The organism is Sinorhizobium chiapasense, from assembly GCF_045277575.1.
Lineage (GTDB): Bacteria > Pseudomonadota > Alphaproteobacteria > Rhizobiales > Rhizobiaceae > Ensifer > Ensifer chiapasense_A.
Genome location: NZ_CP144205.1, coordinates 3,195,001 through 3,252,671, shown reverse-complemented (window position 1 = coordinate 3,252,671; position 57,671 = coordinate 3,195,001). Strand labels below are relative to the sequence as shown.

General features: G+C 63.6%; 46 protein-coding genes, 1 tRNA gene and 1 pseudogene (2 of these 48 only partly in view). 19 read left to right on the top strand and 29 right to left on the bottom strand.

The features are described from left to right. From fdhF to QM996_RS15640, 3 genes are all read left to right on the top strand, one after another. Positions 1-2,684, top strand: partial view of a formate dehydrogenase subunit alpha gene (gene fdhF / locus QM996_RS15650; protein ID WP_500268253.1) — the 3' portion only. Its footprint begins 196 nt before the window's first position; the window shows 2,684 of its 2,880 coding nt (coding positions 197-2,880); the start codon falls outside the window, past its left edge; the stop codon is at positions 2,682-2,684. A gap of 241 nt (positions 2,685-2,925) precedes the next feature. Next, positions 2,926-3,765 (top strand): formate dehydrogenase accessory sulfurtransferase FdhD, encoded by an 840-nt coding sequence (fdhD, locus tag QM996_RS15645; protein ID WP_500268252.1) that lies wholly within the window; start codon positions 2,926-2,928, stop codon positions 3,763-3,765. After that, positions 3,755-3,988 (top strand): formate dehydrogenase subunit delta, encoded by a 234-nt coding sequence (locus QM996_RS15640; RefSeq protein WP_247959481.1) that lies wholly within the window; start codon positions 3,755-3,757, stop codon positions 3,986-3,988. The genes fdhD and QM996_RS15640 overlap by 11 nt, the downstream gene beginning before the upstream one ends. 138 nt (positions 3,989-4,126) lie before the next feature. Here the strand turns inward: QM996_RS15640 and QM996_RS15635 are convergent, their stop codons facing one another. From QM996_RS15635 to rocF, 4 genes are all read right to left on the bottom strand, one after another. Next, positions 4,127-5,911, bottom strand: coding sequence for a methyl-accepting chemotaxis protein (locus tag QM996_RS15635; protein WP_500268251.1), 1,785 nt, complete (start codon positions 5,909-5,911; stop codon positions 4,127-4,129). Between the two features lie 429 nt (positions 5,912-6,340). Next, positions 6,341-6,820, bottom strand: a complete 480-nt coding sequence (locus tag QM996_RS15630) for a chemotaxis protein CheW (protein WP_500268250.1) — start codon at positions 6,818-6,820, stop codon at positions 6,341-6,343. A gap of 286 nt (positions 6,821-7,106) precedes the next feature. Further along, on the bottom strand, positions 7,107-8,312 hold the full coding sequence (gene rocD, locus QM996_RS15625; protein WP_500268249.1) for an aspartate aminotransferase family protein: 1,206 nt from the start codon (positions 8,310-8,312) through the stop codon (positions 7,107-7,109). Positions 8,313-8,334: 22 nt separating this feature from the next. Then, entirely contained in the window at positions 8,335-9,258 is a 924-nt protein-coding gene (gene rocF / locus QM996_RS15620) for an arginase (RefSeq protein ID WP_500268248.1), read from the bottom strand. Positions 9,259-9,413: 155 nt separating this feature from the next. On the opposite strand from rocF, the gene QM996_RS15615 reads away from it, so the two are divergent. Both QM996_RS15615 and QM996_RS15610 read left to right on the top strand, forming a co-directional pair. After that, positions 9,414-9,848, top strand: a complete 435-nt coding sequence (locus QM996_RS15615) for an Lrp/AsnC family transcriptional regulator (protein ID WP_429815105.1) — start codon at positions 9,414-9,416, stop codon at positions 9,846-9,848. Positions 9,849-9,959: 111 nt separating this feature from the next. Then, positions 9,960-10,442, top strand: a complete 483-nt coding sequence (locus QM996_RS15610) for a VOC family protein (protein ID WP_173517698.1) — start codon at positions 9,960-9,962, stop codon at positions 10,440-10,442. Between the two features lie 74 nt (positions 10,443-10,516). On the opposite strand, the gene QM996_RS15605 is transcribed toward QM996_RS15610, so the two are convergent. The 5 genes from QM996_RS15605 to QM996_RS15585 form a co-directional block, all read right to left on the bottom strand. Next, complete coding sequence (locus QM996_RS15605; RefSeq protein ID WP_500268247.1) at positions 10,517-11,308, bottom strand: aminoglycoside 3'-phosphotransferase; 792 nt, start codon at positions 11,306-11,308, stop codon at positions 10,517-10,519. A 185-nt stretch (positions 11,309-11,493) separates the two neighbouring features. Next, a complete protein-coding gene (locus tag QM996_RS15600; RefSeq protein WP_500268246.1) occupies positions 11,494-15,672 on the bottom strand; it encodes a translocation/assembly module TamB domain-containing protein in 4,179 nt (1,392 codons plus the stop codon). 219 nt (positions 15,673-15,891) lie between these two features. After that, positions 15,892-17,805 carry an autotransporter assembly complex protein TamA gene (locus tag QM996_RS15595; RefSeq protein ID WP_500268245.1) on the bottom strand — a complete coding sequence of 638 codons (1,914 nt, stop codon included), beginning with the start codon at positions 17,803-17,805 and terminating at the stop codon, positions 15,892-15,894. Positions 17,806-18,075: 270 nt separating this feature from the next. Beyond that, positions 18,076-19,305, bottom strand: a complete 1,230-nt coding sequence (locus QM996_RS15590) for an MFS transporter (RefSeq protein ID WP_500268244.1) — start codon at positions 19,303-19,305, stop codon at positions 18,076-18,078. A 213-nt stretch (positions 19,306-19,518) separates the two neighbouring features. Continuing rightward, positions 19,519-19,776 (bottom strand): YMGG-like glycine zipper-containing protein, encoded by a 258-nt coding sequence (locus QM996_RS15585; protein WP_065774087.1) that lies wholly within the window; start codon positions 19,774-19,776, stop codon positions 19,519-19,521. Positions 19,777-20,207: 431 nt separating this feature from the next. On the opposite strand from QM996_RS15585, the gene QM996_RS15580 reads away from it, so the two are divergent. The 4 genes from QM996_RS15580 (at position 20,208) to hemA (ending at position 25,478) form a co-directional block, all read left to right on the top strand. Beyond that, on the top strand, positions 20,208-20,696 hold the full coding sequence (locus QM996_RS15580) for a (2Fe-2S)-binding protein (RefSeq protein WP_034802397.1): 489 nt from the start codon (positions 20,208-20,210) through the stop codon (positions 20,694-20,696). Positions 20,697-20,777: 81 nt separating this feature from the next. Further along, complete coding sequence (locus QM996_RS15575; RefSeq protein ID WP_500268243.1) at positions 20,778-23,123, top strand: xanthine dehydrogenase family protein molybdopterin-binding subunit; 2,346 nt, start codon at positions 20,778-20,780, stop codon at positions 23,121-23,123. Between the two features lie 14 nt (positions 23,124-23,137). After that, positions 23,138-23,935, top strand: a complete 798-nt coding sequence (locus QM996_RS15570; RefSeq protein WP_500268242.1) for an FAD binding domain-containing protein — start codon at positions 23,138-23,140, stop codon at positions 23,933-23,935. Between the two features lie 328 nt (positions 23,936-24,263). Then, positions 24,264-25,478 (top strand): 5-aminolevulinate synthase, encoded by a 1,215-nt coding sequence (hemA, locus tag QM996_RS15565; protein ID WP_500270328.1) that lies wholly within the window; start codon positions 24,264-24,266, stop codon positions 25,476-25,478. Positions 25,479-25,722: 244 nt separating this feature from the next. Here the strand turns inward: hemA and dxr are convergent, their stop codons facing one another. Then, a complete protein-coding gene (gene dxr, locus QM996_RS15560; protein ID WP_173517688.1) occupies positions 25,723-26,898 on the bottom strand; it encodes a 1-deoxy-D-xylulose-5-phosphate reductoisomerase in 1,176 nt (391 codons plus the stop codon). A gap of 324 nt (positions 26,899-27,222) precedes the next feature. Here dxr and QM996_RS15555 point away from each other — a divergent pair, with 324 nt between their 5' ends. The 3 genes from QM996_RS15555 (at position 27,223) to QM996_RS15545 (ending at position 28,729) form a co-directional block, all read left to right on the top strand. After that, positions 27,223-27,945 (top strand): META domain-containing protein, encoded by a 723-nt coding sequence (locus QM996_RS15555; protein WP_500268241.1) that lies wholly within the window; start codon positions 27,223-27,225, stop codon positions 27,943-27,945. A 129-nt stretch (positions 27,946-28,074) separates the two neighbouring features. Further along, positions 28,075-28,236 carry a Thivi_2564 family membrane protein gene (locus QM996_RS15550; protein ID WP_139108273.1) on the top strand — a complete coding sequence of 54 codons (162 nt, stop codon included), beginning with the start codon at positions 28,075-28,077 and terminating at the stop codon, positions 28,234-28,236. A gap of 124 nt (positions 28,237-28,360) precedes the next feature. Beyond that, complete coding sequence (locus tag QM996_RS15545) at positions 28,361-28,729, top strand: VOC family protein (RefSeq protein ID WP_500268240.1); 369 nt, start codon at positions 28,361-28,363, stop codon at positions 28,727-28,729. Positions 28,730-28,836: 107 nt separating this feature from the next. Here the strand turns inward: QM996_RS15545 and QM996_RS15540 are convergent, their stop codons facing one another. Next, positions 28,837-29,202, bottom strand: coding sequence for a BA14K family protein (locus QM996_RS15540; RefSeq protein WP_500268239.1), 366 nt, complete (start codon positions 29,200-29,202; stop codon positions 28,837-28,839). A 312-nt stretch (positions 29,203-29,514) separates the two neighbouring features. Here QM996_RS15540 and QM996_RS15535 point away from each other — a divergent pair. Continuing rightward, positions 29,515-29,685: pseudogene (locus QM996_RS15535) on the top strand (helix-turn-helix domain-containing protein); the annotation flags it as partial. A 47-nt stretch (positions 29,686-29,732) separates the two neighbouring features. Here QM996_RS15535 and QM996_RS15530 read toward each other — a convergent pair. Then, a tRNA-Arg gene (locus tag QM996_RS15530) sits at positions 29,733-29,809 on the bottom strand. 226 nt (positions 29,810-30,035) lie between these two features. Here QM996_RS15530 and QM996_RS15525 point away from each other — a divergent pair. From QM996_RS15525 to metH, 4 genes are all read left to right on the top strand, one after another. Continuing rightward, entirely contained in the window at positions 30,036-30,932 is an 897-nt protein-coding gene (locus QM996_RS15525; RefSeq protein ID WP_500268238.1) for an ROK family protein, read from the top strand. Between the two features lie 5 nt (positions 30,933-30,937). Beyond that, positions 30,938-31,432 carry a heme-degrading domain-containing protein gene (locus QM996_RS15520; RefSeq protein ID WP_500268237.1) on the top strand — a complete coding sequence of 165 codons (495 nt, stop codon included), beginning with the start codon at positions 30,938-30,940 and terminating at the stop codon, positions 31,430-31,432. Between the two features lie 3 nt (positions 31,433-31,435). Beyond that, positions 31,436-32,605 carry an AGE family epimerase/isomerase gene (locus tag QM996_RS15515; RefSeq protein ID WP_500268236.1) on the top strand — a complete coding sequence of 390 codons (1,170 nt, stop codon included), beginning with the start codon at positions 31,436-31,438 and terminating at the stop codon, positions 32,603-32,605. A 257-nt stretch (positions 32,606-32,862) separates the two neighbouring features. Beyond that, positions 32,863-36,633: a methionine synthase gene (gene metH / locus QM996_RS15510; protein ID WP_500268235.1), complete on the top strand. Its 3,771-nt coding sequence runs from the start codon at positions 32,863-32,865 to the stop codon at positions 36,631-36,633. 67 nt (positions 36,634-36,700) lie between these two features. Here the strand turns inward: metH and QM996_RS15505 are convergent, their stop codons facing one another. Then, positions 36,701-37,507, bottom strand: coding sequence for an alpha/beta fold hydrolase (locus QM996_RS15505; protein ID WP_500268234.1), 807 nt, complete (start codon positions 37,505-37,507; stop codon positions 36,701-36,703). A gap of 323 nt (positions 37,508-37,830) precedes the next feature. Between QM996_RS15505 and QM996_RS15500 the strand changes: the two genes are divergently transcribed. Further along, positions 37,831-40,044: an adenylate/guanylate cyclase domain-containing protein gene (locus QM996_RS15500; protein ID WP_500268233.1), complete on the top strand. Its 2,214-nt coding sequence runs from the start codon at positions 37,831-37,833 to the stop codon at positions 40,042-40,044. 86 nt (positions 40,045-40,130) lie between these two features. Here the strand turns inward: QM996_RS15500 and QM996_RS15495 are convergent, their stop codons facing one another. The 9 genes from QM996_RS15495 to QM996_RS15455 form a co-directional block, all read right to left on the bottom strand. Next, positions 40,131-40,634 (bottom strand): YHS domain-containing (seleno)protein, encoded by a 504-nt coding sequence (locus QM996_RS15495; RefSeq protein ID WP_500268232.1) that lies wholly within the window; start codon positions 40,632-40,634, stop codon positions 40,131-40,133. A gap of 29 nt (positions 40,635-40,663) precedes the next feature. After that, positions 40,664-41,254 carry an ankyrin repeat domain-containing protein gene (locus QM996_RS15490; RefSeq protein ID WP_500268231.1) on the bottom strand — a complete coding sequence of 197 codons (591 nt, stop codon included), beginning with the start codon at positions 41,252-41,254 and terminating at the stop codon, positions 40,664-40,666. Between the two features lie 133 nt (positions 41,255-41,387). Then, positions 41,388-42,047 (bottom strand): aspartate/glutamate racemase family protein, encoded by a 660-nt coding sequence (locus QM996_RS15485; protein WP_500268230.1) that lies wholly within the window; start codon positions 42,045-42,047, stop codon positions 41,388-41,390. Then, positions 42,044-43,507: an MFS transporter gene (locus tag QM996_RS15480; protein ID WP_500268229.1), complete on the bottom strand. Its 1,464-nt coding sequence runs from the start codon at positions 43,505-43,507 to the stop codon at positions 42,044-42,046. The genes QM996_RS15485 and QM996_RS15480 overlap by 4 nt, the downstream gene beginning before the upstream one ends. 293 nt (positions 43,508-43,800) lie before the next feature. Continuing rightward, positions 43,801-44,643 carry a MurR/RpiR family transcriptional regulator gene (locus tag QM996_RS15475; protein ID WP_500268228.1) on the bottom strand — a complete coding sequence of 281 codons (843 nt, stop codon included), beginning with the start codon at positions 44,641-44,643 and terminating at the stop codon, positions 43,801-43,803. A gap of 133 nt (positions 44,644-44,776) precedes the next feature. Beyond that, positions 44,777-45,697, bottom strand: coding sequence for a polyphosphate kinase 2 family protein (gene ppk2, locus QM996_RS15470; protein ID WP_500268227.1), 921 nt, complete (start codon positions 45,695-45,697; stop codon positions 44,777-44,779). A 115-nt stretch (positions 45,698-45,812) separates the two neighbouring features. Further along, the gene (locus QM996_RS15465; protein ID WP_500268226.1) at positions 45,813-47,291 is read right to left on the bottom strand and encodes an aldehyde dehydrogenase family protein; all 1,479 of its coding nucleotides are present in this window, start codon (positions 47,289-47,291) and stop codon (positions 45,813-45,815) included. Positions 47,292-47,354: 63 nt separating this feature from the next. Then, positions 47,355-48,596, bottom strand: coding sequence for an MFS transporter (locus QM996_RS15460; RefSeq protein ID WP_500268225.1), 1,242 nt, complete (start codon positions 48,594-48,596; stop codon positions 47,355-47,357). Positions 48,597-48,845: 249 nt separating this feature from the next. Next, positions 48,846-49,334 (bottom strand): DMT family transporter, encoded by a 489-nt coding sequence (locus QM996_RS15455; RefSeq protein ID WP_500268224.1) that lies wholly within the window; start codon positions 49,332-49,334, stop codon positions 48,846-48,848. Between the two features lie 84 nt (positions 49,335-49,418). On the opposite strand from QM996_RS15455, the gene QM996_RS15450 reads away from it, so the two are divergent. Beyond that, on the top strand, positions 49,419-50,351 hold the full coding sequence (locus tag QM996_RS15450) for a LysR family transcriptional regulator (protein WP_500268223.1): 933 nt from the start codon (positions 49,419-49,421) through the stop codon (positions 50,349-50,351). A gap of 71 nt (positions 50,352-50,422) precedes the next feature. Here the strand turns inward: QM996_RS15450 and QM996_RS15445 are convergent, their stop codons facing one another. The 7 genes from QM996_RS15445 to QM996_RS15415 form a co-directional block, all read right to left on the bottom strand. Further along, the gene (locus QM996_RS15445) at positions 50,423-51,430 is read right to left on the bottom strand and encodes a Tim44 domain-containing protein (RefSeq protein WP_500270327.1); all 1,008 of its coding nucleotides are present in this window, start codon (positions 51,428-51,430) and stop codon (positions 50,423-50,425) included. 264 nt (positions 51,431-51,694) lie between these two features. Next, positions 51,695-53,290: a GMC family oxidoreductase gene (locus tag QM996_RS15440; RefSeq protein WP_500268222.1), complete on the bottom strand. Its 1,596-nt coding sequence runs from the start codon at positions 53,288-53,290 to the stop codon at positions 51,695-51,697. 93 nt (positions 53,291-53,383) lie between these two features. Next, on the bottom strand, positions 53,384-54,370 hold the full coding sequence (locus QM996_RS15435) for a branched-chain amino acid ABC transporter permease (RefSeq protein WP_500268221.1): 987 nt from the start codon (positions 54,368-54,370) through the stop codon (positions 53,384-53,386). A gap of 1 nt (position 54,371) precedes the next feature. Beyond that, a complete protein-coding gene (locus tag QM996_RS15430; protein ID WP_500268220.1) occupies positions 54,372-55,259 on the bottom strand; it encodes a branched-chain amino acid ABC transporter permease in 888 nt (295 codons plus the stop codon). Positions 55,260-55,262: 3 nt separating this feature from the next. Then, entirely contained in the window at positions 55,263-55,964 is a 702-nt protein-coding gene (locus tag QM996_RS15425) for an ABC transporter ATP-binding protein (protein WP_500268219.1), read from the bottom strand. A 1-nt stretch (position 55,965) separates the two neighbouring features. Then, entirely contained in the window at positions 55,966-56,748 is a 783-nt protein-coding gene (locus QM996_RS15420; protein WP_429815196.1) for an ABC transporter ATP-binding protein, read from the bottom strand. A gap of 14 nt (positions 56,749-56,762) precedes the next feature. After that, on the bottom strand, positions 56,763-57,671 hold the 3' portion of the coding sequence (locus QM996_RS15415; protein ID WP_429815199.1) for an ABC transporter substrate-binding protein. It continues 297 nt past the right edge of the window; 909 of the gene's 1,206 nt are visible here — the last part of the coding sequence; its start codon lies beyond the right edge, outside the window; the stop codon is at positions 56,763-56,765.

Sequence of the window (57,671 nt, the reverse complement as noted above, 5' to 3'; positions counted from 1 at the left end):
GTCTTGTCGAGATCAAGGGACGCGCCGGCATGCCGGCCTCCTGCACGACGCCGGTTGCGGCCGGCATCGAAGTCTCCACCCAGACGCCGCGGCTGAAGGACGTTCGCCGCGGGGTGATGGAACTCTACATCTCCGACCACCCGCTCGACTGTCTGACCTGTGCAGCCAATGGCGATTGCGAACTGCAGGACATGGCCGGCGCCGTCGGACTGCGCGACGTGCGCTATGGCTACGACGGCGAGAACCACGTCACCGCGCGCAACAATGGCGAGATCAACGCCAAGTGGATGCCCAAGGACGAGTCCAATCCCTATTTCACCTATGACCCGGCGAAATGCATCGTCTGCTCGCGCTGCGTGCGCGCCTGCGAGGAAGTGCAGGGCACCTTTGCACTGACGATCGGCGGCCGCGGATTCGACAGCCGCGTTTCAGCCGGCATGGCGGAAGACTTCATGTCGTCGGAATGTGTTTCCTGCGGCGCCTGCGTCCAGGCCTGCCCGACGGCGACGCTCACGGAAAAATCGGTCATCGAGATCGGCCAACCGGAACATTCCGTTGTCACCACCTGCGCCTATTGCGGCGTCGGCTGCTCGTTCAAGGCGGAAATGCGCGGCGAGGAACTGGTGCGCATGGTGCCGTGGAAGGACGGCCAGGCGAACCGCGGCCATTCCTGCGTCAAGGGCCGCTTTGCCTATGGTTATTCCAACCACAAGGACCGCATCCTCAATCCGCTGATCCGCGAGAAGGTCACCGACCCCTGGCGTGAGGTCACCTGGGAGGAGGCCTATGCGCATGTGGCCTCCGAGTTCCGCCGGATCCAGTACCAGTACGGCCGTGATTCCGTCGGCGGCATCACCTCGTCGCGCTGCACCAATGAAGAGACCTATCTGGTGCAGAAGCTGGTGCGCGCCGGCTTCGGCAACAACAATGTCGACACCTGTGCCCGCGTCTGCCATTCGCCGACCGGCTACGGTCTCGGCCAGGCCTTCGGAACGTCGGCCGGCACGCAGAATTTCGACAGCGTCGAGTTCACCGACGTCGCCGTCATCATCGGCGCCAACCCGACCGACGGCCATCCGGTCTTCGGCTCACGGCTGAAGAAGCGGCTGCGCGAAGGCGCCAAGCTGATCGTCATCGATCCGCGTCGCACCGACATCGTGCGTTCGCCGCATGTGGAAGCCGCCTATCACCTGCCGCTGCAGCCCGGCACCAATGTCGCGATCCTGACGGCGATGGCGCATGTGATCGTCACCGAAGGGCTTGCTGACGAGAAATTCATCCGCGAGCGCTGCGACTGGTCGGAGTACGAGGATTGGGCCGCCTTCGTCGCCGAACCGTATCACAGCCCGGAGGCGACCGAAGCCTACACCGGCGTGCCGGCCGAACTCGTGCGCGGCGCCGCCCGGCTCTATGCCACCGGCGGCAACGGTGCGATCTACTATGGTCTCGGCGTCACCGAGCACAGCCAGGGCTCGACGACGGTCATGGCGATCGCCAACCTCGCCATGGTCACCGGCAATATCGGCCGGCCGGGTGTCGGCGTGAACCCGCTGCGCGGCCAGAACAACGTGCAGGGCTCCTGCGACATGGGTTCGTTCCCGCACGAACTGCCGGGCTACCGCCATATCTCAGACGATGCCACCCGCGAGACTTTCGAGAAGCTCTGGGGCGTCGAGATTTCCAGCGAGCCTGGCCTGCGCATCCCCAACATGCTCGATGCCGCCGTCGACGGCACCTTCAAGGCCCTCTACATCCAGGGCGAGGACATCCTGCAGTCGGATCCGGACACCAAGCATGTGGCCGCCGGTCTCGCCGCGATGGAATGCGTCGTCGTGCACGACCTCTTCCTCAACGAAACCGCGAACTATGCCCACGTCTTCCTGCCGGGCTCGACCTTCCTGGAAAAGGACGGAACCTTTACCAATGCCGAGCGCCGCATCAACCGGGTGCGCAAGGTGATGACGCCGAAGAACGGCTATGCCGACTGGGAGGTCACGCAGAAGCTCGCCCAGGCGATGGGGCTTGACTGGAACTATCGCCACCCGTCCGAGATCATGGACGAGATTGCTGCGACGACACCGAGCTTCGCGCTGGTCTCCTATGACTATCTCGACAAGATGGGCTCCGTGCAGTGGCCCTGCAACGAGGCGCATCCCGAAGGTTCGCCGATCATGCATGTCGACGGTTTCGTGCGCGGCAAGGGCAAGTTCATCCGCACCGAATATGTCGCGACCGACGAGCGCACCGGTCCGCGCTTCCCGCTGCTGCTCACCACCGGCCGCATCCTCAGCCAGTACAATGTTGGTGCCCAGACGCGGCGCACCGACAATGTCGCCTGGCACGCGGAGGACCGGCTGGAGATCCATCCGCACGATGCCGAACAGCGCGGCATCCGCGATGGCGACTGGATCCGGCTCGCGAGCCGCGCCGGCGAGACGACCCTGCGGTCGCTGATCACCGATCGCGTGGCGCCCGGCGTCGTCTACACCACCTTCCACCACCCGTCGACGCAGGCGAACGTCATCACCACCGACTTCTCCGATTGGGCCACCAACTGTCCGGAATACAAGGTGACGGCGGTGCAGGTGATGCCGTCGAACGGTCCGTCCGACTGGCAGGTGGACTATGACGAACAGGCCCGCCAGTCGCGCCGGATTGCCGGCAAGCTGGAGGCGGCGGAGTAATCTCCCATGTGCGCGTGGCGTTCACTCCCCTCTGCCCTGCCGGGCATCTCCCCCACAAGGGGGGAGATTGGCTGGGCGCGCGCCATCGCCTCTCGTTCGACCTTGTGTTCGGCGCCGGTTCATCTCCGCGATGTGGGGGTGCGAGACAGGGGGCGACAATGCCTGTTTGTGATCTCCCCCCTTGTGGGGGAGATGCCCGGCAGGGCAGAGGGGGGTAGCCGGCTCGGCGCCCCGCCAAGTGATGACCACGTTTAAGACATCCCGGACCGTTCCCGAGACGGCCCGCCGCAACGGCGCGCTGCGGGAGGGTTCCCGCGCCGTGCCGGAGGAAACGCCTGTCGCCTTCACCTATGGCGGCTCGACGCATGCGGTGATGATGGCGACGCCCGGCGACCTCGAGGATTTCGCCGTCGGCTTCAGCCTGACCGAAGGCATCATCACGGATCACGACCAGATCGAAGCGGTCGAGGTCGTCGCCGAGACGGTTGCGGACAATCTCGGCATCGACCTGCAGATCGCGCTTCGCGACGAAGAGAATGATATGCTCCGCCGGCGTCGCCGGCACATGGCGGGTCCGGTCGGATGCGGCCTGTGCGGCATCGAATCGATCGAGCAGGCAGTGCGGCCGACGCCGGACGTTTCCCGTTCGAAGCTGACGCTGTCGCAGGAGGATGTGGTGTCGGCCGTGGCCTTGCTCAACGGCCAGCAGCCGCTGCATTTCGAGACGCGTGCCGTGCACGGTGCCGCCTTCTATGTGCCTGGGCACGGCCTGATCGCCGTGCGCGAGGACGTCGGCCGGCACAATGCGCTCGACAAGCTGGTGGGTGCTGCCGCGCGCGCCGGCTTCAAGGGCAGCGAAGGCGCCGTCGTCGTCACCAGCCGTGTGTCGGTCGAGATGGTGCAGAAGACGGCGGTTGTCGGCAGCTCCGTCATCATCGCCATTTCGGCACCGACGGCGCTTGCCATCCGCACGGCGGAAGTCGCGGGCATGACGCTGATTGCGCTCGTGCGCGGCGACGAATTCGAAATTTTCACCCATGCCGAACGCATCAAGTCCGGAGCCGTCGCCGATGTCGCATGACAACACCAACGCCAAGCTGATCTACATGGCGAACCAGATCGCCACCTTCTTCAAGAGCCAGCCGCAGAACGAAGCGGCCCAGGGCGTCGCGACCCACATCAACAAATATTGGGAGCCGCGCATGCGGCGCAAATTGTTCGAGCATATCGACAATGGCGGCGAGGGGCTGACGCCGCTGGTGCTGGAAGCGGCGCCGAAGATCAAGCGCCCGGAAGCCGCCTAGCTTGGGTTCATCACCCGCAGGTTCTCCGACCGGGTGTTTTTCGAAGCAAGTCGATACCTCATCTGAAAAGATTTTAGGGAAGGCGGCTACCGGTCGCCGCCTTCCCCATTCCCGAGCGCGGGGTGCAGGGATGTGCGCTCAGAAATTCTGCCAGCCGCCCGCGGCAGGCGCCGCAGCTAGGCTTGTTCGTTGGCCGCCGCGCATGGCGCGGGCCGTTGCATGGAGCCGGGTCGGCTGCACGCGGTCTTCGAGATGGCGGTGCGTGTCGATGACCTGGACTTCGTGACCGTAGCGGAACTGCCGGAGCAACTCGTGCAGGGCGTCCGCCTCGCGGGCCATCGCGTGGCTCGCGGCCGTGCTTTCCTCGACCATGGCGGCGTTCTGCTGGGTCGCCTGGTCCATTGAGTTGACTGCCTGGTTGATCTCCTTGAGACCGGTCGACTGTTCCCGCGCGGCCTCGACGATCGCCGAGACGTTGGCGTTGATCTCCTGGACCTGGGTCAGGATCTCTTCGAGTGCCGTGCCGGTCTGGCCGACCAGCGACACGCCATTCTTGACATGCTCGGTGGAGGTACCGATCAGCGCCTTGATATCCTTGGCGGCGCTTGCGGAGCGTTGCGCCAGTTCGCGCACTTCCTGGGCGACGACGGCAAAGCCCTTGCCGGCTTCACCGGCGCGTGCCGCTTCGACGCCTGCATTGAGCGCGAGGAGGTTCGTCTGAAAGGCGATGTCGTCGATGACGCCGATGATGTTGGAGATTTCGCGTGACGATTGTTCGATCTGGTCCATCGCGCCGATGGCGCTCTTGACGACGTTGCCGGAGCGTTCGGCGCCGGCCTTGGTCTTGGCGACCAGTTCGCCCGCTTCTTCGGCACGGCGGCTGGAGTCGGCAACCGTCGTGGTGATTTCGTCGAGCGCCGCCGCGGTTTCCTCGACGGAGGCTGCCTGCTGCTCGGTGCGCTTCGACAAATCGTCGGCGGCCGCGCGGATTTCCCGGGCGCCGGAAGCAATTGCGCTGGCGTTGTCGCCGACGGTCCGCATCGCCTCGCGCAGCTTGGCGGTCGCCCCGTTGAAGTCGGTCCGCACCGCTTCCATGCTGGGCACGAAGGGCGTGTCGAGGTTTCGGGTCAGGTCGCCTTCGGCGAGCGCCCTCAGGCTGGCCCCGAGGCTATTGATCGCGCTCATGCGCTCGCTGACATCGGTCGCGAATTTCACGACCTTGTAGACCCTGCCGCTCACGTCGCGGATTGGATTGTAGGCCGCCTGGATCCAGATCTCCTTGCCGCCCTTGCCGTAGCGCACGAACTCATTGGAGAAGAATTCGCCGGCGGCGAGGCGTTTCCAGAAGTCGGCATATTCGGCGGTACGGGCGTAATTCGGTTCGCAGAACATGCTGTGATGCTTGCCCTGGATTTCGGAGAGGCTGTAACCGAGTGCGGCGCAGAAATTCTCGTTGGCCGCAAGGATTTCGCCTGTGGGGGTGAACTCGATGACCGCTTGGGAACGGGAGATCGCGTCGAGCTTGCCGGCATCCTCGGTTGCCCGCGCTTTGGCGGCGGTGATGTCGGTTGCGAGTTTCACGACCTTGTAAGGCTTGCCGTTGCGGAAGACCGGGTTGTAGGTCGCCTGGATCCAGATTTCGCGGCCGCCCTTGGCGATGCGCTTGTAGGCATTGGCGTCGAATTCGCCGCGGCCGAGCCGAGCCCAGAAGTCGCGGTATTCCGGCGTCTGGGCGTATTCGGCGGAGCAGAACATGCGATGATGCTGACCGACGATTTCCGAAAGGCCATAGCCGAGAGCCTGGCAGAAGTTCTCATTGGCGGTCAGGATCTTGCCGGTCAGGTCGAACTGGATGATGGCCTGCGATTTTGAAAGTGCGGCGACGATCTGGCGCGCGTCCGCGATTTTTCCGAGAGCGAACATGATAACCCTCTGATCTGGTTCGTTGTTCAAGCCGGCTTCGTGCGTGCTGTCGACAGGGTTTGCGGGGCCAAAAGCGGCGCAGCTCTCTGGACAAGGACAAAGGCCGGATTGCCGAAAAATGTCTGGTCCGTTCGACGGCTGACCCTTCCAGGCCAGCGGCTTCGTGCTTCGTAGGGAGAGTTCGAACTACCGGGCTTCATGCCCAAGGCGCCGTGTTTCTGCAATCTATGTTAGTGGTAGGACTATTAAGCGGGTGTTAAAATAGCAATTATCAAATTTTAGTTGTGAAAAATCGTATACACTCTGTGAGTTGAATTAGATTGTCCTGTTATTGGCGCCCCTCAGGTAACTCCGGGTGCCCTCGCCAAAAGGAAAAGGCCCCCTTGCAGTCGGCGAGGGGGCCCTTCGAATTCAGGCTGGCGCGTATGATCAGGCGGCCATTTCCTCTACGTCGCGTTCCTTGAACATGCGCGCGAGGTTGAGGAAGCAGATCATGCCGTTCTCGTTGGCGATGATGCCTTCGGCAAAGCTCTTGTCGAAGGATGCCGTCACTTCCGGCACCGGTTGCACCTGGCTTCCCAGGACGGTGAGGATGTCGGAGACGCGGTCGACGACGAGGCCGATCACCATGTTGTGCACTTCGGCGACGACGATGGCGCTGCGTTCGTTGGCCGTCGTCGATTTCATGCCGAGCTTGTGGGCGAGGTCGATGATCGGGATCACCGTGCCGCGCAGGTTCATGACGCCGATCACTTCCGGCGGCGAATGCGGAATGGGGGTGGAGGGCGCCCAGCCGCGGATTTCGCGGATCGTCGTCGTCTTGACGCAGAATTCCTGATCGTGGAGGCGGAACGCAATGATCTCCAGCGTCTCGCCGTCGAAACCGGCCGTCCTGATTGTGTTGGTCATCGAAGGTCCTTCCAGCTTTCCGGTCGACGCCTATGGACGCGACACCGCCAAACTCGAGATATCTCCGCATGGCTGCCGGCGCACAGGAGCGCGGCGATGGTCCGTTGGGGAGAGATCTTTACAGTCCGCCGATCACATCCGGCGGGGCGCAGCTGCATCATGCGCGGAAGAACCGCTTTGCGCTTTGGGAAGGGACTATAGGCCGGGATTCGTTAAGACTTGCTTTTGCAAGTTCTCACGAACCAATCCGCCCCGAGGTTGCCCGGGGCGGAGGATTGAAACGGGATCAGGCGGAGGCGAGGACCGCCGCGAAGTGCTCTACGGCCCAATCCACCTGGTCGGCGGTGATGACGAGCGGCGGTGCGATGCGGATGGTGTCGCCGTGGGTGTCCTTGGCGAGGATGCCGCGTTCCTTCAGCGCCTCGCAGTATTTGCGGGCGCCGCCGGCCTCCGGCACCAGCTCCACCGCCAGCATCAGGCCGCGACCGCGCACTTCCTTGATGATGTTGGAGCGGATGTCGGTGAGCCCCTTCTGGAAGCGCTCGCCCATCCGTGCCGAATTCTCGATCATGCCTTCCTCGGTCAGCGCTTTCAGCGCCGCACGGGCAATGGCGCAGGCGAGCGGGTTGCCGCCGAAGGTCGAGCCGTGCTGGCCGGGCTTCAACACGCCCAGCACTTCCGAATTGGAGAGCACGGCCGAAACCGGATAGAAGCCGCCGGAGAGAGCCTTGCCGATCAGCGTCACGTCGGCCTCGATGGCTTCGTGCTCCTCGGCGAGCAGCTTGCCGGTGCGGCCGAGGCCGGTCTGGATTTCGTCGAGGATCAGCGTGACGCCATGCTTGGTGCAGAGTTCGCGCACCGTCGAGAAATAGCCGGCCGGCGGAACGATGACGCCGGCTTCGCCCTGGATCGGCTCGACGAGGAAGGCAACGGTGTTCTCGTTGATCGCGGCGCGGAAGGCGTCGATGTCGCCGAAAGGCACGACCTTGAAGCCCGGGGCGAAGGGGCCGAAGCCGGTGCGGGCGTCCGGATCGGTCGAAAAGCCAACGATGCCCATGGTGCGGCCGTGGAAGTTGTTGGCGCAGACGATGATCTCCGCCCTGTTTTCGGCGACGCCCTTGACCTCATAGCCCCACTTGCGCACCGCCTTCACGGCGGTTTCGACGGCTTCGGCGCCGGAGTTCATCGGCAGCACCTTGTGCGAGCCGGTCAGCGCCGCGATCTCTTCGTAGAAATGCGCGAGCTGGTCGTTGCGGAAGGCGCGGGAGGTGAGCGTCAGCTTCTGCGCCTGCTCCATCATCGCCTTCAGGATCTTCGGATGGCAATGGCCCTGATTGACGGCGGAATAGGCCGAGAGGCAATCGAGGTAGCGATTGCCCTCCATGTCCCAGACATAGACGCCTTCGCCGCGCGAGAGCACCACGTCGAGCGGCTTGTAGTTATGCGCGCCGAGCCGGTATTCGGTTTCGATCAGGGCTGCCGTCGTATTCATACATTGTCCTCCGTTTGTTATCTCAGGCGCTGCGGGTCGGCCGGTCGAGCACGCGGCGGCCGAAGAGACTCGCCGTCAGTTCGACCAGGATGCGCGCGCTCTTGCCGCGGTCGTCGAGGAAGGGGTTGAGCTCGACGACGTCGAGCGAGGAAACCAGCCCGCTTTCCCAGAGCATTTCCATGATCAGGTGCGCTTCGCGGAAGGTGGCGCCGCCGGGAACGGTGGTGCCGACGCCCGGCGCGAGCTCCGGGTCCATGAAATCGACGTCGAGGCTGACATGCAGCAGGCCGTTCGCGGCGCGAACCTCTTCGAGAATCTGGCGCATGATGTGGGCCATGCCGAGCTCGTCGACGGCGCGCATGTCATAGACGCGTACACCATGCTCGGCGATCTCGTCGCGCTCGCGGTCGTCGACTGAACGGATGCCGACCTGGAAGACCTTCTTCGGATCGACGAAGGGACGGTCGGCCGGCAGGATCGGGGCGAATTCCGCTTCGCCGCAGAAATAGGCGACCGGCATGCCGTGCATGTTGCCCGAAGGCGAAGTCGACGGAGAGTTGAAGTCGGCGTGGGCGTCGAGCCAGAGCACGAAGAGCGGCCGGCCGACTTCGGCGGCGTAACGCGCCATGCCCGAGACGCTGCCCATGGAGAGCGCGTGGTCGCCGCCGAGGATGATCGGGAAATGGCCCTGGCGAACCGTGTCGTGTACCGAGTCATGCAGCGCGCGGGCGAAGGCGGCGACGATTTGCAGATTGTTGGCGCCCGGGTGGTTGGCGAGGTCTCGGGCCGGCAGCGGCTTGACATCGCCCTCGTCGTGAACCGTGTGGCCGAGGTCGCGCAGCACCGTGTCGATGCCGGCGATGCGCAGCGCCGTCGGCCCCATGGCCGCGCCGCGTCGTCCAGAACCTTCTTCGATGGGTGCGCCGATCAGCGTGATGGTCGTCATATCCGCCCGATTCCTTCTCAAGATAATTCCGTGTGTTCCCGGTTGGGATCGCGCGGATTATGGCCAAAATGCGTGTCAGCAAAAAGATGGAAAACTGCCGATTAGTGAGATAAAATCGACAGATTGATAAGCATCATTTTACAAAGTGACAGGCAATGGATGATCTCGATCAGGCGCTGATCAGCGCCTTGCGCCAGAATGCGCGCATTCCCGTTTCGACGCTATCGGAAATGACGGGCGTCTCGCGCGCGACCGTTGCCGCCCGCATCGACAGGCTCGTCGCCAGTGGCACGATTGCCGCCTTTACCATCCGCACCGGCGCGGAAATTCCGGCTTCCGGGGTCCGCGCGGTGGTGATGATCGAGGTCCACGGAAAGATGGCGGACCGTGTTGCCGAGCAATTGCGCGGTTTGCCACAGGTTCGTGCACTGCACAGCACCAATGGCCGCTGGGACTTCATCGCCGAGCTCGAGGACCGCGATCTGGTCTCCTTCGACGAGACGCTGCGGCGCATCCGCCTGATCGACGGCATCACCGTCACGGAGACCAATATCCTGTTGAAAACCAGCAAGATGACCGGCGCCTTCTGAGCGGTTGCTCCGCCCTGAACCGGTGACGAAACCGCGTCCCGGAGTCGAATTGTTCTTGCTTTGTTCTCATGTTTCGCTATGATGTGCGCCTCACCCAAGATGGAGGATGTCATGGTTGCCAATGGCGGCAGGCTTGCCGATCGGCAGATCTGTGTGAAGCTGTTTGTCAGGCATGGCGACGAGGATCGCGCCATCGCCTTTTATCGCGAGGCGCTCGGCGCCGAGCTCCTGCAGCGGCATGAATGGCCGAGCGGGATCCTGACGAGTGCGGATTTGCGGATCGGGGAATCGGTCTTCCGGATTGCCGGGGCCAACCCGCGCCGTGACGCGGAACCCAAGCTTGGGGGGCCGCGCTCGCCGCATGCGCTCGGGACGACGGCGGTGATCCTGGAACTGCACGTGCGGGATGTCGATCGTGTCATCGGCCGGGCGATCGGTGCCGGCGCCAGCCTCCGAAACCCGGCCGAAACCTTGTCGACGGGTGATCGTGTCGGTGCCTTCATCGATCCCTTCGGCCATATCTGGGCGCTGTTCAATGCCATTGAGGATGCCGACATCGTCGATCTGAGCATCGAGGCCCGCAACGCCGCCTGAGGCGTTGCGGGCCTTTCGCTGCATTGCTGCGTGCTTGGGCGGACATGTTGGTCGCCGCGCGGCCTCAGCGGTAATCAGAAGAACTCGTCGAGCAGGCAGTAGAAGTCGCGTTTGTCGGCATCGTCCTTGTCGGTGCCGTAGGCTGTCAGAAACGGCTCAACCCATTCCTCGCCGAGATTGTGGACGATGCTGCGGCAGGCAAGCGCGATGTCCTGATAGCGATCGGCGACGCCCAGCCGGCTGCAATCGATGAAGCCGGAAAACCGGCCATTGTTCTCGATGATGTTCGGCAGGCAGGCGTCACCGTGGGTGACGACGAGCGTGCCGGTCGAGGGCACGCGGGCTTGCAGCTCGGCAAAGAGATCGGCCGCCGTGCGGCCGAGCCGCGTTTCGTCGAAATCGTCTGCATCGACAAGGCCGGCTTCGGTGCGCGTTCTCGCAATGGCGATGCGCTTGTCGATCCGGTGATCGAAAGTGCAGCCGGCGACATCGAGCGCATGCAGGTGTTTCAGGGCCTCTGCCAGAATGGCGATCCGGTCCCTTGGCGACCGCGTCGTGGATGCGAGGTCCGTGCCCTCGACCGCCTGCAGCAGCAGCCAGTTCGTTTCCGGCTCGAAGGCGCGGGCGATCACCCGCGGGCACGGCATGCCTTGTGACGCCAGCCAATCGAGCCGCGCCGCTTCGTCGACAAATTCACCGAAGGGGCCGGCAGCCTCGACCTTCAGCACCAGCATCGGACGATCCGGCGCCTGCAGCAGAAAGATGCTCGAGTCCGACTGTCCGAGCGTGTCCCGGTTCCAGTCATAAGCCGCAACGAGCGGCAAGAAATTCTCGGGCAATTCGAGATGCGGTTTTTGGGAAGACAAGACGATCACCTGAAAAATGAATGAAGCAAATTGGCAGGAATGACGCCGATGTAGGTTCGCTGCGGCGGCAATTCCACAGGTGCTGTGCGCGCGTTTACGCGGCTCAGGATCGTATTCGGTCCGCAGGCCGTATTTTGATCTGATCGGACTATCGTCGAGGAGAGCGCCGCCAGACGTGCTGCCGCTCAATATTCCTTCTCGAAGAAGATGCCGCCCGCTGCGGAGCCGTCGCCGGCGGCGGAGCCCTTGAGCTTTACGCCCTTGCCGACATCGAGATTGATGACCGCCTTGCTGGAAGAGGAATCGGAGCCCTGCTGCAGCTCGATATAGGTCCGGTCGTTGAGATACTTGCCGGCCCGCACCGAGGCGCCGCCCTTCTCGTCGGTGGTGACGTCGAGGTCGTCGACGCCGAGCTTGTTGCGCAGGCCATCAAGCAGCGACGTCGAGCCGCCGCCGGCAAGCTGGCTGACGGCGGAGGCGAGCTGGGCGATCTGGAAGGCCGAGAGGTTCGACAGCGACCGGTTGAAGATGAGCTGCGCCAGGATTTCGTCCTGCGGCAGCGCCGGTGATGACGAAAAGCCGATCTGCGGATTGTTGGCGAGGCCCGAGACCGAGACGGTGATCGTCGTCGCGCCGACGCTCGAAGTTGCCTTCAGATCCAGGGTCGGGATGAGATCGCCGCCGAAGCCGATCTTGCCCTCGGTGAAGGTCAGGCGTTTGCCGAGGATTTCCAGCCGGCCGCGACGCATTTCGAAGCCGCCGGATACGATCGGCTGCACCGCCGTGCCACGGATCGTCAGGTCGCCGCCGAGTTCGGCGTCGATGCCGCGGCCGCGCACGAAGACCTGGTTGGCACCGACACCGAGATCGAAGGCGATGACGCCGCTGGCATTGGCGCCGGCAGCCGGCACCTCGTCCTTGCGCAGGTCCTTGACCATCTTCTGCACCTTGGCGGGCGCGTTCTTGTGCTTGATGTCGATGGCCGAAAGCGACGTCGGCAGTTTCTCGGGAATGGTGATCGATGCCTTGCGGATCGTCACCTTGCCGCCGAGCGTCGGGGTCGCGACCAGCGGACCGGTCAGCGTCATTTCACCGGCAAGATTGGCGTTGAACAGCGTGCCGTCGACGTAAGTGGCATTGTTCAGGCGGATCGTCAGGTTGGCCGGGAAACCGGAGCCGGGAACCGTGCCGACGGTGCCGGTCGCCTCGATCGAGCCGCCGGTCGCGAGATTGGCCGAAAGCTTCGAGATCGTCGCCTGCTTGCCGTCGAGCGCGACATTCGCCGTGAGGTCGTTGAGCGCCAGGTTGCGGCGCACGTCGACGAGCCGGCCGCCAGATGTGGTGACGGTGCCGGCGATCTGCGGCGCCTTGGCGGAGCCGGAAATCGAAAGGTCGATGCCCGCCTGGCCCGTTAGCGTGAAGCCTTTTTCCGCCATCAGGTTGGCAATGAGGGCAAAGGGCATGTTGCCGTTGAATTTCATCGCGATCGGCATGTTGCCGCCGATATCGACATTGCCGCCGCCCTTGAAGGAAAGGCCACCGGCGCCCGAAAGCGTCGTGTCGAGCGTTACCTTGTTGTTGGCGAACTTGCCGTCGGCGGCGATGTCGAAGGCGGCGACCCCGACCGTGCGTGCCGCGGCGAGCGAGGCACCGGACCACTTGAGGTCGTAGGTGACAACAGGCGCGGATGCTGCGCCATCGACGTCGACGGTGCCGGCGATCGTGCCCTCGGCGCCGAGGTCCGGCGCGAACGCGTTGACCAACGCCGCCGGAAGGGCGTTGAGCTTCGCAGCGATGTCGAGTTTTTCGCCGGCGGCGCCGTTGACGGCGATGGTCCCCTTCGATGCCTGGATCGTCAGCGCGTCGAGGCGGACGACGCCGTTTTCGATGGCGATGACCGTCGGCTGGGCCAGCTTCAGCGGGATACCCTTCGGCGTCGCGCCGAAGGATGCCAGCCGTATTTCCGTGCGTCCCTTCGCACTCGTGAGATCGCCCTTGGCCGTGAGCGGGCCTCCGTCATATTTACCGTCGATCGAGAAGCCGGTGCGCCCGGCCTGCTGCTGAAAATCGACGGCGAGACCGGCGATGCGGTTCGGCCCTTGCGCGATCGTCTCGGCGCGCACGCTGCCTTTGATGGCAAGGGCGGCGACATCGGAGATGGTGATATCGGCGGTCGGCTTGGCAATCGTAAGGGCGTCGCGCTTGATGCCGCTGCCGCCGGCCTTGACGACGACGGAGGTGATGCCGTTTGTGGTCTTGATCGCGGCCGACCCGTTGAGATCGCCCGAAGCCTTCTGTCCGGCCATGGCAGCCAGCAGGCCGAGATCGGGCAGGTTGAAATCGATCATGCCGTCCGGCTTGAAGTCCGGGGTGAAACTGATCGCGCCGGTCAGCTTGTTCTCGCCGATCCGGGCCTCGAGCACCGGGATCGCGGTGCGCCCGTCCTTTGATACGACGTCGGCCTTGACGTCGATTGCCTGGCCGTCGAGCGCGCCGGTGGCGGTCAGGCTCGCCTGCGGGCTCGACGGGTTGGCCTTCGCATCGGCCTTGATGGTAAGATCGCTGAGCGTGCGTCCGGCGAGCGTGGCGCCGCTCGAGGTCAGTTCGGCCTTGACGCCGAGCTCGGCGAGCGGACCGGTAACGGCTGCCGTGAAATCAGCCTCGCCCTTGGCGTCGGCGAGGAGCCTACCGAGATCGGGCAGCTTTCCCTTGAGATCGGTGGTCAGCTGACCCTGAGCCAGGGCGACGGTACCGGCTGCTTCGATCGTGCTCGATTTGAGCTCGAGGCCCTCCACGGAAACGTCGCCGTCGCTCGTCGTCTTTACTTCCCCGGCAAGCGCGATGGTGCCGTCGAACTTCGCCGCAGCGGCCGGCGGCAAGACTCCCGGAACGGCAAAGAGCTTGAACGCGGCGGCGACGGTGTTTTCTTCACGCGAGACGGCGCCCGTGAGCGAGCCGCCAATGCCAGGGCTTTCGATCGTCACTGGATCGAAGCCAATGCTCTCCTTCGTCACCGCGAGGCTGGCGTCGACCTTCATCGGCGCCTGCACCAGCCGGACGAGGTTGGCGTCGTTGAAGCCGGCTTCGCCCACTTCGAGCACGGTCTTCACCGGACCGGACTGGGCCTGGAGGTTGAAGCCGTCGCTGCGGGCCGACAGCTTGACGGAACCGAGCGCAACATCCGGCAGCGTGACCGAGGCGACGTCGGCGGCGAGATCGAGGATTGCCGCTTCAGCGTCGCCGATCAGCGACAGGTTGACGGCGTTGATTTTTGCCTGGGCTTCACCCTTCTGCAGCGGCCAGCGGAAGTCGATCGCGCCGTTGGTGCCGGCAAGCCGGGCCTGCAGATTGTTGTCGCCCTTGCTGTCGAAGGTGCCGAAGGCGCCGAAGGTGAGCGCGCCGGTCGCGATCTGCCCCTTGTCGACGCGCACCATGCCCTGGCCGTTGAACGCGGCGGCAATGTCGATGCTGGTCTCGCCCTCGAACATCGGGCGCAAGGCCGGCGGCATCAGCGAGCCGAAGCCGCCGCCGCCGGTGACGGTGAGCCGGTGCATGCCGTCCGGTGTCTGGACGTGGCGACCGTCGAGCTTGAGGATCTCGCTGCCGTCGAGTGCGGCCGTTGCGGTGCCGGCCCAATCGGAAAGCGGTCCCTGACCGGTCAGCTTGATATTGACCGCAGGTTGGTTGGGCAGGCGAAGCAGCTTCGCCAACACACCGTTGCTGGGCTCGTCCACGGTCGCTTCGAGCTTCAGCTCGTTGCCCGCCGGATTGAAGACGATATCGGCGACGGCGCGCGCTTCCGGCCGATCGCGCTGGGCGGCGGTCAGGCCAAGGGCGATGCTCTCGTTGGTCGCATTGATCTTGCCGCTGGCCGTCAGGAACTGGTCTTCGCCTGCGATCGCCTTGCCGATGACGATTTCCTTGAGATCGATCGCGTCGATCTTGACGTCGACGGGAAGCACGAAGGTCGAACGCACTTCCTTGGTCTCGGTCGAGGGGATCGGCAGGCGTTCGACACGCACCGAGGCGGCGGAGATCGCCGCGGCGTCGAAGCGGAAGGAGAGGAGGGCCGCCGGCGACCAGTTGAGCTTGAGGTCGCGGATCTCCGCATAGACACCCTGGCCGTCGAAGAGCGTGATGCTTCCCGCCGCAAATTCACCTGTCAGCAGTGCGCTCGGGTCGGTGATCCGCACGATCTGGTCAGGCGTTGCCGCATATTTCTCGATTGCCCAGGCGACGAGCCGGGCGCCGGGAGTCGTGAAGCCCACGAAGGCGACGAGAAGGAGGGCAACGACCGCAATCACGCCAAGCACTCGAAGGCCATAGCGCAGCGTCGCGCGAAGGAAGCGGACGACCTGATTCATGTTCTACCCATAGCGCAAGTTGCGCTGCAGCGGAATCGCCGCAGGGCGAAACTATCAAAGGATGAGGGCAATTTGCCGAACCCGATGCATAATTCCTTAAATCGGGATCGATTTGAGGAATTATGCAGAAGATTTAAAGTGTTACAGCGATCTTAGCGCTCCTTGAAAGACGCGCGGCGCCATAGGGAGGGAATCGGTCCGAATCACCAAAATCAGGAATCAGAAGGATTGGCCGATACCGGCATAAATCCCGTACTTCGTGCCGCCCGGGTATTTGTTGAGCGGCACGGCGAAGTCGAGACGGATGGGGCCGAAGGGCGTGGCATAGCGCAGGCCGATGCCGGCACCGGCGCGAATGTCGGAGAAGTCGGGCGTCGTCTTCGCCGAGACGGTGCCGGCGTCGATGAACGGAACCACGCCGATCGTGTCGGTGATCGCGATGCGGGCTTCGAGCGAGGCGTTGACATAGGAGCGCCCGCCGGTCTCCCTGTTTTCGGAGTTGCGCGGGCCGATCTCCTGGTAGGAGTAGCCGCGCACCGAGCCGCCGCCGCCGAGATAGAAGCGACGGTTCGCCGGGATATCCTCAAGCCCGCCGCCGCCGACGAGCACGCCGGCGCTGATCTTGCCGGCGAGAACGAAACGCTTCTCGTCGCCGAGCGCATGGTAGCCTGATGCCGACGCTTCGAAAGACGAGAAGAAGGTCTGACCCTTGATCTCGTAGCTCGGCTTGGCGTTGATCATCGCCCGGTAGCCTTCGGTCGCGTTCAGCTTGTCGTTGCGGGTGTCGCGCACATATTCGAGCGGAATGGCGGCAGTCAGGTAGGAATTCGAGCCGAAGGCGTCGTCGATATTGGCCCAGCTCAGCTCGCCGCCCCCCGAGACGGTGTCGGTCGGCGAGAGTTCGAATGTCGCACCGGCCGCACCCGTCAGGATCTTGGCGCGATAGGCGTCCGGATCCTGGATGTTGGCCTTGACGCTGGCGGTAAAGGTCGAGGCGGGGCCGAAGGCACCGGGCTTGGCGAAGAGGATGCCGACCGAATAGTCGAGCTTGTCCAGTTCCTTCGTCTCGCCGATGCGGTCGACCGAGCCTTCGATGCGCAGCGATTCCGCCCGCCCGAACAGGTTGCGGTGTCCCCAATAGCCCGAGAGACCGAGACCGTCCGTGGTCGAAACCTGGGCGCCGAAGCCGAAATACTTGTGCTTGCCCTCGGAGACCTCGATCTTCATCGGGATCGACCCATCGGGCGAAAGCGCGTTGGCCTCCTTGATCGTCACGCTCGAGAACACGCCGAGCTGGCGCAGGCGTTCGGATGCCTTGCGGATATCCTCGGGCGAATAGGGGCGACCTTCATTGAGGCGCGAATAGTCGCGCACGAAGGCGGGATCGACGGTCTTGGTTCCCGACACGCTGACATCGCCGACGGGTGCTACCGGCCCGCCGCTTGCGCCGATGACGATGTCGACGGTGGAATTGGCGTGGTTGGCGACGGCGCTGCGTTCGGTAAGCTTGGCGAGCGGCCGGCCCTGCTCGCGCAGGTCGTTCACGACCTTTTCGCCAGCCTTGATGATCAGGGTCGAATCGGCGCGGGCACCGGCCGGCAGGCCATAGTCATCCGGATTGAAGCCGGCCGCATCGCCTTCGAACTTGACGGAGCCGACCTTGAAGACCGGGCCTGATGTGACGGTGACAGTGACCGGGATCGGCTTGCCGTCCGGAAAGGAAGGATCCGGCGGCAGGCTGTCGATGTCCTGGCCGTTGACGCGAATTGCCACGGTGCCGCCGTAGCGGGCTTTTTCGTAAAGGGCTGCGAGCAGACGGTCGCGATCGTCGCGGGCGCGGATGGCAAGGCCGAGATCGCCGGACACGGGCTTTTCCTGGCCCTGGACGAGCTGCGAGCTGTTTTCCAGCGCTTCCTTCAGTTCCTTGTCGTCGGTGCCGGCGTCGAAGGTAAGCGTATAGTTGACCGGGTCGATGACCGGCGCTTCCTCTTCGTCGCTCTCGAAGAACTTCATGCCGAAGAGCTTGAAGGCGTGGGCGCTTTTGGCGGAAATCGGGCCGAGCGCAAACGAGAAGGCGACTGCAAGCGCAGTTGCGGCCTTCCAGTACGCAATACTCGACCGTGGTGGGGACATTCGCTTCCGCATCCCGTCTTCAGGCGACCCAATACAAACTGCCTGCATATGCGGCCGGGTCACTATTGCATGCCTAAGGTTTTCCATCTGTTAACGATGACGGCCGGCCGCATCCACCCCTGATGCCGATTTTCGGTGGCGATTTGCTGGAAAAAGCTTCGAAATGTTGTCGGCGCATCACAACCATAGGCTCCGAACGGATGGTTTCCAGCCAGGCGTTCCGACGATTTTGTCGGGCGCTTGGCTGGCTTTGTTCGCGGTTCGCCAGGGTTAGGCTGCTTCCGGCAATGCGCGCAACTGCGGTACGCGGGAGGCTATGATGACGAGAAATTGGATCAGGAAGCCGCCAGCTGCGACCACCAGACATAGCTCGACGCCGAAGTGCGTGGCGACGACGGCCCCGAGCGCTGCACCGATCGGCCGCGCTCCGAACGTGGCCGTGGTGATGAAGGCGGAAACCCGGCCCAGCATCGCATTCGGCGTGACGGCCTGTCGCAGGGTGAGGGTCGCGATCGACCAGAGCACCGGGCCGGCGCCGAACAGAAAGAAGCTCAGCCCGGCAAGGGCGCCGGATGGCACCCAGATCGTGGAGAGCATCACCGCGGCCGCCGCCAAGCCCCCCAGAGGACCAAGGGCGATCATTGCGCCGAACGAAATACGCCGCGCAATGGCGGGCGCGGCGAATGCCCCGATCATCATGCCGGCGCCATAGATGCCCAGGGTGATGCCGACGCCCATGGCCGTCAGACCAAGGGTTTGAACGGCATAGGCGACATAGACAGCCTGCAGCACGAACCAGGCCGTGTTGAAGACGATGGCGGTCACGAGAATGGGCCTGAGCAGCCCGTGGCCGGCAAGGAACCGTGCGCCTTCGATCAGGTCCTGGAGGAGTTTGCGTTTCGCCGTCGCGGGTTGGTGTTGATCGCCAACGCCGGCAAGCAGGACGATGGAGAGAAGGGAAAGGCATGTGGCGACGACATAGGCGAGCGACGCACCCGTCCATGCCACGATTGCGCCGCCGATCGCCGGTCCGCCCGAATAGGCAAGGCTCCGGGCGAGTTCCAGCCAACGGTTGGCATCGGCCAGTCGGGCGCGAGGAACGATCGCCGGGACAAGGGCGGGGGCGGCGACATTGTAGCAAACGGTGCCGATGGCGCCGACGAAACCCATCACGGCCAGAAGCGGCAGGGTCAACAGGCCGCTGACCATCAGTAGCAAGGTGGCGACCAGCGACAATGCGCGCAGCATTTCCGAGGAGATCATCAGCCTGCGCCGCGAGGTGCGATCGGCGACGAGTCCGGCGGGAATGGAAAGCAAGAGGAACGGAAGCGTCTGGGCCATCTGCAGCCATCCGGTTTCCGCCGGCCCGGCTGCGAGCAGAAGCACGGCAGCGAGCGGAGCGGCAGCCAGCGCCATCTGCTCGGAGAATTGCGCAAACAGATTGGACCAGCCGATGCGCTTGAAGGCTGGCGGCAAGGGAATGCCTGGTGATTTCGACATGGAACGACCTCGATGGTGATATCGAGGTCAGCAGACGGATTTGCGCGACCGATAACCACCCGGTTTGCGCGCGTCGGATCATTTCTTGGGAGCATGCCCGGTTTCGCTGGGTGCCGGAACGAAAAACCCCCTCAGGACCGTCAGCCATGAGGGGGTAAACGACTCCTGCGGTGGGCTTGCGCTACGCCGAAGGATGATCGCCTTCGCTACGCCTTAGCGCGGGCAGGCGTCGATGTAGCGGCGGCCGTAGCGGTCGCGGTAGTAGCACTGTCCCGGCTGTTCGCTGACATGGCCGATGACTGCGCCGGAAACGCCGCCGATGGCTGCGCCGACCGCTGCGCCACGGACGTCGCCGGTGATCGCGCCGCCGATGATCGCGCCGGAAACGGCACCGATGCCGGCGCCCTTTTCCGTCTGGGTGCAGCTTGCGACCGACAGGGCGACCAGCACAAGTGCGATGGCTTTCTTCATGTTGTCCTCTCCGATCTCTACGGATCTCAGCCTCTTGCTCAGTCCGTCCCTTGGATGATGGCGGAGCCGGGATCATCCCGCTCCACCTGAACTTGCAGTTCGGAAAATACGCGGTCCCGATTTAAAGTCTACGGGAGACCTGCGGTTTCTTCCGGCGCGCAAGATAATGATATCGTTCCTGAACGGGACATGAAGGCGCAGTTCCCCGCGATACAACCGGCGTGGAAAAATTTTGTCGTTCGGCGGACGGTAGCGGTTGCGGCATTCCAAAAAAAGACAAATGATACAAACAAGCCTGCGATATCCGGGAGGAACGGATTCGTGGGCGACGGGCATCGATATCAGTTGGCGCGTACCCTAGTCGCGTGAACCATCTCACCCGACTTTTCGGCCGCGCTCGTGTTGGCATTGACCGACCCCGGAGGAGCGAAATGGCGAAAGTGACAATGACGGTCAACGGCCGTCAGGTGAGCGGTCATTGCGACGACCGCACATTGCTGGTGCAATTCATACGCGAAAATCTTGGACTGACGGGTACCCATGTCGGCTGCGACACCTCGCAGTGCGGCGCCTGCGTCATCCATATGGACGGAAAGTCGGTCAAGAGCTGTTCCATCCTCGCCGCGCAGGCGGCCGGATCCACGATCACCACCATCGAAGGGCTGGCGGCCGACGGCGAACTCCACCCGGTGCAAGCGGCGTTCAAGGCCAATCACGGACTGCAATGCGGCTTCTGCACGCCAGGCATGGTGATGACCGCCGTCGACATGATCCGCAGGCACCAGGGGCAACTGGACGAGGCGACGGTTCGAGCCGAACTCGAAGGCAACATCTGTCGCTGCACCGGATACCACAATATCGTCAAGGCGATCCTTGCCGCTGCCGCCGAGATGAGCGGCGCACGCGTGGCCGCAGAATAGCGGCCGGACGGCGGGCGAAAAGAGCGTCGCCCTGCATGTCATCGAAGGACTGTCGCTGGAAATCTCGGGAGGAGATCGGCAATGGGCGTTGAAGGCATTGGCGCGCGGGTGGCGCGCAAGGAAGACAAGCGGTTCCTGACCGGCAAGGGCCGCTATACGGACGACATGTCCGTGCCGGGCATGAAATATGCGGTGTTCGTGCGCAGCCCGCATGCGCACGCCAAAATCCTCAAAGTGGACGCATCCGCAGCCAAGGGCATGCCTGGCGTCATCGACGTGCTCGACGGCAAGCAGCTTCTTGCCGACGGAATCGGCAACCTGATCTGCGGCTGGATGATCCACTCCAAGGGCGGAACGCCGATGAAGATGGGTGCCTGGCGACCGCTCGCGCATGAGACGGTGCGCTATGTCGGCGATGCCGTGGCGATTGTCGTTGCCGACAGCGTGGCCGGGGCCCGCGATGCGGCCGAGGCCGTCGTCGTCGACTATCAGGAGCTTCCTGTCGTGACCGATGCGACCAAGGCGCTGGAGCCAGGCCAGCCGCAGCTTCACCCGGAGGCGGCCAACAACCTGATCTTCGATTGGGAACTCGGCGATGCGGCCGCGACCGACAAGGCGATCGCCGCGGCGGCGCATGTCACCGAGATCGAGATCCACAACAACCGGCTCTCGCCGAACCCGATGGAGCCGCGCGCCACGCTCGGCATCTATGACAGCGGCGACGATCACTATACCTGCTACACGACCAGCCAGAACCCGCATGTGGCGCGGCTGGTGATGAGTGCCTTCTATAACGTTGCGCCGGAAAACAAGCTCCGCGTCATCGCCCCCGATGTCGGCGGCGGCTTCGGCTCGAAGATCTACATCTATCCGGAGGAGATCGTCTGTCTCTGGGCTTCGAAGCGCACGGGCGTGCCGGTCAAATGGACCTCCGATCGCACCGAAGCCTTCCTGACCGACGCGCATGGCCGTGACCACGTGTCGAAGGTGAAGATGGCTTTCGACGCCAACAACCGCATCATCGGGCTCAAGGTCGATACGATCGCCAATCTCGGCGCCTATATGTCGCTCTTCTCTTCGGCGGTGCCGACCTATCTCTATGCAACGCTGCTCTCCGGGCAATATGACATTTCGGCGATCCATGCCAATGTCCGCACCGTCTACACCAACACTGCGCCGGTGGATGCCTATCGCGGCGCCGGACGGCCGGAGGCGACCTACTTGCTCGAGCGCACGATGGAGACGGCGGCGCGCGAGCTCGGCGTCTCGCCGGCGGAACTGCGGCGGGTCAATTTCATCCGCTCCTTCCCGCACCAGACGCCGGTCATCATGAATTACGATGCCGGCGACTACGACGCTTCGCTCGAAGCGGCGATGAAGGCGGCCGACTGGGACGGTTTTGCCGCGCGCAAGGCGGAAGCTGCCGGCCGCGGCATGAAGCGCGGCATCGGCATGAGCTGCTATATCGAGGCCTGCGGCATCGCGCCCTCGGCAGCGGTCGGTTCGCTCGGTGCCGGCGTTGGTCTTTGGGAATCGGCCGAGGTGCGCGTCAATGCCGTCGGCACGATCGAAGTCCTGACCGGGTCGCACAGCCATGGCCAGGGCCACGAGACGACCTTTGCCCAGCTCGTCGCCGACCGCTTCGGCGTGCCCCTCGACAGCGTCAATATCGTGCATGGCGATACCGACAAGGTGCAGATGGGCATGGGCACCTATGGCTCCCGTTCCGGTGCCGTCGGCATGTCGGCCGTCGTCAAGGCGCTCGACAAGGTCGAGGCCAAGGCAAAGAAGATCGCCGCACATCTGATGGAAGCGGACGAAAGCGACATCGTCATCGAGAACGGCGAACTGAAGGTCGCCGGCACCGACAAGGCGGTGCCCTGGTTCCAGATGGCGCTTGCCGCCTATACTGCCCACAATCTGCCCGCCGGCATGGAGCCGGGGCTGAAGGAGGGGGCCTTCTACGACCCCGCCAACTTTACCTTCCCGGCCGGCTGCTACATCTGCGAGGTGGAGGTCGATCCCGAGACGGGGCGGACGAAGATCATCCAGTTCGTCGCCGCTGACGACTTCGGCAACATCATCAACCCGATGATCGTCGAGGGGCAGGTGCATGGCGGGCTGGCGCAGGGCATCGGCCAGGCGCTGCTTGAAGGGGTGCACTACGATGCCTCGGGCCAGCTTCTGACGGCGAGCTACATGGACTACGCCATGCCGCGCGCCGACGACCTGCCGTCGTTCCAGGTCTCGACCTCGAACACGCCCTGCCCGAACAATCCGCTGGGCATCAAGGGCTGCGGCGAGGCCGGCGCCATCGGCTCTCCACCGGCGCTGATCAATGCGATCACCGACGCCATCGGCAACAACGCGCTCACCATGCCGGCAACACCGCAGAAGGTGTGGGCGGCGGCGCAAGCAGCCAACTGATCGGGAGGACACCCATGTACGAGACCCACTATCACCGGGCGTCCTCGGTTCAGGATGCCGCCAGCCGAATGGAAGCGGCCGGCGAAGGCAAATATGTCGCCGGCGGCATGACGCTGATCCCGACGATGAAGCAGCGGCTGGCCGCCCCGAGCGACCTCATCGATCTCCGCCACATCGGCGAGATGCAGGGCATCACGGTCTCCGGCCGGTCGGTGCGGATCGGCGCGGCAACGACCCACCATGACGTGGCCTCATCGGCGGCGCTCAAAGCCGTCTGTCCGGCGATCTGCAGCCTTGCCGGCCATATCGGCGATCCGCATGTGCGGCACATGGGCACGATCGGCGGTTCCATCGCCAACAACGACCCGGCGGCCGACTATCCGGCGGCGATGCTGGCGCTCGGCGCGACAATCGTGACCAACAGGCGCGAGATCGCGGCTGACGACTTCTTCACCGGCCTGTTCGAGACGGCGCTGGACGGTAGCGAGATCGTCACCGCCGTCACCTTCGATGCGCCCGCGAAGGCTGCCTACCAGAAGTTCGCCAATCCGGCGTCGCGCTATGCGATGGCCGGTGTGTTCGTGGCGCGACGCGACGATGGCGACGTCCGGGTGGCCGTTACCGGAGCGGGAGCGAACGGCGTGTTCCGGCATGGCGATATGGAAGCGGCGCTCGTTGCCAACTGGTCGCCGGATGCGCTGAACAATGTCAGCGTCGATGCCTCGGAGCTGCTCTCCGACATTCATGCGGACGCGGCCTACCGCGCCAATCTGGTGAAGGTCATGGCCAAGCGCGCCGTGGCAGCGGCCTGACCCGGATGGGCTATCGTCAAACAGCAAAAAAGGGACGGCTTCGGTCGTCCTTTTTTCATCCTTGCTTGACTTCGATCAAGCTTGAAGAGATGAACATGCGCTAAGGCTTTCTTTGGAATGCTTCAAAACTAGGGCTCTCCGGGTTGAAACGGTTTCAGTGAAAGCAGCGAAGATGCTTCGGCCCGAAAATGCTAGATCATCCCGGATGCATTCATTGGACGCGCAGCGCTTCAGGGGCCTTTTGCCGCAGGTGGCAGATGCCGAGCATTCCGAGGTTGACCCCAGGTCGCTTTGAATCAAGAAAAGCGATCGGGCACTGGAGAAAATGATGGATTTCGAGAATTTCTTTAAGAACGAGCTGGACGGGCTGCATCAGGAAGGCCGCTACCGGGTTTTCGCAGACCTCGCCCGTCATCGCGGCAACTTCCCGAAGGCAGCGCGCCATACGGCCGACGGTGTCCAGGAAGTCACCGTCTGGTGTTCGAACGACTATCTCGGCATGGGCCAGCATCCTGTTGTCACCGAAGCGATGAAGCGAGCCATCGACGAATGCGGCGCCGGTGCCGGCGGCACCCGTAACATCTCCGGTACCAACCACTACCACGTCCTGCTCGAGCGCGAGCTCGCGGACCTGCACGGCAAGGAATCGGCGCTGCTGTTTACCTCGGGCTACGTGTCCAACTGGGCAGCACTTGGTACGCTCTGTTCCAAGATTCCCGGTGTCATCGTCTTCTCGGACGCCGGGAATCACGCCTCGATGATCGAGGGGATCCGTCACTCCAAGTGCGAACGCGTCATCTTCAAGCACAATTCGGTCGCTGACCTCGAAGCCAAGCTCGCCGCCGCCGATCCGCGCGCGCCGAAGATCATTGCTTTCGAGTCCGTCTATTCGATGGACGGCGACATCGCGCCGATCAAGGAATTCTGCGATCTTGCCGACAAGTACGGCGCCATGACCTATCTCGACGAAGTGCATGCCGTCGGCATGTACGGTCCGCGTGGCGGCGGCATTGCCGAACGCGAAGGCCTGATGCACCGGCTGACGGTCATCGAAGGCACGCTCGGCAAGGCCTTCGGCGTCATGGGCGGCTACATCACCGGCTCTGCGGCGCTCTGTGACTTCATCCGCTCGTTTGCTTCCGGCTTCATCTTCACGACGGCGCTGCCGCCGACGCTTGCTGCCGGTGCGCTTGCCTCGATCCGTCACCTGAAGGAAAGCCAGGTCGAACGCTTCGCCCACCAGGAACGCGTGCGTCGCCTGCGCTCGCTGCTCGACCAGCGCGGTATTCCGCACATGCCGAACCCGAGCCATATCGTGCCGGTCATGGTCGGCGACGCGGCCAAGTGCAAGTGGATCTCCGACCTGCTGCTCGACAATTTTGGCGTCTACGTGCAGCCGATCAACTATCCGACGGTGCCTAAGAAGACCGAGCGCCTGCGCATCACGCCGACGCCGCTGCATTCGGATGCCGACATCGATCACCTCGTCGGCGCACTGCATTCGCTGTGGTCGCGCTGTGCGCTGGCAAGGGCAGTTGCCTGAGAGCGTACCAACGTTCTCTGGAGTTGCCCCTCATCCTAACCTTCTCCCCGCCAGCGGGGACAAGGGACGAGCGCCACAGCTGAAGTCTCACCTCAAAAATGCTGCGGGCAATCGTCGTAGCTTTGAGCAGTGCCATGGGTTTCCTTCGCGCCGCGTGCGGGGAGGTGCCGGCAGGCGGATGAGAGGCTTCCCTCACCGCGCGGATGCGGGCGAAGAGCCCAATGAACCTGCAGAGTAAATCTGACTATTGAATGAGCCCGGCCGCCAGTTGCCGGGCTTTTTCGTCTGCAGCGAAAACGTCGTCCATCGTTGTCGCCGCCGGCAGATCGGCGAGCGCGTCCATCACCTTTTCGACGATCTCCGCCATGGCGAGAAATCCGGTGCGTCCGGCGATAAAGGCGTCGAGTGCCGTTTCCTTGGCACCGTTGAGCACCGCCCCCTGCACGCCGCCCTCGACCATGGCGCGGCGCGCCAGGCGGATCGCCGGAAAGCGCACTTCGTCCGGTGCCTCGAAATCGAGGCGCGACAGCTTGGCGAAATCGAGCCGTTCGATCGGCAGGCTGCAGCGGCTGGGATAGGAAAGCGCATAGCCGATGGCGGTGCGCATGTCCGGGCAGCCGAGCTGCGCCAGCACCGAGCCGTCCGTGTAGCCGACCATCGAATGGATCACCGACTGCGGGTGGACGATCACTTCGACCTGTTCCGGCTTGAGAGCGAAGAGGTGCTTCGCCTCGATCATCTCCAGCGCCTTGTTGAACATCGAGGCGCTGTCGATCGAGATCTTCAGTCCCATCGACCAGTTCGGATGGGCGCGCGCGACATCGGCGGTCACGTGCCGCATCTCCTCGAGCGACTTGGTGCGGAACGGGCCGCCCGAGGCCGTCAGGATGATGCGCTCGACGGCGTGGCGCTGCTGTTCCTCCAGCACCTGGAAAATGGCGTTATGTTCGCTGTCTACCGGCAGCAATCGTCCGCCGCCCTTCTTCACCGCCTCGATGAAGAGGCTGCCGGCGGAAACCAGGCACTCCTTGTTGGCGAGCGCAATGTCGGCGCCGCGCCGGGCGGCGGCGAGGGTGGGGGCGAGACCGGCATTGCCGACAATGGCCGCCATCACCCAATCCGCGTCGCGTTCGGCCGCTTCGATCAGGCCGCTCCTGCCGGCGGCGACGGCAATGCCGGTGCCGGCAAGCGCCGCTTTCAAGTTTTCGTATTGGCTCTCATTGGCGGTGACGGCGAGCTCCGCTCCGGCCTTCACCGCCTGTTCGGCGAGCAGGGGAATGTTGCCATTGCCGGTAACGGCGACGACTTCGAAGCGCTCGCGACCGCCAAGACGCTCGATGACGTCGAGCGTGTTGGTGCCGATCGAACCGGTCGACCCGAGGATCGTCAGTCGGCGCTTCGCATTGTCGCGGGATGCCATGCCAATACCCATGTTCTTCTTTTTCGGAGGGGATGCGCGAGGCGGCTTTCGTCGCGAGCGTAGCGCATGATCTTCGCCAGATCGATCCGAACTTTTATATTGTATGTTGTGCGCTTCAGCGCCGCGCGTCTTATGAGACGCGCAAAGGTCGCTGTAGCACTTTGATTTGCTGCATGTCTTTGTCCTTAAATCGAAGTCGATTTATGGAGACATGCAGTAGGCTCTACAGGCGAATTCCGCCGGCAACAAGGGCGCGGTCTTCAATCCGTCCCGTCCAGGGGCTAAGAATCGGGCTGCTTGAGTCGACCCCCGAAGGAGTTCGCGATGCTGAAAGTCATTACCGCCGTTTCCTGCGCCTGCGTGACGATCGAGATGGCTTCGATGCAGCCGGTTGCGGCCGAAGACGTGCCGCAGCAGCTCGTCGGCACCTGGCTTGCCGAAGATATTGGCGGCGGCGGCGTGGTCGACGATCTGCAGTCGACGCTCGAAATCCGCGAGGACGGCACCTTTGGCGGCATGGCCGGCTGCAACCATTTCACCGGTACCTTCAGTCTGTCGGGCACGAAGATCACCTTCGGGCCGGCCGCATCGACACGCAAGATGTGCGTGCCGGCGGCGATGACCCAGGAGCAGAAATTCCTCGAGGCGCTGCGCAGCGAACTCTCCTGGACCGTCGAGGGATCGAAGCTCGTTCTCGCCAAGGCGGGAGGCGCGACCGCGATGAAGCTCGCATTGATGGCCGCCGGCTCTCAGGGCGCCGATGTGACGATCCGCGTGCCCGGCGCTGATGCCGTGGATCGGCAGGCGGTTCGCTACGATTGCGGCGGCAAGACCGTCGAGACGCAGTATATCAATGCGGGCGCTGTATCCCTGGTGACCTTTACGATCGATGGCACCTTCGTCGTGGCTTCGAACGTGATCTCCGGCTCCGGCGCCCAATATGCCGGCGGGCAATATATCTGGTGGACCGAGGGCGACGAGGCGACGCTTTTCGACGTGACGAAGGGCGAGAATGATCAGGGGATCGCCTGCAAGCCCGCTCCCTGACGCCTTTTTCGCCTACCAGTTGGCACAACCCGGCTAATGACGTTGTCGGGCAACTCGGAACTTTTGCCCTCGCTCCATAGTTACAATCCCGGCGCTGTCGCGCTGTCGTTGCAAAAAGGGAGTTGATCAATGGGGCTGCTTATCGGAATCCTGATTACGTTCCTCGTCATCGTGCTGGTGCTTTATCTCGTCCAGCGGCTGCCGCTCGACGCGCGCGCCAAGCAGATCGTCCAGATCATCGTGATCATCATCGGCATCGTCTCTCTGTTGAAATACCTGGCCGTCTTCTGACGCGCCGCCTTCCAGCGAGAGGCCGGTTCAATGGACCGGTCGCCTGTCGCTATGCGCTCCATGCTGACAAGAGCTGACAACAGCTTCGACTAGGTTCCGGTCATCAGAAACAGGAGATCCGAAGATGCTGTCACCGAACCTTGTCCTGCTCTATGTCGACGACCCGGCAAAAAGCGCCCTGTTCTATGCCGGTCTCTTCGGGCGCAAACCCGTTGCTGCCTTTCCTGCCTATGTCGCCTTCGGACTCGAAAACGGCCTGACCTTCAGCCTCTGGTCTATCCAGGCGAGGGACTTCGTCTCGTCCGGCACCGGCCATCGCTCGGAAATTGCCTTCATGGTGAAGGATGATACGGAGGTCGAGCGCCTCCATGCGGATTGGCGCCGGCGCGGAATAGCAATCGAGCAGGAGCTGAAGACTGCCGTGTTTGGCCGCACTTTCGTCGCTCTCGATCCGGACGGCCATCGGCTGCGCGTCTGCCGGCCGGACGATTGAGCCACCGAGTAGCGGCGGTCACCTGCAGTCAGGGATGATTTCAGCACGATCAGCCCCCGTGCCGAAAGTAGGGCGATCGGCACTCTACGAGGCGGCAGCAGTGTGTATCACCAACTCGAGTACGAGTGGCGGTGATAGTGCCGCCTTGGCGGGGCGCTCAGAGCGCCACCGAGGATCGCACCAACGGCGAAGCCGCCGATAAATGCGCCAATATCGCTGTGATGATGCCGGTGATGATAACGACGATACCGATAGTAGTCGTAGTAGTCTTCGTCGTAGTAGCGATAGCGACGGTCGTACCGCCATCCATCATCATCATCGTCATCGTAGTACCACTGGCGATGACGATGGGTGACCTGCTCGACATTCGATAGGCCCGCCTTTATTGGACTGACCGACGGGAATGCCTGTACCGGGCCCACGCTGGAGAGGGCCGTTGCCAGCGAAAGCGCAATAATAGCCAGCTTTTTCATGAGCTTTCACCATTCTCCTTTCTTCAAGGAAAATGATCGAGAGGCCATTTTGTGCCGTCTCCGGCAGCCGGTAACGATTTCGTGAACGGCAATCCTGCGGCTCACCGGAAAGGGCAGTCCCAGCCTGGCGGGGAAATGCCGATGAACCCAACAAAAAAGGTCGGGGCGACCCGACCTTCCTCATCACCGTCAACCGATGCCAGTTCATCCGTGGTCATCGGCGAGGTGTACGCTTCTACTAGCCGCTGTTCGTGACAGGCAGATGACGCGCATGCGTCTTTCATTCCCGGTCGGTCGGCGGCATCGGAATTCTTGGCCGACCTGAACGCCATCGCGGCCTTGGTCGCCGTTGCCCAATTTGCGAGTTTCGGCCGGCGAAAGCCAGTATCTACCGTCTGCCGCAAGGTGACGGCACTCGAGGAGCATTTGGGCGTAACGCTGCTTCAGCGCAGGACGCGCAAGCGGAGCCTGACGGTTCAGGGGTAGGGCCGCTACAGCCGATATTATTTGGATAAACACCTGAAAATAAATGGTGATCCCGGCGCGATTCGAACGCGCGACCCCCAGATTAGGAATCTGGTGCTCTATCCTGCTGAGCTACGGGACCACTCGGATAGCACCCATACAAAAGCATGAGGTTTTCGCCAAGTGTTTTTGCGCGGTAGCGCCCGGAAATGCGAGACGCCGTCCCTTGCGTGCGCGCGGTCCAATCGTCGCGTCAGGTCACCAGATGGGGCTGGTCTTTCAGGTCTTCCGAATGCTAAGCAAGGCGGGCGTTGGCGGGAGGAAGCCAGCGCTCCCCTTGAGACCTTCATCAGAGACCTGATCCAGATATGTTCATCGGAATAGATTGGGGCGGCACGAAAATGGAAGTCATCGCGCTTGGCCGCGATGGCGAAACGCGCGCCCGTCACCGCGTCGCGACCCCGACGAGCGGCTACGACGACTGCATCCGCGCCGTTCTCGATCTCGTTGCCGCCGCCGAGCAGACGGCCGGCGAAAAGGGCTCGATCGGCATCGGCATTCCCGGCAGCCCCAATCCGCGTACCGGCATCGTGCGCAACTCCAACGCGGTGCTGATCAACGGTAAACCGCTCGGTCGCGACCTCGAAAACGCGCTCGGACGGCCGGTGCGGCTCGCCAACGACGCCAATTGCCTGGCGGTTTCGGAGGCGGTCGACGGTGCCGGCAAGGACGCGCATGTGGTCTTCGGGGTCATCGTCGGTACCGGCCATGGCGGGGGGCTGGCGATCGACAAGAAGGTGCATGCCGGATACCAGGGCGTTGCCGCCGAAATCGGCCATTATCCGCTGCCCTGGATGACGAAGGACGAGTATCCCGGCCACAGGTGCTGGTGCGGCAAGCACGGCTGCCTCGACATGTATGCCTGCGGCACTGGCGTCGAACTCGACTACCGGATCACGACCGGCACCGAGCGGCGCGGGCGCGACATCATCGAGGCGAAACGGGCAGGCGATCCGGTGGCAACGGGCGTCTACGAGCGTTTCGTCGACCGGCTGGCGCGCAGCCTGGCGCTGCTCACAAACATCGTCGACCCCGACGTCTTCGTGCTTGGCGGCGGCATGTCGAATGTCGACGAGATCTATGGCGATGTGCCGCCTCGCGTGGTCAACTATCTCTTCGGCGACACGTTCGAGACACCGATCCGCAAGGCCCTGCACGGTGACAGTTCGGGCGTGCGTGGCGCGGCCTGGCTCTGGAAGGATTGAATCCCATGAACATCGACAAGGATCTGGCCCGCATCGCGCGGCAGGAACAGGAATTGCAGTTCGAGAGTTTCGACCTCGAAACGGCCTGGGAACTCGGCTCGCTGCTGCGCAAGATGGCGGCCGAACGCAAGCTCGGCGTGGTGATCGACATCACGCTGTTCTCGATGCAGGTATTCTACGCAGCGCTCGACGGCGCGACGCCGGACAATCCGAGCTGGGTGCGCCGCAAGCGCAACACCGTATTCCGGCTGTTCAAGAGCAGCTATGCCACCGGTCGCGAACTCGCGAAGGCTCAAACCAATCTGCAGGCCAAGCTTGGGCTGTCGGATGCCGACTATGCCGCGCATGGCGGCAGCTTTCCGATCGTCGTCAAGGGTACAGGCTGCATCGGTGCGGTCACGGTTTCCGGGCTGCCGCAGCGCGAGGACCACAACATGGTGGTCGAGGCGCTCGCGATCTTGCTCGGCAAGGATCATGACGGCTTGAAGCTCGAGGGCTGAGTCTTGGCAGACGATATCTTTTCTCAGTCTCGTGTTCTATCGCAGTGGCTTGCCGACAAGGCCCTGCCGCTCTGGCGCGACGCGGGTGTCGATGCCGCCGGCGGTTTCGTCGAGACGATCGATATGGCCGGTGAGCCGACCCGCGCCAACCGGCGTGCGCGGGTGCAGCCGCGGCAGGTCTATTGTTTCGCGGAAGCCGGCCGGCGCGGATGGGGCGGTGACTGGCGCGGTGCCGCCGAAGGCGGACTTGCCTATTTCGACCGCGTCTTCAAGCAGCCGAGCGGCTTTTATGGCGCGCTCGCCGATGCCGATGGCAACCTGCTCGACCCGTCGTTTGATCTCTACAATCAGGCCTTCGCCCTGCTCGCCTTCGCCTACCTTGCCGAGGTCGTGCCGGCACGCAAGGCCGAGATGATCGAACGCAGCAACGACCTTCGGTCCCGGATCGAAGCCCACGTCAAGCATCCGGTCGCGGGGTTCGAGGAAGACAATCCGCTGCGACTGCCGCTCTGTTCCAACCCGCACATGCATCTCTTCGAGGCCTGCCTCGCCAGTGAGATCGTGGACGGATTCGATCAGGTGGCCTGGGCCAATCTCGCCGACGAGATTGCGGATCTGGCGATGGATCATTTCATCGACGCCGAGACCGGCGTTCTGCGTGAGTTCTTCGATCACGACTGGGCACCCTTTGCCGGCGACAAGGGCCGGATCGTCGAGCCCGGCCATCTCTTCGAATGGGCCTGGCTGCTGCTGCGCTGGGCGGAGCGCCGCGGCAGCGCCGAGGCGATCGTCAAGGCGCGGCGGCTGTTCGATATCGGCGAGGCGCACGGCGTCTCAGCGGATCGCAAAGTCGCGATCATGACGCTGCTCGACGATCTCTCGGTGGCCGATCCGATCGCGCGGCTCTGGCCGCAGACCGAGTGGCTGAAGGCGTCTGTCCGCTTCGCCGCACTCACCAGTGGCGCTGAGCGAGAGCGTTACCTCGCTTCGGCTGCCCGGGCAGCGGCAGCACTTCAGGCGTTCCTGGAGACGCCAGTTGCGGGCCTCTGGCGCGACAAGCAGAAGGCCGACGGTAGCTTCGTCGAGGAACCGGCACCGGCGAGCAGCTTCTACCATATCCTCTGCGCCATCTTTGAGACCGAGGATTGCCTACAGCGCCTTGCGTCTTATTAGACGCGAGAAGGTCGCTGTAGCACTTTGAAGCGCTGCATGTTTTGTCCTTTAATCGGTTACGATTAAAGGAAACATGCAGCGGCGCGGGTCTGACTCCCGCCGGAAATCAGCTGACTTCTTCATGGCCCGTCGCAATCGCGGCGGGCCATTTTCTTTGGCGTGGCGGGCAAATGTGATCGCGCCATATGTTGACATAAAGATATCTTTATGTGATTGACTCGTTTATTGTTTGTCGTTTTCAGAACGGGAGATTTCCCATGTCCGCCATCGGCGCCCTTTTCGGTGACGTTTCCTCCAAGCCGGACGGCTCCGAGATCAAGCGCGCACTCGCCCAAGCGGCGCGCGAACGCATCCTGATCATGGATGGCGCAATGGGCACGGAGATCCAGCAGCTCGGCTTCGTCGAGCAGCATTTCCGCGGCGACCGATTCGGCGGCTGCGCCTGTCACCAGCAGGGCAACAACGATCTCTTGACGCTGACGCAGCCGAAGGCGATCGAGGACATCCACTACGCCTATGCGATCGCCGGCGCCGACATCCTCGAGACCAACACCTTTTCGTCGACCCGCATCGCCCAGGCCGATTACGGCATGGAGGACATGGTCTACGAGCTCAACCGCGACGGTGCCCGGCTGGCGCGGCGCGCCGCCAAGCGGGCCGAGGCCGAGGACGGCCGCCGCCGTTTCGTCGCCGGCGCGCTCGGACCGACCAACCGCACGGCGTCGATCTCGCCCGACGTCAACAATCCCGGCTATCGCGCCGTCACCTTTGACGATTTGCGTATCGCCTATGCCGAACAGATCCGCGGGCTGATCGATGGCGGCGCCGACATCATCCTGATCGAGACGATCTTCGACACGCTGAACGCCAAGGCGGCGATCTTCGCGACCAAGGAAGTCTTCGCCGAAAAGGGCGTCGATCTGCCGGTCATGATCTCCGGTACGATCACCGATCTCTCCGGCCGCACGCTTTCCGGCCAGACGCCGACCGCCTTCTGGCACTCGGTGCGCCATGCCGAACCCTTCACCATCGGGCTCAACTGCGCGCTCGGCGCCAATGCCATGCGCGCCCATATCGACGAACTCTCCGGTGTCGCCGACACCTTCGTCTGTGCCTATCCGAATGCCGGCCTGCCGAACGAGTTCGGCCAATATGACGAGACGCCGGAGCAGATGGCGGCCCAGGTGGAAGCCTTCGCCCGTGATGGTCTCGTCAATATCGTCGGCGGCTGCTGCGGTTCGACGCCGGCGCATATCAGCGCCATCGCCAAGGCAGTCGCCAAGCATCCCCCGCGCGAGATCCCCAAGGTCGAGCCGCTGATGAGGCTTTCCGGGTTGGAGCCCTTCACGCTGACGTCGGAAATTCCGTTCGTCAACGTCGGCGAGCGCACCAACGTCACCGGCTCGGCCAAATTCCGCAAGCTGATCACCGCCGGCGACTATTCGGCTGCCCTCGACGTCGCGCGCGACCAGGTGGCGAACGGTGCCCAGATCATCGACGTCAACATGGACGAGGGCCTGATCGATTCGAAGCAGGCGATGGTCGAGTTCCTGAACCTCGTTGCCTCCGAGCCGGACATTGCCCGGGTGCCTGTCATGATCGATTCGTCGAAATGGGAGGTGATCGAGGCGGGCTTGAAATGCGTCCAGGGCAAGCCGCTGGTCAATTCGATCTCGATGAAGGAAGGCGAAGAGGCGTTCCTGCATCACGCCAGGCTCTGCCGCGCCTATGGGGCGGCCGTCGTCATCATGGCCTTCGACGAGGTTGGCCAGGCCGACACCAAGGCGCGCAAGGTCGAGATCTGCACCCGTGCCTACAAGCTTCTGACGGAGGAGGCGGGTTTCCCGCCCGAGGACATCATCTTCGACCCGAACATCTTCGCGGTGGCGACGGGCATCGAGGAGCACAACAATTACGGCGTCGACTTCATCGAGGCGACGCGCGAGATCATTAAGACCCTGCCGCATGTGCACGTCTCGGGCGGCGTCTCCAACCTCTCCTTCTCCTTCCGCGGCAACGAGCCGGTGCGCGAGGCGATGCACGCGGTCTTCCTTTACCACGCCATCCAGGCGGGCATGGACATGGGCATCGTCAATGCCGGCCAGCTCGCCGTCTATGACGCGATCGATCCGGAGTTGCGCGAGGCCTGTGAAGACGTGGTGCTCAACCGCCGCGCCGATTCGACCGAGCGCATGCTCGAAATCGCCGAGCGTTATCGCGGGCAGGGTGGCGGACAGAGCCGCGAGAAGGATCTTTCCTGGCGCGCGTGGTCGGTGGAGAAACGCCTTGAACATGCGCTGGTCAACGGTATCACCGAGTACATCGAGGCCGATACGGAGGAGGCGCGCCTTGCCGCCGCGCGGCCGCTGCACGTCATCGAAGGTCCGCTGATGGCCGGCATGAATGTCGTCGGCGACCTCTTCGGCTCGGGCAAGATGTTCCTGCCGCAGGTGGTGAAATCCGCCCGTGTGATGAAGCAGGCGGTCGCCGTGCTCTTGCCGCACATGGAGGCGGAGAAGCTTGCCAATGGCGGCGGAGCGCGGGAAAGCGCCGGCAAGATCCTGATGGCGACCGTCAAGGGCGACGTGCATGACATCGGCAAGAACATCGTCGGCGTCGTGCTTGCCTGCAACAATTACGAGATCATCGATCTCGGCGTCATGGTGCCCTCGGCGAAGATCCTCGAAGTGGCGCGCGAGCAAAAGGTCGACATCATCGGCCTTTCGGGCCTGATCACCCCCTCGCTCGACGAAATGGTGCATGTCGCCTCCGAGCTCGAGCGCGAAGGCTTCGACGTGCCGCTGCTGATCGGCGGCGCGACGACCAGCCGCGTGCATACGGCGGTCAAGATCAATCCGCGCTACGATCGCGGCCAGACGGTCTATGTCACCGATGCGAGCCGCGCCGTCGGCGTCGTCTCGAGCCTGTTGTCGCCGGAAGCGCGGGGTAACTACATGGAGACGGTCCGGGCGGAATACCGCAAGGTCGCCGAGGTGCATACCCGCAACGAAGCGGAAAAGCGCCGTCTGCCGCTGTCGCAGGCCCGCGCCAACCAACACAAAGTCGACTGGGCGAGCTACCAGGCAAAGACGCCGTCCTTCCTCGGCACGCGCGTGTTTGAAAGCTGGGATCTCGCAGAACTCGCCCGTTACATCGACTGGACCCCGTTCTTCCAGACCTGGGAGCTGAAGGGCGTCTATCCGAAAATTCTGGAAGACGAGGCGCAAGGGGCGGCCGCACGGCAATTGTTCGACGATGCCCAGGCGATGCTGAAGAAGATCATCGAGGAGAAGTGGTTCGCGCCGAAGGCCGTCGTCGGCTTCTGGCCGGCAGGCACGGTCGGCGACGACATCCGGCTCTTCACCGGTGAAGACCGGACGTCTGAGCTCGCGACCTTCTTCACGCTGCGCCAGCAACTGACGAAGCGCGACGGCCGCCCGAACGTGGCGCTTTCCGATTTCGTCGCCCCGGCCGGCAGCGGTTCCAACGACTATGTCGGCGGCTTCGTCGTCACCGCCGGCATCGAGGAAGTTGCGATTGCCGAGCGTTTCGAACGCGCCAACGATGACTACTCGTCGATCCTGGTCAAGGCGCTGGCCGACCGCTTCGCCGAGGCCTTTGCCGAGTGCATGCACGAATATGTGCGCAAGGAACTCTGGGGCTATGCGGCCGACGAGGCTTTCACGCCTGAGGAACTGATCCCCGAACCCTATGCCGGCATTCGCCCGGCGCCCGGCTATCCGGCGCAGCCCGACCATACGGAGAAGGCGACGCTCTTCCGGCTGCTCGATGCGGAAGCCGCGATCGGTGTCAGCCTGACCGAGAGCTATGCGATGTGGCCGGGCTCGTCGGTTTCCGGCCTCTATATCGGCCACCCCGAAGCCTATTACTTCGGTGTCGCCAAGGTCGAGCGCGATCAGGTCGAGGATTATGCCGAGCGCAAGCGCATGCCGATCCGCGAGGTCGAGCGTTGGCTTTCGCCGATCCTCAACTATGTGCCGATGCCGGAGTCCGAGGCGGCCGAGTAATCGTGGCCAACGGGGAGGGGGAGTCGAGACCGGCCCGCCCATCCGGTAGTCGGGCGATCGGGCAGGACTAACCCGGCAGCTTTGCCAGGAATGCGTTGAGGACCGCATTGAACCGGTCCGGCCGCTGCAGCGGTGCGAAATGGCTGACGCCGGGAAGCAGGATGAACTCGGCGCCGGGAATGCTGCGGGCGAGATAGTCCGCATGCTCGCGCTTGATGAACTCGTCATTCTCGCTCTGAACGATCGCGACCGGGACACGGATCCTGCCGAGGTCCTCGGCTGTGTAGTTCGGCTCGGTCTTTTGCATTTCGCTGACGGCGTCGACGAAGGCGCCGAAATCGTCAGGGGTTGCCGACAATTGCTTGTAGTCGCTCGAATGGCGACCGAAGCAGCGGTCGAGGATCGGGCTCGGTTCGATCTCCCTGGTTCCGCTTGGGTCCATGTTGCAGGCGAAAAAGAAGACGCCGGCGGCACGCTCCGGCGCCATCGAGGCGAGAACGAGCGCAATGCAGGCGCCGTCACTCCAGCCGGCAAAGGCGGCCGTCTCGATCTGCAGCCTGTCCATGACGGCGAGCACGTCCGATGCCATCAGTTCATAGCGATAGGGTTGGGTATCGCGGGTGCTGCGGCCGTGGCCGCGGCTGTCGATCAGGATGACGCGGCGACCGGCCTCCAGCAGTGCCGGGACCTGGTAGCCCCAGTTGCCGCTGTGGCCAAGGCCGCCGTGCAGCAGGATCACCGGTGCGCCCTTACCATAGGTCGCATGCCAGATGCTTGCGCCGTTGCGCGCGACATGGCCCTCGGCCGCTGCGGCCGGCAGGGGCGCTGCGCCATTCTCGGCGAACGCGGCGAGGTCGTCGTCCTGGAACTCCATGCACCCGGTCTCCCGCGCTTGATTCGCGACGCGGGAAGCTTAGTTCACCGGCTGCGGCTCGGGAAAGTGCCAGGAACCGTCAAGGATCTCTTGACGCGGCCGGCAGAGCCGCACCGTGTAGTTCCATCCGTCGGTCACAGGCAGACAATTGGCGATCTTGCCGTCGCCAGCTCTCGATCGGAAATGTCGGACCTGGCGGGCAGTGCAGTAGGTAACGGTTACGGCGCAAGAGCAGGCGTCCTGCCGATGCGCGCCAATGGCGCTGTTTGCCAAGCTGCGGTAACATCTGCCGCTGGGGTACATCGTACGTTGAGAGCTCGTCGATGGAGCGCCGTCTCGCTGCCGTCCTGATCGCGGATGTCGTCGGCTACAGCCGCCTGAGCCGGCTCGACGAGGAAGGGACGCGCCTTCGATTCCAGTCGGACCTGTGCACCATTCTCGAGCCGCTCTTTCGCGAACATCACGGGCGGCTGGTGAAGACGATGGGCGACGGTCTGCTTGTCGAATTCCGCAGCGTCGTCGATGCGGCGCAATGCGCGATCGATATCCAGAAACGCAAGGCGGCGGCGGAGGATGAGCGGGGGCCTGACGGCGAGAGGCTGGACTTCCGCATCGGCATCAATCTTGGTGACATCATCGTCGAGGGCGATGACATCCACGGCGATGGCGTCAATATCGCCGACCGGGTGCAAGGGCTGGCCCATCCGGGCGGCATTGCGATATCGGGCACGGCCTATGACCAGATCAGCTCCAAGCTGAAGGTCGGATTTGCATCGCTGGGGTGGCAACCGGTGAAGGGCCTCGGCGAGCCGATCCGTGTCTACCGCGTGCTCCTCGAACCCGAAGCCGCGGGCAAGACGTTTGGCGAGAAAAAGGGGCGAGCCGCCCGCCAGGGCGTGGCGATCGGTTTGGCTGCGCTGCTGCTGGCGGTAGCGATCGCCTGGTGGCAGCCCTGGACGTTGATCTCGTCGATAGACCCGGCGCAGCGCTTCGCCTATCCCCTGCCGGACCAGCCTTCCGTCGCGGTGCTGCCCTTCATCAATGTCAGCGGCGACAGCGATCACGACCACCTGGCCGAAGGCCTGACCGACGATCTCATCACCGAATTGTCGAAGGTCTCCGGCCTCTTCGTCATCGCCCGGCATTCGGTATTTGCGCTCAAGGGCAGCGCCGACAAGATCCAGGACGTCGCCGCCGAACTCGGCGTGCATTATGTGCTGGAGGGCACACTGCAGCGCGCCGATCAGCGGCTGCGCATCAACGTCAAGCTCATCGACGCGGTGAGCGGGCTTTCGCTTTGGGCGGAACGCTACGACCGGCAATATGCCGACCTCTTTGCCGTTCAGGACGACGTGATCGGCAAGATCATTGCCGCGCTCGAGGTCAAGCTCAGCGAGGGTGAGCGCGACCAACTGGCGCGCATTCCCACCGATAATCTCGAGGCCTATGACAATTACATGCGGGCGGAGCAGCAGGGCCTCATCTGGCGCGATGTCGATACCTATCGACAGACGCTTTCCTTCTACCAGCGGGCGATCGATCTCGATCCGAATTTCGCCGATGCCCATGCCGGCATCGCCCGCGTTGCGGTCGATGTCTGGCGCAATGACTACAACTACCTCTGGTCGGCGGCCGTTGCGCGCAAGATCGCCTATGACGCCGCGGGCCAGGCCTTGAAGCTCGATGCCAACAATGCTCGCGCCCATACGGTGCTGGCGCTGCTTCAGCTCGTCGATGGACGGGCAACGGAGGCGAAGGAATCGGCGCTCAGGGCCGTCTCCGCCCAGCCGAACGATGCGGAGGCGCTGGCCAACCTGGCGCTGGTGCTTGCCCAGACCGGCGAACACGCGCAGGCGATCGAGGATATCGACCGGGCGCTGAGGCTCGATCCGTCGCCATCCTCCAGCCTGCAGCTTCTCGCCGGCATCGTCTATTACACCGCGCGACGGCTCGACCGGGCGATCCCCTTGATCGAGGCGGCAAGCGAAGCGCTGCCGAAGGTGGAAGCGGCGCGGGAATATCTGGCCTCGGCCTATGCCCAACGCGGTGACCAGCAGGGAGCGGCGGCGGAGGCGGCGGAACTGCTGAAGCTCTTTCCGGACACCAACCTCACCTATTACGGCTATCTCTACGACTATTGGCGTGAAGAGGACCTCTACCGGCACCTCTTCGGCCTGCGCGTGGCGGGAATCCCGGAATGGCCCTTCGGCTTCGTTGGTGCCGCCGGCGACCGGCTTGGCCCGGCGGAACTGCAGCGACTGACCGTGGACAAGACCTGGGTCGGGGTACACAAGAACGGCACGAGTTTCGCGCAGTTCTTCGACAAGGTTGGCAATACCGCCTATCGCACCAGCAACACCAACATCACCGGCCGCATCGAAGTGAAGGGCAACCAGCTTTGCGAGAAATATGACGGGTATTTTCTCAACCGCATGGTCTGCGGCTACGTCTATCGCAACACTGCGAAGGGCGAGCGTACCGCCGATTACATCAACGTCACGCCGCAGGCGCTGAAGTTCTTCTCGATCGAGCAATGACGGCGATCGGGAGGCATCGATGGGAAGAGCCTGATCGACGCCTCGGGCGCCTCTGCGGAAGCCGCTTCACGTTCGCTGGGGCCGCTTCAGGGCGAGGGCTTCGTCCAGTTGATCGATGCCTTTTCGGTGAGCAGCGTCTGCTCGACCTCGGACCAGTGCTTGCGTGAATCGATCACTTTGTTTGGGTTCTTCACCAGACCCTCGGCGGCGCCCGGATCGTAGCTGAGGTACAGCTTGTCCTCGATGATGCGCCAGGCTTTCGGGTCGATGTTGGTCGTCACTGTGCCGAAGGAGACGCCGTCGGCGCAATAGCCGCCATATTGCGGCGCATAGTGGGTCGGCTCCTTCATGAACTGGTCACGGTGCTCGGCGCTGGCGAATTGCCAGGTGGCGCCGAGCCAGCGATAGGTGAATTCCGGCGATCCTTCGACCGCCTTGTTCTCGGTGAAATAGGCGACCGGATCATACCCCTTGATCGCCACGTCGCCGAAATAGCCGGTGTTGACGGGCTCTTCCGCGCGCGCTGCGCCGGTGAATGCAAGGAGTATCGCCGTCGCCGCGATCGCGGCCGCTATCGGATATCGAGACATGCCATGTCCTCCGTTTCCGGATGTATTCCTCACTGTCGTTTGGTGCATTCGCCGTAGAGCCAATCGCCGACGAGATCGGCCTTCTGGCAGGTGGCTCCCGCCTTCAGGAGAAGCTCGGCGGCCGGCCAGTGCGAGCGCCATCCCGCCTGCGTCAGCGGTGTGTAGCCGTTGCGTTCCTTGGCTTCGATGTCGGCCTTGTTGGTCAGCAGGAAGGCGATGATCTCGGCGTGGCCCTCTTCGGCTGCCGCGTGTAGCGGCGACATCCTGTAGAAGTTGGCGACGTCGTTGACGCCAGCCCCCTTGGCGACGAGCAGCTTCGCGGTTTCGAGATTGCCGCCATAGGCGGCGGCGTGCAGCGCCGTCAGGCCGCCCTTGTTGCGGATCTCGATGTCGCACCCGCGCTCGATGAGCAATGCGACGACCTCGGTGCGTCCCTTGAGCGCGGCGATCAGCAATGCCGGCTCGCCGGCCGCATCGGGCTCGGCTATGTCGGTTCCCTGGTCGAGCAACTGCTTGACGCGTTCGGTATCGCCGTCCCTTGCCGCGTCGTGCAAAGGGCCCGCCATGGCTGCCGCGGCAAAGAACGCCACCGCGGCGAGCGAAGCAAAAAGAGATTTCATCGCGCAACCTCCGCCCCGGCTTCGGTCTCGCCCAATTGGAAAGAGCAAAAATACCACGGGGCAGTCGGCGGAAACAGGCGTTACCGCCGCCGGATCCATAATCCTTTTGGGTGTCTGCGATGATAAATGCCGGTCAGGCGGCGACCCGCATCAGGTCGAGCATGCGGTCGATGGCGCTCGGGATGGGCGCGATAATCGGTGTCGAGAACATCGGCTGGAGCTGTTCGGCCGCCTGGCCCAGCGGACCGCCGCCGATGATGACGGCCTCGGCGCCATCCAGTTCGACACACTGGCGGACGGCGTCGCCGAGGGCGTCCAGCAGGCGTTGCGGGTGGGCGGAGAGCGCCAGCGGATCGCCTGAGGTGCAGCGGATGCCGGTATATTGCTCCCAGACGCCGAGATCGCGGGCGCGGTCGTCGATCGCCTGGATCAATTCCGGCGTCGTGGTGGCGACGCCGAACTTGCGGCCTCCCTGCGAGGCCTCGATCATCGAGGCCTCGCAGATGCCGATCACGGGGATCGTGAGGCGATGCTTGAGGGCGGCAAGGCCGGGATCGCCGAAGGCGCTGACGACAATGCCGAGGCACCCGGCCTCATGTCTTTCGCCGATCTCGACGACCTCGGCAGCGGCCGCGTCCAGCTGCTCGGGTGTCACGATCATCGGCGGGTTCCGCATGGCCGTGGCGACTGCCACGGCCATGCGTCCTGATGCGGCCCGGCGTGCGATGGCGACCATCATGTCGCTGGTGGCACGCGAACTGTTCGGGTTGATCAGAAGGATATGTGCGCTCACGTTCTCAGTTCCACGCCGACTTTGATTTCAGAAGTGCCAGCCTTTGCGAGGTCGGCGTCCGCCGGCTGGGTCAAGTCTTCCATCGACATGCCGTAGGTCTCTGGACCGAGCTGGATGCAGAAGGCGAAGACCGCATACATGCCGGCGGCGAGACCGAAGACCCCGACCATGCCGTAGGCGTCGAACAGCGCTCCGGCGATGGTGGGAATGAAGGAACCCGCGGCCGAGCCGGTTGCCAGGATCAGCGCCACGCCGAAGGCGCGGATGCGGGTCGGGAAGAGTTCGGGGGCATAGATCCAGATCGAGGTGTTGAGCAGCAGCACGAAGAACTGGAAGATCGCGCCGAAGAGCAACACCAGATAGATGTTGGCGCCGAGATAGGCGATCGAGACGGCCGCCAGGCAGGCGCAAGCGGCACCAAGCGACAGCACCTTCTTGCGCGGGAAATAATAGCCGAACATCGAGGCGGCGATGGCGCCGAGCACGCTGCCGCTCTGGATGATCATGCTGTAGAGCAGGCTGCCCTGGAGCGTGTAGCCCATGGACACGAAGATGATCGGCATCAGCGTCAGCACCGAGAGCTGGGCGCCGTAGCTCATCAGGATCGCGATGGCGACCGGGATGGTGCGGCCGATGAAGGGCGCGCGGAAGAGTTCCTTCCAGTCACTCTTGGCCGGCTCCTCATCCTTCAGGTGGTCCTTGGTCAGATATTCCTGAACCTTGAGATTGCGCGGCCGCAACGAGCCGGAGGCAAGGATCGAGAGCACCTTGTTGGCCTCGTCGATCTTGCCCTGCGAGGCGAGGAAGCGCGGTGTTTCCGGCACCAGGCGGCGATAGAAGACGACGAGCAGGGCCGGCAGGGCGAGCGAGGCGAAGAGCCAGCGCCAGCTATTTTCACCCGGGAAGAGGGTGAAGATCATCAGGCCGAAGGCGGGCGCCAAGAAATTGCCAAAACCGCCGGCGCCGACATTGACGAGGCCGGCCGCCGTGCCGCGGAACTTTGGCGAGCAGAACTCCGACAGCATGGTTACCGCCGTGGAGATCTCGCCGCCGACGCCGAAGCCGACGATGGCGCGGGCGAAGCAGAGCGTCGCGAAATTCGGCGCCATCGCGCAGGCGGCCGAGCCGATGGTGAAGAGCAGGAGATTGATCGTCAACATCACGCGCCGGCCGTAGCGGTCGCCGAGGATGCCGGAGAGCAGGCGCCCGAGGGCGGCGCTGCCGAAGGTGATGGTGTTGAGGAAACCGATGTCGGTGCCGGTAAGGCCCCAGTGCTCCTTCAGGATCGGGCCGGCGACGCCGATGGTGTTCTGCTCGAAGCTGTCGAACAGGCAGCCGATGAGGACAAGCGCAAGGATCTGCTTGTGGGCGCCGGTGACGCCGATCTTGGTGAAGGCTGATTCCAACTGTCTGATGACCGGCGATGACCTGCCGGACGGTACCATATTTTCCGCTGCCATGGTTCGTTCCCCTTTATGGCTTAACAACGTGAAAATGTGAAAACTCAGTTTCATGAAGTCTACATCATGAAATCCTGGTTTCATAGAAGATTCTATGATGCGCTGCGAAAGGACCAGGCCGCTTCGTCACGCAACCGATGGAATGCAGATTTCGTGCCATTTCGCGAGAAACTGAGGTTTCTCGTTTTGTGTCAAAGCCTTGGCGGCAGATTGCCTTTGCACCCGTCGTTGAAATTCAGATTCCTCGTGCGCAAAAAATGTTCTGGCGTTTCAGACAAATGCCCAATCGACGCTCACAATTCCTCAAGTGCATCGTTGATCGCTTCGATGCCGCGGAGCCGATTTCGGCCGGCCGTGCCGGCGATTTCGATGCATCGCGTCGTCAGGAGATGGCAGAGCGCCATGACCGAGACGTGATTGAAGAGGGGGCCTGGCGCCAGCGTCTGGCAGCGGAAATGCCATTCCGCCTGGTTGAGGAAGGGCACACCCTCGTCGGTGATATAGAGCAGCCGTGCGCCGGACTTTTCCAACTGAGCGAGGATTGGCTCCATCAGGGAAACGCGTCGACGCAGGCCGAAGAGGATGACGACATCATCGCGGTCGATGCTGACCAGATGCTCGCCCAGCGTCTGGCCACCACCGGGAATGGCCGAGATGTTCTCGATCACCTGCGTCATCTGCCACTGCAGATAGGTGGCGAAGGAATGGCTGGCGCGAAAGCCGATGACCCAGACCTTGCGGGCCCCGAGAATGGCGGTTGCCGCTGCCGTCACCTGGGTCTCGGAGATGGCGAGGAAAGTCGCCTCGATGTTGGCGACCCCTTGCGCCACATGCGAGGAGAGCGACTGCTCGCCGCCGCTGTCGGTGGCGGTGGCCAGGAAGAGGCGCGAACCGGTCTGCTTGTCGGCGCGGGCATGGCGGCGCGCCTCCTCGTAGTTCTCGTAGCCGAGGCGCTGGATGAAGCGCGAGACGGTTGCCTTCGACACATGCGCCAGCGCCGCCAGTTCCTGGGCCGAGTAGCTCGCGACCTCGCCTGGAAAATCGCACAGGAAGTCGCCCAGCCGCCGTTCGGCCGGATGCAGTTCCGGCAGCACCTGGCGGACGCGCGTGAGGAAGGAGCGTTCTTTGGGGCTCATGTCGATTCCATGAAACTGTCGTTTCACGGCAATCTCTGATTTTCGCGGCGATATTGCAAGCGAGGCGGGCGGGTGCCGCCCGGCTTTCAACTGCGGCCGGGGCGTCGGCGCAGACGCCGCTGCGCCGTCGGGGTCAGTATTTCGCGGGCACGTAGAGTTCCGGCGGCAGCACCTTGCGCTCGTAGTCCGGGTTGAAGACGCGTTCCGGCAGGGCGATTTCCTCGTGCGGCACGTCCTCGTAGGGGATCTGCGTCAACAGGTGATCGATGCAGTTCAGCCGGGCACGCTTCTTGTCGTTGCCTTCGACGATATGCCAGGGCGCTTCGGGAATGTTGGTGCGAGCGAAGGTCTCTTCCTTGGCCTTGGTATAGTTTTCCCAACGCACCCGCGACTGCAGGTCCATCGGCGAGAGCTTCCACTGCTTCAGCGGATCGTGGATGCGCACCAGGAAGCGCATCTGCTGTTCCTCATCGGTGATCGAGAACCAGTATTTGACGAGCCGGATGCCGGAGCGGACCAGCATGCGCTCGAATTCCGGAACGTCGTTGAAGAACTGCTCGACCTGATCTTCGGTGGCAAAGCCCATGACCCGTTCGACGCCGGAGCGGTTGTACCAGGAGCGGTCGAAGAGCACGATCTCGCCACCGGCCGGCAGGTGCGGCACGTAGCGCTGGAAATACCATTGCGTCTTTTCACGGTCGGAGGGTGCCGGCAGCGCGGCGACGCGCACGACGCGCGGATTGAGCCTCTGGGTGATGCGCTTGATTACGCCGCCCTTGCCGGCGGAATCGCGCCCCTCGAAGATCACCACCACTTTTTCCTTGTGGTAGACCACCCAGTCCTGAAGCTTGATCAGCTCCGACTGTAGCCGCAGTAGCGTGCGGAAGTAATCGATGCGCGGGATCGATGGCGGGTGGTTCTTGCGATAGATCTTGCGGATCTCTTCAGAGAGCACCGGTTCGGAAAGCTCAAGTTCATAGTCTTCATCCAGCGTGTCGGCCAGTTCCGCCTCCAGCCAGTCCTGCATTTCGATCCCGTCGTTCGATCTGTTCATCTGACCCTCCGAATACAGCCCGTCCGGTGGCAGCTTTGCGCTGCTATCCTTAGTCGGCTTATTTCATAGCCGCATGAAGGGAATTTGACGCCGGGCTCCCGCGCCCAGAGGTTCTCTATTCCTTGAGATACCAGCCCCACGGTTCGTCGGTGTCGAAGCTGGTGATCTGCTTGGTCTCAAGATAGTTCGAAAGGCCCCAGCGGCCGAGTTCGCGACCGATGCCCGACTGCTTGTAGCCACCCCATGGCGCCTCGGTGAAGGTCGGCTGCGAGCAGTTGATCCAGACGATGCCGGCGCGAAAGGCGCGGGCCACACGCTCGCAGCGTTCCCTGTCGGCCGACATGACCGCCGCCGCCAGCCCGAAGCGGCTGTCATTGGCCATCCGGATTGCGTCCGCCTCCTCGCGGAACGGCTTGACGCAAACGACCGGGCCAAAAATCTCCTCGCGCCAGACGAAGCTGTCCTCGCGCATGTCGGTGAGCACGGTTGGCTCGAGGAAATAGCCGCTGTTGAGGCCGGCCGGGCGGCCGCCGCCGGCGGCGACCGTGGCACCGTCCTGGCGGGCACGGTCGATGGCGCCGACGACCTTGTCATACTGACCCTGGGAAACGATCGGCCCGAGCAGCGTGCCGTCCTCGAGGCCGTTGCCGATGGTGATCTTCGCGGCTTCCTCGCACAGCCGTTTGACGACCGCCTCGTAGATCTCTTCCTCGACGAGCACGCGCGAGGTCGCCGAACAGACCTGGCCCTGGTTCCAGAAGATGCCGAACATGATCCATTCGACGGCCTTGTCGATGTCGCTGTCGGCAAAGACCACGAAGGGCGATTTGCCGCCGAGCTCGAGGCTGACATTCTTGATGTCCTGAGCGCCGGCCATCATCACCTTGCGGCCGGTCACGACAGAGCCGGTGAAGGCGAGCTTGTCGAGCAACGGATGCTCGGTGAGCGGCTGGCCGGCATCCGCGCCGGTGCCGGTAATGATGTTGAGCACACCGGGGGGCAGGCCGATTTCCTCGGCGATGACGCCGAGTTCCAGCGCCGTCAGCGGCGTCAGTTCCGAGGGCTTGAGCACGATGGTGCAGCCGGCGGCCAGCGCCGGCGCCACCTTCCAGGAGACCATCAGCAGCGGGTAGTTCCAGGGCGTGATCGCACCGACTACGCCGAGCGGCTCGCGCACGGCACGTGCGGTGAAGCGGCTGTCGCCGACGGCGATCGTCTCCTCCGGATTGGCGTCCAGTTCCTCGGCAAGGCCGGCATAGTAGCGGAAGCAGCCGGCGGCATCGTCGATGTCCCAGAGCGCTTCCGGCAGCGGCTTGCCGTTGTCGGCGACCTCGAGCCGCGCCAGCGAGTGGCGCTTCTCCTCGATTTTTGCGGCGAACGCCCGAAGAAAGGCCGCGCGCTCGGTGCCTGACAGCTTCGGCCAGGGGCCGCTATCGAAGGCGATACGGGCAGCCTTCGCCGCCCGGTCCACATCCTCGTAGGTTGCTGCCGGCGCACGGTGGATGATCTCCTCCGTCGCCGGGTTGACCACGTCGAGCGTGCCGCCGCGCCGCGGCTTTTCCCATTTACCATCGATGAACAACCGGTCTTGCATGCCATACCCCTTTTCAGCCCGAACCGAGTATGGCCAGACTAGACCGATCGCGCCAGCCGCAAGTTACGGCTGACGTTGATCTTTTTGGTTCGGTGCAGCCGCCTGGCGGTCGGCGATCCTCCCTCGCCATGCGAGGAAGGGCAGGATCGGCAGGACGGCACAGGCACTGGCAAACAGCCAAAATTGCCCGAGGGACATGAACCCGTTCGTATGCATCGCTCCCGACAACATCCCGATGGCAAGGCTCAAGTCCATCAGCGGCAGGGTGAGGGTGTAGAACACCGTCTGGCGCTCCAGAGACAGGCATCGCTGCACCAGGGTGAAGTAGGCCGCGAAGGCGACCATCTCCGGCATGCCGCCGATAATCAAAAGCGCCATGGCCGTACCGTGGTTGGGCGCGAAGATCAGCGCGAAGGTCGAGATGCCCTCGAGCAGGCTTGCGACGAGATAGGCAATCAGCAGCGTACGCGTATCGGTCAGCGCCCTTGCCAGCCGGTTTGAGACGAGGGCGCCGAGGAGGGCGCCCAACCCTTGGGCTCCAAGCAACACGGTCCACATCTCAGGCCCAAGGTGGAACTGGTCACGGTTGAGCCAGAACAGGAACGGCTGCAGCGCGCCAAGCGAAACCATGTAACCGAGGGCCGGGAGCAGCAGAGCCCAGAGCAGCGGAATGTCGCTGATGATCGCGATTGCCTCCTGCCGGAAATTCAGGGTGCCCGAGGCCGACGGCTCGCGAGGTGGCTGGTTGCCGGCATGGCGCAGCAGGAGAGTTGCCGCGACGACATAGGCGAGCGCCAGGGCGAAAAGGGTGATCGAGATAGAGGTTGCCGCGGCTGCGAGGCCTGTCGCCGGCGGGCCGAAGATCTTGGCGAAGCGGTTGATGGCCTGAAAGGCCGTATTGGCTTCCATGTTGCGGCCGGGCGGAACCGATGCGGCGCGAAGCGCCAGGAGGCCCGGCGCGATCACCGTATCGGCAAGGCCGATGAGGGCGACGATGGCTTGGAACGTCATGGCATCCGGCGCAAGCGCCAGGCCTGGGATTGCTGCGGCGATGCCCGCGATTGCGCAGAGGACGGGAATGCGTGGGCCCGTCCTTCGGATGAGCGCAGTGGCAAGCGGCGCAAACAGCAGGCGCGGCAGAAGGCGAAGCACCAGGCTGCCGATGAGTTCCGCGCCGGCGCCGAAGCGTGCCGCGACGATGAGCGGCAACGCGGCAACGAGCATCCAGGAGCCGAAGGAATGAACGACGAGAACGAGGCTGATGTGGCGAAGGGCGGCTGAGCCCCAAAGGTTTGATGTGGTCATGACGAGCCCGAGAGCAGGCAGTCGATCCGTAGGCTCCTTGAAGGGCCGGCGATTGGGCGGATCGATGCGAACGAAATCTGTCCGCTCAACTGGCGGACGGTTCTGGGCTCACAGTTGTAAGCCCCGCCTTGCGGGGCAGATCAGGCCATCAAATGAGGTTCGCTCGACATGATCGGCCATCTATCATGCACGCTTCTCATGTGACAAGCGGCAGCACGCTGGTCGAGGCTGCCGCGTTGCGGCTATGTGCTATCGCGTTGCATTGGCCAATGCCGGAGTGACGTTGGCGATCTGTGTGACGACCATGCCGCCGACGATCAGCAGCAGGCCGGCGAGCCGCGTCGCATTGACGGGCTTTACCGGGAAGCCCATCAGGCCGAAGTGATCGATCAGCATGGAGATGGCCATCTGGCCGGCGATGACGGCGACGATGAAGCTTGCCGCGCCGAGCTTCGGCGCAAGGATGAGAGCCGCGGTGATGTAGATCACGCCGGCGGCGCCGCCGATCCAGATCCACCACGGACCCTTGAATGCCGCCGCAAGGCTGGGCAAAGGCGCCCGAAAGGCGATCAGCATCGGCAGGATGAGCGCGAGGCTGACGCCGAGCGAGACGACCGTCGCCCAGAGCGGGTGGCCGAGGAGGCGGCCGAGGTTGGCATTGGCACCGGCCTGGAGGGGGACGACGGCGCCGGCGAAGATCGCCGCGGCAAGCAGGAGGAGGGAGGAGAGACTGGGCATTGTTTTTTCCTTCTTGATTGACCCATCCTCTCCCATCGATGTCAGGAATGGAAATTCCAATTTCGTACGTGCTATATTCGGCGAATGAATAGTCTCGGCGGAATCGATCTGAACTTGCTGGTGGTGCTCGATGCCCTTCTGGCTGAGCGCCACGTCTCCCGCGCGGCGCTCCGGCTGAACAAGAGCCAGCCGGCCGTCAGCCACGCGCTGGCGCGTTTGCGGGCTCTCTTCGACGATCCCTTGCTGGTGCGCCATGGCGGTCAGCTCGAGCCGACCGTGCGCGCACTCGAGATCGCGCCGCGGCTTGCCGAGGCGCTCGCTCACATGCACCAACTCATGGGGTCTCAGCCGTTCGATCCGGCGCGTGAGCGCCATGTCTTTCGGCTGGCGATGTCCGATTACGCCGCACTCGTTCTGCTGCCGCAATTGATGGCGGTGCTGCGCCGGCAGGCCCCGAACGTCGACCTCATCGTCAACCAGGCGAGCCGCGAGGTGATGATGTCGCAGGCGGTCGACGGCGAGATCGATCTGGCGCTTGGCGTGTTTCCGAGACTGGCCGAGGATCTTCGGACATCGCTTCTCTTCGAGGAGCATTTTGCCTGCCTGGCCGATGGCGCCAGCCTTGGTGGTGAAAAGACGATGGATCTCGCGGCCTATCTGGAGCGGCCGCACATTCTCGTCTCGCTGCGCGGCGATGCCGGCAACGAGATCGACCTGGCGCTGGCGGCCACGGGACACAAGCGCCGCATCGCCCTGGCGCTGCCCCATTGGAGCGCCGCGCCTGGGCTTGTGCGCGGAACCGACCTCGTGCTGACGGTGGCGCGTCGCATCCTGCCGCAAGACGCGGAGATCGGATCATTGGCCGTCTTCGAGCCGCCCTTCGCCATCCCGCCCTTTGCTTTCCGGCAAATCTGGCACCGGCGACGCGACGGCGACCCCGCCCATCGTTGGCTCCGGGACCTGATCGCCCACATCCTCGCGCCGCCGGAGGCGCCTTCGTCCAACGCGCTGTCCTGAAAAGCGTGATCCTGAAAACGAAAAGGCCCGGTCAGCGGTGCCGACCGGGCCTTTCGTGGATCTTGTTCGCGTCAGTCGTGGCTGACGCCCTGGATCGCCGAAACCTGCCATTGCGCACCGGGCTTGCGGACAAAGGTCCAGAGCTCGACCGCTTCGGTCAGGTTATCCGGATCGCCGCTGATCACCTTGCCGGTGGCACGGTCGCGCATCACGTCGATGCTTTCGTAACGCATCGCGACGGTGGCGTAGTCCGTCCCGTTTTCCGACCAGGCTTCGGCGACATCGCCCTGGACGAGATGCACGTCGCGCACATCGTTCTTGACGCCGCTCGTCGCGTTGTCGCTGAGCTCTTCGGCCAGATAGGACATGGCTTCCGGCGTCGTCAGGCGGCGCAACGTCCCGTAGTCCTCCGCGGCGTAGGCCGCCTGCACGTCCTTCAGCATCTTTTCGAACTGGTCGAGGTCAACCTGCTGGACGCCGATTTCATCGGCGGGGCCGTCGGTAACCGGAGCCGGCGCCGGTGCTGCAGTCGGGCGCGCACTTGCCGGACCACCCGCCTGGCCGCCGCCGATACTCGGGATCTTGAACGAGGGCGTGCCGGCCGAGGACGGCTGACCCGAGGACCGCTCGGACGGGCCGGCATAGGCGGGCTGCTGGCGGTTGCGGCCGAAGAAGCGCATGGCGAGCATGATCAGGCCGCCGATCAGAAGCATCTGCACGATCAGGCCGAGGAAGCCGGCAGCGCCGCCGAAGCCGCCGCCCATCAGCATGCCGATCAGGCCGCCGACCATGAGGCCGCCGAGCAATGATCCGCCGAAGCCGTTGAAGAAGCCGGGACGGCTGTTCGGCTGGTTAGCGGTGGTCGGGCGCGTTTGGCTGGCCGCCGGGTTGGTCGTGGTCGGGCCGGCGTCCTGGCGCGGCGTCATCGAGCGGTCGATCGGCGCCGCGTTGGTCGGCGCGGTACGGGTGACGGGCGGCTGCGAGAAGGTGCGGGTGCCGCGGCTGCCGAAGCCGCCGCCCGAGCGCCGCGCTTCGGCGACGTCCACAACGGTCAGCGCGACGGTCAAGCCGATCGCCATCATTGCCAGAGCTCGTCCAAAACGCCCAAATCGCTGCATTGCCATCAAAACCCCTAATCTTGCTTGGGCCCAAAACTGAGCCATAAGCGTCCGATATAGGGGCTCAAGGCCTGAGATTTAAGCTTTCCGCGTCGCTTTTCGGCCAGTTTACCGTTATCCGCCGCCGCTCCCGGTGCCGAATCCGATCTGGAATCAGCATCTTCGATGGGGGCGATGCGACGTGTTTCCTGATGCCAATCGCCGCACACTTTGGCTGGAATTGCTCTACCGATTGGCCGCCAGGATCATCGTCGCTGCCTTTTCGGCGATCATGATCGTCGGCGAGTTGGTGTTGCCAGAGGTGATCGTCGGCATGATCGAGGCATCGGCGATGCGCAATCCCTTAAGACCGCGAAAGCGCAGTTCCGGATCGACCACGCTTTCCGGATCGGCACCCATGCGGCAGGTCCCGACCGGGTGGAAGATCGTCGTGCCGATATCGCCGGCCGCACGTTTCAGATCGTCCTCGGACTCGTAGGAGGGGCCCGGCTTGAACTCGACCGGATTGAAGCGGGCGAAGGAGGGTTGCTTGACGATCCGCCGCGTTAGCCGGATGGCGCTGACGGCGACGTTGCGATCGGCTTCGGCGGTCAGGTAACGCGGCCGGATGTCCGGTGCGGCGGCGAAGTCCGGGCCTTTCAGGTGCACTGAGCCGCGGCTTTCCGGCCGCAAATTGCAGACGCTGGCGGTGATCGCGGGGAAGGAATGAACCGGCTCGCCGAACTTGTCGAGCGAGACGGGTTGCACGTGATATTGTAGGTCGGGCGTTTCCTTCTCCGGGCCGGACCTGGTGAAGATGCCGAGCTGGCTCGGTGCCATTGCCATCGGTCCGGAGCGCCTGAGCAGATATTCGAGCCCGATCGACGCCTTGCCGAAAAGCGAGTTTGCCTTCTCGTTGAGGGTGGGCACGCCCGTAACCTTGTAGGCCATGCGGAGCTGAAGGTGGTCCTGCAGGTTTTCGCCGACGCCCGCGCGTTCGTGACGAAGCTCGATGCCGTTTGCCTGAAGCACGTCGCCGCGGCCGATGCCTGAGAGTTCGAGGATATGCGGCGAGCCGATCGCGCCGGCGGAAAGCACTGTTTCGCGGCTGGCGCGGGCACGCTTGACCGTGCCGTCGTGCTGGAACTCGACGCCGGCGATGCGGTCGCCTTCGATGATCAGCTTGCGCACATGCGCCTTGGTGAGAACCGTGAGGTTGCCGCGCTTCTGCGCCGGGCGAAGGAACGCTTTCGCCGTATTCCAGCGGATACCGGAGCGCTGGTTGACGTCGAAATAGCCGGAGCCTTCGTTGCTGCCGCGGTTGAAATCCGGTGTTTCGGGAATGCCGGCTTCGGAGGCTGCCTTCTGGAAAGCATCGAGAACCGCCCAGCGCACGCGGGCCTTCTCCACCCGCCATTCGCCGCCTGCCCCGTGCATCTCATCGGCGCCCTGATAGTGGTCCTCCGATTTCCGGAAGAGCGGCAACACATCGTCCCAACCCCAACCGGTGCAGCCAAGCTGGCGCCAATGGTCGTAGTCCCGCGCCTGGCCGCGCATGTAGATCATGCCGTTGATCGACGAGCAGCCGCCGAGCACCTTGCCGCGGGGATAGCCGAGCGAGCGGCCGTTGAGGCCTTCTTCGGCGGCCGTGGTGAAGCACCAGTCCGTGCGCGGATTGTTGATGCAATAGAGATAGCCGACCGGAATATGGATCCAGTGATAGTTGTCGCGGCCGCCGGCCTCCAGCAGCAGCACGCGATGCCCTCGGTTTTCGGAAAGGCGGTTGGCAAGCACGCAGCCGGCACTACCCGCTCCGACGACGATGTAGTCGAACGTGTCCATGGGTTCTCTCTCGATGTTCGGGGCTCGATCCGTCAGTGATCGGGATCGGGCGACGGCTTCTTCCCGCCCGCGGCGCGGGCGAGAGGAGGCCAGCTACTGTCTGTGTTCAAAACCGAGTTTGCGGCCGAGCCGCGAATTATAGAACTCGCCGACGATGCCGCGACGGAAAAGCAGCACGCAGACCATGAAAACGAGACCGGTGATGATCGTCACCGGGAATTCCGAGGTCGCGAGATAATTCTGCAGGGTCACCACCAGCCCGGCGCCGAAGAGCGGGCCGATCAGCGTGCCGATGCCGCCGAGCAGCGTCATCAGGATCACTTCGCCGGACATCTGCCAGCCGACGTCCGTGAGGGTCGCGAACTGGAAGACCAGCGCCTTGACGCCGCCGGCAAGACCGGTGAGTGCCGCCGACATGACGAAGGCTGCGAGCTTGTAGTTGCGCACGGAGTAGCCGAGCGACACGGCGCGTGTCTCGTTCTCGCGGATCGATTTCAGGATCATGCCGAAGGGCGAATGGATGATGCGCCAGATGATGGCGACACCGATGACGAAAACGCCGAGCACGAAATAGTACATGTTCGTCGACTGGCTGAGATCGATGAAGCCGAAGAGGTGGCCGCGCGGCACGGACTGGATGCCGTCCTCGCCCTTGGTGAATTCCGCCTGCAGGCAGAAGAAATAGAACATCTGCGCCAGCGCCAGCGTGATCATGGCGAAGTAGATGCCCTGCCGGCGGATCGCCAGATAGCCGACGATCAGGCCGAGCGCCGCCGCACCGACGACGCCGACAAGGATGCCGAGTTCCGGCGGCAGGCCCCATTCCTTGACCGCGTGCGCGGTGAAATAGGCCGCGCCGCCGAAGAAGGCCGCATGGCCGAAGGAGAGCAGGCCGGTATAGCCGAGCAGCAGGTTGAAGGCGCAGGCAAAGAGCGCGAAGCAGAGGAGCTTCATCAGGAAGACGGGATAGAAGAACAGGGGCGCCAGGACGAGGAGTACCAATCCAATTCCCAGGAACAGGGTCTGGGCGACGACCGGGCTCTTTTCCTTCGGTTTGTCGATGTCGAGTGTCAGCGTCATATCAAGCATCCCGGCCGAAGAGGCCCGCCGGCCGTATCATGAGAACGATGGCCATGATCACGAAGATCACGATGTTGGAGGCTTCCGGATAGAAGACCTTGGTCAATCCCTCGGCAACACCGAGCAGGTAGCCGGTAACGATCGCGCCCATGATCGAGCCCATGCCGCCGACGACCACCACCGCGAAGACGACAATGATGATGTTCGAACCCATCAGCGGCGAAACCTGGTAGATCGGCGCGGCGAGCACGCCGGCAAGGGCGGCAAGGGCAGCCCCCAGCGCATAGGTTAGCGTCAGCAGGAACGGCACGTTGATGCCGAAGGATTGCACCAGAACCGGGTTTTCGGTGGCGGCGCGCAGATAGGAGCCGAGCTTGGTCTTCTCGATCACCAGCCAGGTGCCGATGCAGACGACGAGCGAGAAGACGATCACCCAGCCGCGATAGATGGGCAGGAACATGAAGCCGAGATTGGTGCCGCCGGCAAGCTGCGACGGTGTCGCATAGGGCTGGCCGGACGCGCCGTAGAGATAGCGGAAGGTGCCTTCGATGGTCAGCGCCAGGCCAAAGGTGAATAGCAGGCCGTAGAGCGGATCCAGCGTATAGAGCCGGCGCAGCATGGTGCGCTCGATGACCGCGCCGACGAGACCGACGGCGACGGGTGCCACGATCAGCGCCGGCCAATAGCCGATGCCGAAATGCGACAGCAGCATCCAGGCGAAGAAGGCGCCGAGCATGTATTGCGCGCCGTGGGCGAAGTTGATGACGCGCAGGAGGCCGAAGATGATCGCCAGGCCGAGGCTCAAAAGCGCATAGAACGAGCCGTTGATCAGTCCGATCAACAGTTGCCCGAGAAAGGCTTGCATGGGAATTCCGAATATCGTGCTCATGGTTCAGACTCCCAGCACATCATGCAGCATGTCCATGCGGGTGGAGAGTTCCGCAACCGGGAATTCGCCGACCATCTGGCCATGATCCATCAGGTAGAAGCGGTCGGCAACCTTGCTGGCGAAGCGGAAGTTCTGTTCGACCAATAGCACCGTCATGCCGCGCTGCTTCAGGGTTTTCAGCACGTCGCCGATGCGCTGGACGATGACCGGGGCAAGCCCCTCGGTCGGTTCGTCGAGCAACATCATGCGCACGCCGGTGCGCAAGATCCGGGCGATCGCCAGCATCTGCTGTTCGCCGCCGGAAAGCTTCGTGCCGGGGCTGCTGCGGCGTTCGTAGAGGTTCGGGAAAAGCTCGAAGATCTCGTCGATCGTCATGCCGCCCTTGGCGACGGCGGGCGGCAACAGCAGGTTTTCATGGACCGAAAGCGTCGAGAAGATGCCGCGCTCTTCCGGGATGAAGCCGAGACCGTGATGGGCGACCCGGTGCAGCGGCACTTTCATCAGGTCTTCGCCGGCAAAACTGATCTCGCCCTTGCGCTTGCGCACGATGCCCATGATCGAGCGCAGCGTGGTCGTCTTGCCGACGCCGTTGCGGCCGAGAAGGGTGACCATCTCGCCTTCGCCGACCGTCAGGTCGACGCCGTGCAGGATGTGGCTTTCGCCGTACCAGGCATTGAGACCGGAGACTTTTAGGAGCGGTTTCATGTCAGGCCTCCTCGGTGCCCATATAGGCGGTGCGCACGCGCGGGTCCGCCGACACCTTCGCATAGTCGCCTTCGGCCAGGATCTCGCCGCGCTGGAGCACGGTGACGTGGTGGCAGAGCGTCGAGACGACCGAGAGATTATGCTCGACCATCAGCACGGCGCGCTCGCGCGCGACTTCGCGGATGATCTCGGCGACCATACCGACATCCTCGTGGCCCATGCCGGCCATCGGCTCGTCGAGCAGCAGCACCTTGGGGTCAAGCGCCAGGGTGGTGGCGATTTCCAGCACGCGCTTGCGGCCATAGGAAAGGTCGGCGGCAACGGCGTTGCGCTCGCGCTCCAGGCCGACCGAACGGATCAACTGGTCGGCCTTGGCATTGAGCCCGTCGAGCGCCGAGATCGGCTTCCAGAACTGGGTCGCAAGTCCGTTCGGCCGCTGCAGCGCGACGCGAACATTGTCGAGCACCGTCAGGTGCGGAAAGACGGCGGAAATCTGGAAGGAGCGCACTAGGCCCATGCGCGCCACCTTGTCCGGCGCCGTGCGGGTGATGTCCTCGCCAAGCAGCGTGATCGTGCCGTCGGTCGGCTGCAGGAACTTGGTCAACAGGTTGAAGACCGTCGTCTTGCCGGCGCCGTTCGGACCGATCAACGCATGCACGCGCGCATGGTGGACGTCGAGATTGACGTTGTTGACGGCGGTGAAGCCGCCAAAGTCGCGGCGCAGACCGCGGGCGGACAGAACCACCCGCGGCGCGCCATTCGGTTCGCTGACCGGTGCGCTCATTGCGATCGGACCGCTTACGACTTCACGAGGTCGCAGCCGCTCTTGGCCGGATCGATGAAGGCTTCCGCGCCCGGAATGGTGGCGAGAACCTTGAAATAGTCCCAGGGTTCCTTGCTTTCGTCCGGCTTCTTCACTTCCAACAGGTACATGTCGTGGATCATGCGGCCGTTCTCGGCGACCTTGCCGTTCTGGGCGAAGACGTCATTGACCGGAAGCGCGCGCAGTTCCTTGGCGACGGCATCGGCATCGTCAGTGCCGGCCTTCTCGATCGCCTTCAGATAGGAGAGCACGGCCGAATAGGTGCCGGCATGGACCATGTTCGGCATCTTGCCGGTCCGCTCCATGAAGCGTTTGCCGAATTTGGCGCTCTCCTCGTTGCGGTTCCAGTAGAAGCCTTCGGTGAGCGTCAGGCCCTGGGCTGCTTCAAGGCCGAGGCCATGGACTTCGGCGAGCGTGAAGAGTAGGGCCGCGAGGCGCTGACCGCCCTGGACGATGCCGAATTCGGCCGCCTGCTTGATGGCGTTCGAGGTGTCGAGACCGGCATTGGCCAGACCGATCACCTTGGCGCCGGAGGATTGTGCCTGCAGCAGGAAGGAAGAGAAGTCCGTGGTTGCCAGCGGATGACGGACGGAGCCGACCACCGTGCCGCCGTTTTCCTTGACGTAGTTGCTGGTGTTTTCTTCGAGCGAATAGCCGAAGGCATAGTCGGCGGTCAGGAAGAACCAGCTGTCGCCGCCCTGCTTGACGAGTGCGCCGCCGGTACCGACCGCAAGCGCGTGCGTGTCGTAGGCCCAGTGGAAGCCATAGGGTGAGCATTGCTTGCCGGTGAGTTCGGTGGTCGCGGCGCCGGTGTTGATGGTGATCTTCTTTTTCTCCTTCGACAGCGCCTGCACGGCAAGGCCGACCGAGGAACTGGTCAGTTC

What these genes read in the sequence shown, in the direction of transcription:
- fdhD (WP_500268252.1), top strand. Translation starts at nt 2,926, where the DNA reads ATGACCACGTTTAAGACATCCCGGACCGTTCCCGAGACGGCCCGCCGC.
- QM996_RS15640 (WP_247959481.1), top strand. Translation starts at nt 3,755, where the DNA reads ATGTCGCATGACAACACCAACGCCAAGCTGATCTACATGGCGAACCAG.
- QM996_RS15635 (WP_500268251.1), bottom strand. Translation starts at nt 5,911, where the DNA reads ATGTTCGCTCTCGGAAAAATCGCGGACGCGCGCCAGATCGTCGCCGCA.
- QM996_RS15630 (WP_500268250.1), bottom strand. Translation starts at nt 6,820, where the DNA reads ATGACCAACACAATCAGGACGGCCGGTTTCGACGGCGAGACGCTGGAG.
- rocD (WP_500268249.1), bottom strand. Translation starts at nt 8,312, where the DNA reads ATGAATACGACGGCAGCCCTGATCGAAACCGAATACCGGCTCGGCGCG.
- rocF (WP_500268248.1), bottom strand. Translation starts at nt 9,258, where the DNA reads ATGACGACCATCACGCTGATCGGCGCACCCATCGAAGAAGGTTCTGGA.
- QM996_RS15615 (WP_429815105.1), top strand. Translation starts at nt 9,414, where the DNA reads ATGGATGATCTCGATCAGGCGCTGATCAGCGCCTTGCGCCAGAATGCG.
- QM996_RS15610 (WP_173517698.1), top strand. Translation starts at nt 9,960, where the DNA reads ATGGTTGCCAATGGCGGCAGGCTTGCCGATCGGCAGATCTGTGTGAAG.
- QM996_RS15600 (WP_500268246.1), bottom strand. Translation starts at nt 15,672, where the DNA reads ATGAATCAGGTCGTCCGCTTCCTTCGCGCGACGCTGCGCTATGGCCTT.
- QM996_RS15595 (WP_500268245.1), bottom strand. Translation starts at nt 17,805, where the DNA reads ATGTCCCCACCACGGTCGAGTATTGCGTACTGGAAGGCCGCAACTGCG.
- QM996_RS15590 (WP_500268244.1), bottom strand. Translation starts at nt 19,305, where the DNA reads ATGTCGAAATCACCAGGCATTCCCTTGCCGCCAGCCTTCAAGCGCATC.
- QM996_RS15585 (WP_065774087.1), bottom strand. Translation starts at nt 19,776, where the DNA reads ATGAAGAAAGCCATCGCACTTGTGCTGGTCGCCCTGTCGGTCGCAAGC.
- QM996_RS15580 (WP_034802397.1), top strand. Translation starts at nt 20,208, where the DNA reads ATGGCGAAAGTGACAATGACGGTCAACGGCCGTCAGGTGAGCGGTCAT.
- QM996_RS15575 (WP_500268243.1), top strand. Translation starts at nt 20,778, where the DNA reads ATGGGCGTTGAAGGCATTGGCGCGCGGGTGGCGCGCAAGGAAGACAAG.
- QM996_RS15570 (WP_500268242.1), top strand. Translation starts at nt 23,138, where the DNA reads ATGTACGAGACCCACTATCACCGGGCGTCCTCGGTTCAGGATGCCGCC.
- hemA (WP_500270328.1), top strand. Translation starts at nt 24,264, where the DNA reads ATGGATTTCGAGAATTTCTTTAAGAACGAGCTGGACGGGCTGCATCAG.
- dxr (WP_173517688.1), bottom strand. Translation starts at nt 26,898, where the DNA reads ATGGCATCCCGCGACAATGCGAAGCGCCGACTGACGATCCTCGGGTCG.
- QM996_RS15555 (WP_500268241.1), top strand. Translation starts at nt 27,223, where the DNA reads ATGCTGAAAGTCATTACCGCCGTTTCCTGCGCCTGCGTGACGATCGAG.
- QM996_RS15550 (WP_139108273.1), top strand. Translation starts at nt 28,075, where the DNA reads ATGGGGCTGCTTATCGGAATCCTGATTACGTTCCTCGTCATCGTGCTG.
- QM996_RS15545 (WP_500268240.1), top strand. Translation starts at nt 28,361, where the DNA reads ATGCTGTCACCGAACCTTGTCCTGCTCTATGTCGACGACCCGGCAAAA.
- QM996_RS15540 (WP_500268239.1), bottom strand. Translation starts at nt 29,202, where the DNA reads ATGAAAAAGCTGGCTATTATTGCGCTTTCGCTGGCAACGGCCCTCTCC.
- QM996_RS15525 (WP_500268238.1), top strand. Translation starts at nt 30,036, where the DNA reads ATGTTCATCGGAATAGATTGGGGCGGCACGAAAATGGAAGTCATCGCG.
- QM996_RS15520 (WP_500268237.1), top strand. Translation starts at nt 30,938, where the DNA reads ATGAACATCGACAAGGATCTGGCCCGCATCGCGCGGCAGGAACAGGAA.
- metH (WP_500268235.1), top strand. Translation starts at nt 32,863, where the DNA reads ATGTCCGCCATCGGCGCCCTTTTCGGTGACGTTTCCTCCAAGCCGGAC.
- QM996_RS15505 (WP_500268234.1), bottom strand. Translation starts at nt 37,507, where the DNA reads ATGGAGTTCCAGGACGACGACCTCGCCGCGTTCGCCGAGAATGGCGCA.
- QM996_RS15500 (WP_500268233.1), top strand. Translation starts at nt 37,831, where the DNA reads ATGGAGCGCCGTCTCGCTGCCGTCCTGATCGCGGATGTCGTCGGCTAC.
- QM996_RS15495 (WP_500268232.1), bottom strand. Translation starts at nt 40,634, where the DNA reads ATGTCTCGATATCCGATAGCGGCCGCGATCGCGGCGACGGCGATACTC.
- QM996_RS15490 (WP_500268231.1), bottom strand. Translation starts at nt 41,254, where the DNA reads ATGAAATCTCTTTTTGCTTCGCTCGCCGCGGTGGCGTTCTTTGCCGCG.
- QM996_RS15480 (WP_500268229.1), bottom strand. Translation starts at nt 43,507, where the DNA reads ATGGCAGCGGAAAATATGGTACCGTCCGGCAGGTCATCGCCGGTCATC.
- QM996_RS15475 (WP_500268228.1), bottom strand. Translation starts at nt 44,643, where the DNA reads ATGAGCCCCAAAGAACGCTCCTTCCTCACGCGCGTCCGCCAGGTGCTG.
- ppk2 (WP_500268227.1), bottom strand. Translation starts at nt 45,697, where the DNA reads ATGAACAGATCGAACGACGGGATCGAAATGCAGGACTGGCTGGAGGCG.
- QM996_RS15465 (WP_500268226.1), bottom strand. Translation starts at nt 47,291, where the DNA reads ATGCAAGACCGGTTGTTCATCGATGGTAAATGGGAAAAGCCGCGGCGC.
- QM996_RS15460 (WP_500268225.1), bottom strand. Translation starts at nt 48,596, where the DNA reads ATGACCACATCAAACCTTTGGGGCTCAGCCGCCCTTCGCCACATCAGC.
- QM996_RS15455 (WP_500268224.1), bottom strand. Translation starts at nt 49,334, where the DNA reads ATGCCCAGTCTCTCCTCCCTCCTCCTGCTTGCCGCGGCGATCTTCGCC.
- QM996_RS15450 (WP_500268223.1), top strand. Translation starts at nt 49,419, where the DNA reads ATGAATAGTCTCGGCGGAATCGATCTGAACTTGCTGGTGGTGCTCGAT.
- QM996_RS15445 (WP_500270327.1), bottom strand. Translation starts at nt 51,430, where the DNA reads ATGGCGATCGGCTTGACCGTCGCGCTGACCGTTGTGGACGTCGCCGAA.
- QM996_RS15440 (WP_500268222.1), bottom strand. Translation starts at nt 53,290, where the DNA reads ATGGACACGTTCGACTACATCGTCGTCGGAGCGGGTAGTGCCGGCTGC.
- QM996_RS15435 (WP_500268221.1), bottom strand. Translation starts at nt 54,370, where the DNA reads ATGACGCTGACACTCGACATCGACAAACCGAAGGAAAAGAGCCCGGTC.
- QM996_RS15430 (WP_500268220.1), bottom strand. Translation starts at nt 55,259, where the DNA reads ATGAGCACGATATTCGGAATTCCCATGCAAGCCTTTCTCGGGCAACTG.
- QM996_RS15425 (WP_500268219.1), bottom strand. Translation starts at nt 55,964, where the DNA reads ATGAAACCGCTCCTAAAAGTCTCCGGTCTCAATGCCTGGTACGGCGAA.
- QM996_RS15420 (WP_429815196.1), bottom strand. Translation starts at nt 56,748, where the DNA reads ATGAGCGCACCGGTCAGCGAACCGAATGGCGCGCCGCGGGTGGTTCTG.